This is a genomic window from Paraburkholderia sp. 35.1 (assembly GCF_050436525.1).
GTDB lineage: Bacteria > Pseudomonadota > Gammaproteobacteria > Burkholderiales > Burkholderiaceae > Paraburkholderia > Paraburkholderia tuberum.
Map to the genome: position 1 here is coordinate 2,862,321 of NZ_JBNDMJ010000003.1, position 56,207 is coordinate 2,918,527.

Genomic DNA, 56,207 nt, shown 5'->3' on the forward strand with positions numbered 1-56,207 from the left:
CGTTGCACGAACGTCGCCCAGACTGTCATCGAGCAGGCCGAACAGCGCGACCTGCGCGGTGGTCGACATGCCGGCGAACTGTTCGGCGACTTCTTCGAGGCTCAGAAGACTGGCGAGCGCCTGCAATTGATCAACGCGGATAACGGCGGCGTCCAGCTCGGTCATGCTGCTTTCTTGCTGTGTGCGTGCGAGGTTAGACATGGCTCACCTCCGCGCGCTTGAGTTGCTTTTGCAGGAGGTTGCGGGCGAGCGCGACAAAGCGCGGGGCATCCTCGGCGTCGATCCGCAGTTCGCCGTAGCTCGTCTGAATGGTGAAGCCTCGTTCCATGTCTGGAACCTGCTTTGCCAGTGCGTAGCCGATGCGGTCGATTTCCTCATTCGTGAGGGCTGCGGGCGTAGTCGTGTTCTTACGCATGGTCGTCTCCGCTTACCGTGTAGGAGTACTCAGCGCTTTCGATACGACGAATTACGCCGGGATTATTTGCGGACATTTCCGCCAGCAAGCGCAGCGCGTCGCCGGTAATGTCAAGCGCATCCTGATACGTGTCAGCCAGCGCGGCGGCGCGCAAGGCGTTGGTGATGATGGATTGAATGGGAGATTGCGCCCGGCGATCGCGGGCGCGGTGGGGCTCAGGTGGCGCGGTTATTCGGGTGTTTTCAGGTCGATCGTTGCGCCCACTTCGCGCATCAGCTTCAGCACGTGATCGACCTGCGCAGGAGAGAGCGCTACCAACGCGCAGGCCATAAACAGGTTCGCTGGTGGAATCCCCTGTTGTTTCGCTTCCTCCGCATACTCGCGCCAGCGACGTGCGCTCTTCAGGCCGAGAATGTTGGCCATCTGCGCGCCGGAAAAGCCGAGCTTCTCCTTCCATTGTTTCAGTTGCGCCACGGATGGCGGTTCGTAGAGCATGGCGTGTCAATCCAGTGCGCACGGCGGCGCAAACGTAGGGTTGCATAGTATGGTTCCTTTCGGATAGCGGCCGCGCGGATGCGCTGCCCATACGGACAAATGTAGGCGGATTCCGCCTAGGTGTCAAGCAATGAGCCATGCTATCGGCCCTCCAACACGTACAAGCCCACGCGGTGACGCTCGCCGGCCTCGGTGGTGCGCCACACCCACGAGGTCGTGATGCGGTGGCCGAGCTTGCGCAGCTCGAACACGCGGCGCGGCGGGTGGATGATGTCGAGGTGGCGGCTCGCGTGCTGCGTGTCGACCGGGCCGTGAGGCAATGCGCGCAACAGGCGATCGCGCTGGCTGGCGGCGGAGTTGCGGTCGCTCATCAGAGGCCTCCCGCCAGCAGGCCGCCGACGACTAACGGCAGTTGCGCACGCTCGCCGCCGAGCTGCGTGCGATGGGCTTCGATGCGCGCAAAGTCGGCGGGTGTTGCGGTGCCCGAGAGCAGGCGGTCGCCGAAAGCGGTAGTGTCCGCGACCTGTGCACACGTCATTTCGCGCGCGTGGGTCACGCCTGCGAACAGGTCTAGCGCTTCGTACACTGCGCCGAACGGGAGACGATGACGGGCGACGATGGCGGCGGCGACGGTCAACAACGGTTCGCGGTCCGGCGTCGTGCTGCGCGAGCGGGAATCCTTTTCCAGCAGGCTCAAGCCGCCCCGCAGGATGTGATCGATTTGCAGATCGCACCAGACGGCGAAGCGGGCGCTGCACCAGCGGGCCAGCAGGACGCCTAGCTTCGGATGCAGGCGCGTCCCGCCGCTACGGCCGCGCTGGGTGCGGATTGAATCCCCCGAATCGTGGGAATTTATGGCGGCTGCCAATGCGGCTATGTATTCCTGTGTCTCTGGGCTTCTCAGCCAGCTATCCAGACGCTTACCGAAACGGGCGGCGACCTGCGTAGCGTTGATCCAGCCATCTTTCGTGAACTTCACGAGCTCGCCGTCGTACTCGATGCGCAGCGCGGTATCATTGGCGCGGGTCGTCAGGGCTGCACTCTTCGCGGGAGTGCGGCCCTTTTCATTTTTGGTCGTCGCCATGCTCAGGCCTCCGCACGGTAGTTCGCCGGATCGGCAAACCAGCGGTGAAGCTCGCGATTCGACCATGCGGCGCATCGCTGCGTCAGGTGAATCCGGCGCGGGAACTTACCCTCAAGCTCGCGTTTGCGCAGGGTCTCGCGGCTGAACGGCACGAACCCGCGCAGGTTCTGCCAGCGTGAATAGCCGTCGAGCGGCAGAGATTCAGGAAGGGAGAGATGCGCGCCGCCGGACGGTTGCGCGTTTGCTGTTTTGGTAGCCACGTTGTGAACCTCATAAAAAGGTTGTTGAACGTGGCACATGCTATGGACGACCGCCCTACTTGATAACGGTAGTCGATTCTTCGTTTTGCGCTGTTTCTGTCCCGACAGTTGATGCTTCCACAGTGGCGTTTTTTGCCCCGGCAGTTGTTCGCCTCGGTTTGAGTTTTCGTGCCGCTAGGTACGCTTCGATTTGTCCAGGGTGCTGCTTTCGCCAAAGTGCTGCATCAACGGCAATGCGTTTGCCGGCGGCAGTAGTGTCGAATTGACGGTAGTACCTTGTAAGCTGATCGTCGAAGGCAGCGCATTGACGCTCGACGGTTCGTTCATCAGGTTGCGTCGCAAAGCCCTCGATCGCCATCAGGTCGGCAATCAGGGCGGTCTTAGGAACGCGCCATCTACGCCGATTCAATTGAGCGATGCGCCACACGAATAAGCGCTCTTTAACCGTGTCGTCGAGCCGGGCAATCGGGTAGAGGTTCTCTGGATCAATGAGAGTCATCTCCTTCAGACCAGACAGCGTTCCCGCCATTTCCGAGAGGCGAGCATGATGCCCCGTGCCACGGGTGACAGACTCGTATAGCGCGCTAGCAAAAGGATCGTCCGCAAGCTGCGCGAGCGCTTCGATACCCTTGATCGCCGCTGCAAGCCGTTCCGTGATGCATTTACGGTTTGTCGCAGCGATTTTCGCAGCGTCGAGATAGAGATATTCGTGCAGAGCTTCAGTTAGACCGATCAACCAGTCCCACGCCGCGAAATGGTCATAGAGCACCACGCGAACGTGACTGAAGAACTGCGCCCGATCGCCCGACAACGCAGCCTCTTTGAGTTGGGCGAATTTTCGGTTCAGGAAAGCCTCGTCCTCATGGGCGTACCACGTCGGCTCGACGGGCGGGCGGCGGCCGCGAATCCTTTTCCACGCGCTCTGGAACGCAGGGTCGTTCCAGAGCCATTTCACCGTGCCGTGATCACACGCGCGCACGCGACGTTCGTAAATGTCGGCGTAGGCGCGCCGCACGAGCGCACGGCCTTCGTCGTCATTCTCTTGTGCAAATCTTTCGATGCGGAATTCGCAGTACAACTCCGGAACAGGGACATCGCGAAGCTGTCGGATGCAATCCAGAAAGGCGTCGGCAGACGGGACGGTCATTGCTCCCTCACGCAAAGCCCTTATGAGGAACCGCACCAGCCGGGTAAGGGAGCCCGGTTTTCGCCCCGTCGAGCTAGGCGCGGTGTGACTTGCCGGTTGCCGGTACGTGGCAACGATTGTGGATGATTGTACTTTTGTTTGCCCCACCATTAACGCAATGCGGCGTCAGGGTTTGCGTGCAAATGCGATGTGGGGGCAGACCACAGAGGGCTTCACGCCGCCGAACCGAACTTTCCAGTAACCACTTTCCCGCCAGCCCGCGAAGCTTCGATAAAGTCGGACCAGTGCTGCATCATCTGGCGTCGCTCGGGCAGATATTCGGCGTGGACGTATGCCGCCGTGACCTGATTGCGTTCGGCGTGCGCTAGCTGGCGGTCTACGAGGTCACGCGAGTAGCCCATTTCCCGCAGCGTCGTTGCGGCCAGCCCCCGGAACCCGTGCCCGGTCATCCGGGATTTGTAGCCCATCCGGTACAGCGCGTAGAGCATGGTGTTATTCGAGATGGGGCCACGGCTTTGAGGGCTATGGAACACGTGATCCCGGTTGCCGTTCATCTCGCGTAGTTGCTCGATAACGGCGAGTGCTTGGCGACTCAACGGCACGATATGCGGGGTGCGCATCTTCATACGCTCAGCAGGGATGCGCCACTCCGCCGCGGTAGTGTCGAACTCTCCCCATTTCGCGCCGATCAGTTCGCCAGTCCGGACGAACGTGATAGCCATCAGTTCGAGCGCCAGCCGGGTTATAAGGTCGCCGCTATATCCGGCAATGTCCCGCATCAGTTCCGGCAGTTCCAGCGCCTTTACGCGGGCCATGTGTTGTACTCCCGGCCCTTTCTTCAGGATGACAGCGGCGTCAACGTCGCTTGCCGGGTTGCGGGAGCATCGCCCGGTCATGATTGCATACTGGAACACGGCGCGGCTGCGCTGCAATATCCGCTTCGCTGTCTCGCGGACGCCTCGGGACTCTATGGTTCGCAGCAGTTCGACCAGGTGGGGAGCCTCTATATCAGCGAGAGGCTTGCTGCCAAGGGTGGGGAACACGTCCCCCTCCAGCGAGGCAATAACCTTTTCGGCGTAGCCCGCCGTCCATCCGCCTCGTTGCCCCTCAAACCACTCCCGCGCCACCGCCTCAAATGAATTCGCGGCGCTCAGGGCGCGCAAGCGCTTGTCATCCTTTTTTGCCTCGCCCGGATCAATTCCATCCACCAGTAGCTCACGCGCCTCGTCGCGCTTCTTTCTTGCCGCCGCCAGACCAACATCGGGATAGACGCCGATCGCTAACAGCTTTTCTTTTCCGGCAACCCGATATTTGAGCCGCCAGTACTTCTGGCCCGCCGGTGTTATGAGAAGGAACAGGCCGCCGCCGTCGAACAGCTTGAGCGGCTTCTCGGCGGGCTTTGTGTTCTTGATCGCGGTGTCGGTCAGTGCCATTTGGGGGTATCTGAAAGAGGGGGTCGATTGATACCCCGATAAGTACCCCCGCAATACCCCCGCTGTCAATGGTGAAACCTTGACGACGTTGGCAACAAAAAACCCCGCTAGGCTGGGCTGGGCGGGGTTTTGTGGTGAAACGTGGCGAACGTTTGGAGCTTAGTTGGTCCCCCTGACAGGAATCGAACCTGTATCTAGCGCTTAGGAGGCACTTGTTCTATCCATTGAACTACAGGGAGAGGACCGAGCCGGACAGATCGGCGAGCGCAGAGTATATCAAACCGGCGCGGGCAAGAGGAGAGCCAAGCCAGCAGCCGCCCGCGCCTCGCACAAATCCCGCAAAAACAAACGCCCCGAAGACATCGCCTGCCGGGCCGCGAAAACCACCTGAGCATCTGACGAAGCGCACGCAACCGCGCCTATCGCCCCAAGCTCATCTCACTGTCAAAACTCCACCACCGCGAACTCCGCCTTGCCCACGTCGCACAGCGGGCAGCGCCAGTCTTCCGGAATGTCGGCGAAACGCGTGCCCGGTCCGATGCCTTCTTCGGGCAGACCGTCTTCCTCGTTGTAGATCCAACCGCAAATCAGGCAGACCCAGCTCTTGAATTCCGTCACTTCGATTACTTCGCTCACGACACGCTCTCTCGTTCAATGCAATGGCCGGCTTGCTCTGCCCCTTTATGGGGCGGCGCGGCGACCCGCAATATTACCGGAATTTGTCAAATCAGCCGCAGACGACCGAAGCGGCGCCGCCCCAACGCCTCTGCGGCGAGCCCGGGTTCGCGCGACGGGCCTCGTCACACAAGCCGTGTACGCTTTGACCTGCAAGCCATTCGATTGGACAGATGTGGCGCTCGCTTCGCACGTATTGAGACGATCGGTCTCGGAGAGGCCGCTGGCGGCGCCGCATCGCCGGGTTTCGTTTCCAAAGGAGAAAGCGATGTTTATAAACCGATGGTTGGTCGGCGTCGCGGCGGCTGGGCTACTCGCCGGGTCAGGTGTGGCGCAGGCGGAGGGCGTGACCTTCGTGCAACCGGCGGACGGCGCGACCGTCACCAATCCGGTGCACGTCGTGTTTGGCCTTGACGGCATGAAGATCGTGCCCGCCGGCACGCTGACGGACGGCACCGGGCATCATCACCTGCTGATCGACGGCAAGCCGCTGCCGAAGGGCGAGGTCGTCCCCGCGACCGACAAGTCGCTGCACTTCGGCAAAGGCCAGACTGAAACCGATCTGACGCTGCCGCCGGGCGACCATACGCTGACGCTGCAATTCGGCGACGGCGCGCATCGCTCGTATGGGCCGGAGATGAGCAAGACGATCACGGTGCACGTCAAGTAAGCAACTGCTTGAAAGGCCGGCCCGGCCCGCGCCGATAGCGTTGCACACTGTGTCGCGCGCTTCATCGCACGGATGTTCCCGCACGGCATACCTGCGGCCGGCCCTACGCCCGGTACAATGAGCAGTTCCGACTCATCGCTGTCTTCTCCCATTCCCATGTCGCTTTACACCATTACCGGAGCGCAGCTCGCGTTCGGTCACGTCGCGCTGCTCGACCACGCGGATTTCTCGCTCGAAGCGGGCGAGCACGTCGGGCTGATCGGGCGCAACGGCGCGGGCAAGTCGTCGCTGTTGAAAATCGTCGCCGATCTGGCCAAACCCGACGACGGCCTCGTCACGCGTCAGCAGCATCTGAGCACGGTCTACGTGCCGCAGGAGCCCGAGTTCAACGCCGACGACACCGTGTTCGACGCGGTCGCCGCCGGGCTCACCGAGGCGCGCGCGCTGCTCGACGAATACGACGCGGTCGCGCATCAGCTCGCCGACACGCCCGAGGGCGCCGAACACGACGCGCTGCTCGCGCGCATGAACACGCTGCAATCGTCGTTGGACGCCGCGGACGCATGGAATTGGAGCACGCGCGTCGCGACCACGCTGCAGCAGATCGGCCTGAACGGCGAAGCCCGTATCGGCTCGCTGTCGGGCGGCATGCAGAAGCGCGCCGCGCTCGCGCGCGCGCTCGTCGTGCAGCCCGACGTGCTGCTGCTCGACGAGCCGACCAACCATCTCGACTTCGACGGCATCCGCTGGCTCGAAGATCTGCTGGTGTCGCTGCGCGCTGGGCTGCTGTTCATCACACACGATCGCGCGTTTCTCGACCGCGTCGCGACGCGCATCGTCGAGCTCGATCGCGGGCGGCTGCTGTCGTATCCGGGCAATTTCTCCGCGTACCAGACGCGCAAGGCGCAGCAGCTGGAAGTCGAGCGCATCGAGAACGAGAAGTTCGACAAACTGCTCGCGCAGGAAGAAGTGTGGATTCGCAAGGGCGTCGAGGCACGCCGCACGCGCAGCGTCGGCCGCATCGCGCGCCTCGTGCAGATGCGCAACGAGCGCGCCGAGCGCCGCAACGTGCAGGGCAACGTGAAGCTCGACGTCGGTCAGGGCGAGAAGTCCGGCAAGATCGTGGCGGAACTGACGGACGTGACGAAGCGCTACGGCGAGCGCGCGGTGGTGGACCGCTTCACGGCCACGGTGATGCGCGGCGACAAGATCGGCTTCGTCGGTCCGAACGGCGCGGGCAAGACCACGCTGCTGAAGCTGATCCTCGGTGATCTGGCGCCGGACGAGGGCAACGTGCGCGTCGGCACGAATCCGCAGGTCGCGTATTTCGATCAGATGCGCGCGGCGCTCGATCTGGAAAAGAGTCTCGCGGACACGATCAGCCCCGGCAGCGAGTGGGTCGAAATCAACGCCCAGAAGAAGCACGTGATGAGCTATCTCGGCGACTTCCTGTTCGCACCGGAGCGCGCGCGTTCGCCGGTCAAGTCGCTGTCGGGCGGCGAGCGCAACCGGCTGTTGCTCGCGCGCCTGTTCGCGCGCCCGGCCAACGTGCTGGTGCTCGATGAACCGACCAACGACCTCGACATTCCGACGCTCGAACTGCTCGAAGAACTGCTGATCGACTACGACGGCACGGTGCTGCTCGTCAGCCACGACCGCGCGTTTCTCGATAACGTCGTGACGTCGGTGATCGCCTCGGAAGGCGGCGGCAAGTGGCGCGAATACGTCGGCGGCTTCACGGACTGGCAGACGCAGCGCGATCGCTCGGAGCAACTCGCGCTCGAAGCGCAGAAAGAATCGAGCAAGGAAGCGCCGAAAGAAGCGGCGCCGAAGGACAGCGCGTCGGGCCGCAATGCGCAGCGCAGCGCGAAGCTGTCGTTCAAGGAGCAGCGCGAACTGGAGGCGCTACCGAAAATGATTGCCGACCTCGAGGCCGAACAGAAGGCAATCGGCGCGCAGCTCGAAGACGGCTCGGTGTTCGCGAAAGATGCACGCGAAGGCGCGCGTCTGACCGAGCGCTATGCAGAGATCGACGAGGAGTTGATGCTCGCGCTCGAACGTTGGGACGAGCTGGAAAACCGCGTCAAGTAACGCGGCGTGCGCGGCCGGCACAAAAACAACAGAAAGCGCCGCCGCGCACGGCACCGAAATTCAGCCGGCGCGCGCCCGTGCATTTTCCGCCGATACCGATCGCGCCGCCGTCCTGCGAGCCGTCCATCCTCCATCGCATGTCCCCCAACGCCCGCCGCGCCTTATCCAGTCGGCCAATTCAGCGCGGGGTCAATTGCCGCGGTGATCGAAATCAGTACAATACCCCGCGAACAGGCTTCCCCGGCGGGCTGTGCGTCCATCTTCGGCATTCGAGCGCGCCAACGGAAGCCGCGCGACAAAACAGCTTGCCCGCATCGCGGGCGCTCCACCTAACCCCGTTGTTTCGTTTCGCTTTTTTTGAATACTCAACGCATTGTCCACGGCCCTGTCCACAGGACCTGTGGACAACGATGAACCGACGCACCGAGTCAATCATGTCTACGAAAAAGCCAAACGCCGCGTATAGCGAAGCGTCGATCAAGGTGTTGAAGGGTCTGGAGCCGGTCAAGCAACGACCCGGCATGTACACCCGCACCGAGAATCCGCTGCACATCATTCAGGAAGTCATCGACAACGCATCGGACGAAGCCCTCGGCGGTTACGGCCGGCAAATCACGGTCACGCTGCACGCGGACCATTCGGTCTCGGTCGACGACGACGGCCGCGGCATTCCGTTCGGCCTGCACCCCGACGAAGGCGTACCGGTCGTCGAAATCGTTTTCACGCGCTTGCACGCGGGCGGCAAGTTCGACAAGGCCGCCGGCGGCGCCTATACGTTCTCGGGCGGTCTGCACGGCGTCGGCGTGTCGGTCACCAACGCGCTGTCCACGCGGCTCGACGTCACCGTGTGGCGCGACGGCAAGGTCGCCGAACTGAGCTTCGCGCACGGCGACGTCGCGAAGCCGCTCGAAGTGCGTGCCGCCACCAAGGCCGACAAGAAATCCGGCACGCGCGTGACCGCGTGGGCCGATCCGAAGTACTTCGATTCGCCGAACCTGCCGCTCGGTGAATTGCAGCGTCTGTTGCGCTCAAAAGCGGTGCTGCTGCCGGGCGTCGAGGTCACGCTCGTCAACGAGAAAACCGGCGAGCGGCAAAGCTGGAAATACGAAGACGGCCTGCGCGGCTATCTGCTCGAAGGCATGAACGGCAGCGATCTGCTGATTCCGCTGTTCGAGGGCGAGCGCTACGCGGAAAGCTCGCGTTCGAGCGAAGAGACGTTCGCCGAAGGCGAGGGCGCGGCGTGGGTCGTTGCGTGGAGCGAGGAAGGGCCGCTCACGCGCGAGTCGTACGTGAACCTGATTCCTACGCCCGCGGGCGGCACGCACGAGTCGGGCTTGCGCGACGGTCTTTATCAGGCGGTCAAGAGCTTCGTCGAGTTGCACAACCTGCAGCCGAAGGGCGTGAAACTGCTCGCCGAAGACGTGTTCGCGCGGGTGTCGTTCGTGCTGTCGGCGAAGGTGCTCGATCCGCAGTTTCAAGGGCAGATCAAGGAGCGCCTGAATAGCCGCGATGCGGTCAAGCTCGTGTCGTCGTTCGCTCGGCCGGCGCTCGAACTGTGGTTGAACCAGCACGTCGAGCATGGCAAGAAACTCGCGGACCTCGTGATCAAGCAGGCGCAGGCGCGCACGCGCGCGGGGCAGAAGGTCGAGAAGCGCAAGAGCTCGGGCGTTGCCGTGCTGCCCGGCAAGCTGACCGATTGCGAATCGACGGAAATCGGCCGCAACGAGCTGTTCCTCGTCGAGGGCGACTCGGCGGGCGGCTCCGCGAAGATGGGCCGCGACAAGGAATACCAGGCGATCCTGCCGCTGCGCGGCAAGGTGCTGAACACATGGGAAACCGAACGTGATCGCCTGTTCGCGAACAACGAGGTGCACGACATTTCAGTGGCGATCGGCGTCGATCCGCATAATCCGGACGAGAAGGTCGATCTGTCGAATCTGCGCTACGGCAAGATCTGCATTTTGTCGGATGCGGACGTCGACGGCTCGCATATCCAGGTGCTGCTGCTCACGCTGTTCTTCAAGCATTTCCCGCAACTGATCGAGCGCGGTCATGTGTGCGTCGCGCGTCCGCCGTTGTTTCGCGTCGATGCGCCCGCGCGCGGCAAGAAGCCCGCGCAGAAGCTCTATGCGCTCGACGAAGGCGAGCTCGAGGCGATTCTCGACAAGCTGCGCAAGGACGGCGTGCGCGACAACCAGTGGTCGATCAGCCGCTTCAAGGGTCTCGGTGAAATGAGCGCCGAGCAGCTGTGGGATACGACGATGAATCCCGACACGCGCCGCCTGCAGCCGGTCGCGCTCGGCGAACTCGACTACGATGCGACCGTCGCGCGCATGACGATGCTGATGGGCAAGGGCGAAGCGGCGTCGCGCCGCAGCTGGCTCGAAGAGAAGGGCAACGAAGTGGAAGCGGACATCTGAGCGCATTGCGCCTCAATGCGGCATACGACACTTCAAGCCAAACACGGACACGGAATCTAGATGGACGACGATAACACTCTCGACCTTTTCAACGAGCCGCCGTCGGACAGCGACGTGCTGACGCTCGGCAACTACGCGGAGCGCGCGTACCTCGAGTATGCGGTCAGCGTGGTCAAGGGCCGCGCGCTGCCCGATGTTTGCGATGGGCAAAAGCCGGTGCAGCGCCGCATCCTGTTCGCGATGAACGAGATGGGCCTCGGCGACAACGCGAAGCCGGTCAAATCGGCGCGGGTGGTCGGCGACGTGCTCGGTAAGTATCACCCGCACGGCGACCAGTCCGCGTACGACGCACTCGTGCGTCTGGCGCAAGACTTTTCGATGCGCTATCCGCTGATCGACGGCCAGGGCAACTTCGGCTCGCGCGACGGCGATGGCGCGGCGGCGATGCGTTACACCGAAGCGCGCCTGACGCCGATCGCAAAGCTGCTGCTCGCCGAAATCGATCAGGGCACGGTCGACTTCATGCCGAACTACGACGGCTCGTTCGAAGAGCCGAAGGTGCTGCCAGCGCGTCTGCCGTTCGTGCTGCTCAATGGCGCATCGGGCATCGCCGTCGGCCTCGCGACGGAAATTCCGTCGCACAACCTGCGCGAAGTCGCAGGAGCGGCGGTCGCGCTGATCCGCAATCCGAAGCTCTCGCATGCGGAGCTGATGCAGCATGTGCCCGGTCCGGACTTCCCCGGCGGCGGCCAGATCATTTCGAGCGAGGCGGAAATCGCCACCGCGTACGAAACCGGCCGCGGCAGCCTGAAGGTGCGCGCGCGCTGGAAGATCGAGGATCTCGCGCGCGGCCAGTGGCAACTCGTGATCACCGAACTGCCGCCGAATACGGCCGCGCAGAAGGTGCTCGAGGAAATCGAAGAACAGACCAACCCGAAAATCAAGCTCGGCAAGAAGACGCTGACGCCCGAGCAGTTGCAGACGCGGCAGACGCTGCTCGGGCTCGTCGACGCGGTGCGCGACGAATCGGGCAAGGACGCGCCGGTGCGCCTCGTGTTCGAGCCGAAGTCGAGCCGCATCGATCAGACCGACTTCGTCAACACGCTGCTCGCGCATACGAGCCTCGAATCGAACGCACCGCTGAACATGGTGATGGTCGGCGGCGATGGCCGGCCGCGTCAGAAGGGCTTGAGCGAAATCCTGCACGAGTGGATCGCGTTCCGTTTCGCGACGGTGACGCGCCGCACGCGGCATCGTCTGTCGAAGGTCGACGACCGCATCCATATTCTCGAAGGCCGGATGATCGTCTTCCTGAATATCGACGAAGTTATCCGCATCATTCGCGAATCGGACGAGCCGAAGGTCGCGCTGATGGCCGCGTTCGGTCTCACGGATCGCCAGGCCGAGGACATCCTCGAAATCCGGCTGCGTCAGTTGGCGCGCCTCGAGAAGATCAAGATCGAGAAGGAACTGGCCGAGCTGCGCGACGAGAAGGCCAAGCTCGAAGAGCTGCTCGGCAGCGAACCGGCGATGAAGCGCCTGCTGATCAAGGAAATCGAAGCCGACGCGAAACAGTATGGCGACGAGCGCCGCACGCTGATCCAGCAGGAAAAGCGCGCGACGTTCGAAGCGCGCGTGGTCGACGAGCCGGTCACCGTCGTGGTGTCGCAAAAGGGCTGGGTGCGCGCGCTGAAGGGCCACGGGCTCGATACGGCCGGCTTCAGCTTCAAGGCCGGCGACGGCCTCTACGCGGCGTTCCAATGCCGCACGCCCGATACGCTGATCGCGTGGGGTAGCAACGGGCGCGTCTATTCGGTCGCGGTGGCTCAACTGCCGGGCGGACGCGGCGACGGCGTGCCGGTCACGTCGCTGATCGAGCTCGAATCGGGCAGTCATTTGATGCACTACTACGCGGCGTCGGCGGAACAGGCGCTGCTGCTCGCGTCGAGCAACGGCTTCGGCTTCATCGCGAAGCTCGGCGATATGGTGAGCCGCGTGAAGGCCGGCAAGTCGTTCATGACGATCGACGCCGGCGCCGCGCCGCTCGCGCCGATGCCGATGCTGCCGGACGCGGCGCAGGTCGCGTGTCTGTCGTCGGGCGGACGTCTGCTCGTGTTCGGCCTCGACGAGATGAAGACGCTGTCGGGCGGCGGCCGTGGCGTCACGCTGATGGCGCTCGACGACAACGAAACGCTCGTGCAGGCGCTCGCGATCAATCAAGCAGGCGTGATGCTGATCGGCACGCGTCGTGGCGGCCGCGTCGACGAGGAGAAGCTGGCCGGCGCCGAGCTTGCGGCGCATGTCGGCAAGCGTGCGCGCAAGGGACGCGCGCCCGCCAGCAAGCTGAAGCTCGACGGCATGCGTCCGGTGCTGCCGGCTTAATGGAGTCGATTTAACGAAGTTTGACGCTGTAAAACCGTGAGCGCCTGCTAGCATGCGGGGCGCTCGCGGTCTGTCGCAGCAAAGTCCGTCGCGCGAAGGGCGTGGAAGCAAACGGGGCGCGGCGGCGTCGCGGCCAGATGAACGGGCCGCGATCACAACGACAAAACACGACGCAATAGACGTCGATACCCGGAACTGCCTGCATCACGTATGGTCGAACGCGCTCAGTTGGTGCTGAGCGGGATTGCGTGTCCTAAACGGTGTGGCGTCGTCGGGAGAGGAAAACTACATGAACAAGGCTATCGAAGTCGCGCTTTTTCTGCATCTGCTCGGGGTGGCGGTGTGGGTCGGCGGTATGGTGTTCGCGCATTTCTGCCTGCGCCCTGCGCTCGGCGATCTGTCGCCGCAACTGCGCCTGCCGCTGTGGGAGTCGGTATTTGGGCGCTTCTTCAACTGGGTCGGGGTGTCGGTGCTCGTGATCCTGATCAGCGGCGGCTTCCTGCTGATGCAATTCGGCGGCGCTCATGCTAGCTGGCCGCTGCATGCGATGACCGGTCTCGGCATCGTGATGATGCTGATCTTCGGGCATATCCGCTTCGCCGTATATCCGCGCATTCGCCGCGCGGTGCAGGCGCAGAAGTGGCCCGATGGCGCGCAGGCGGTCGGCACGGTTCGCCGTCTCGTGCTGATCAATCTCGTGCTGGGCGTCGTGACGATCGGCTTCGCTGCGCTGTCGCGCGGGTTCTGATCGCCGGACCGCCGGATCGCCGGATCGCCAACGGCGCAGCAGGCTTCGTGCGGCCCGCGACGCATCACGTCGTGGCGCCGTACGCGAGCCACAAACCGCACGCCACCGCCACCGTTCCATACACGGCATAGACCGGCACCTTCAGCTTCGCGAAGCACATCGCGGAGAACGTCGCGGTCAGCAGATAGATCGGCTCCAGCGGTACGTGCACGGCAATGCGCAGTACCGCGACCGCGAGAAACGCGGTCGTGACCGCGCGCAGAATCCTCATGCCGTGCTCGAAGCGCGGGTTCACCTTCAACTGATGCAGATGCCGCTGCGCGAGCACGACGAGGCAGCCTGACGGCACGAATAGCGCGAGAGTCGCGATCAGCGCGCCGAGCCAGCCATCGACGAGATAACCGAAGAACGGGACCACGTTCAGCAGGGGTCCTGGGGACAACGGTGACAGCGCAAACGCGAGCGTGAAGTCGTTATCGGACACGCCGACCGCCGGCGTGACGAACAGCGTCTTCAGCACCGGCAACGCCGAGAAGCCACCGCCGAACAGCGTCATGCCGGCGCCCGCCAGACGCGGCCACAGCAGCGCGAGGTCATAGCGATGCGGCAGCGGCAGCGCAAACAGCACGAGCAGCACGCCGAGCGCGGCCAGCAGCCGACAGTCGCCGCGCTGGAGCGACACGGCGAGTCGCGAGTCGCGCTCCCGACTCGCGAACCAGCCGGCGCCGAAGGCCGCGCCGAGCATCACCACATACGCCGCGGCGCCGTGCGCATAGAGCAGCGCGATGCTGCCGAGCAGCGCCGCCGTCCATTCGAGCTTGCCCCGCACGAGCGCGCGGGTTTGCTTGTACCAGGTGAGCGCGATCAGCGTCGCGAGCACGACGCTGAAGTGATGCAGCAGGGTTTGCGACGTGATCGTGTGCATGATGGGCGTGCGATAGAAGATCGCGAACAGCGTCATCAGCGTGAAGAAGGGCAGTACGCTCGCCACCCCGGCGACCCATGCGCCCGCGCGTCCGCGCAGCGCGTGCCCGAGCTGCACGGCGACGTTGCAGCCGACGGGTCCCGGCACCATCCACGCGAGCGCGATCAGGTCCGAGAACGCCACGCGCGAGAGCCGCCCCTCGCGTTCCACGTAATGATGCTCGAGCTGCGCCATCAACGCGAGACCGCCCCAGGACAGCGCCGACAGGCCGCACACGACCCGGAACAGCGTCCATAGCGGTTCCCGTTGCCCGCGGCGGGCAGTCTCATCGCTCGTGATGGTCTGCATCGGCGCTGCGCGGGCCCCGCCGTGCGGGTGCCCGTCCTTTAATTGTTGCTGGATAGGCTGCTTGCGCTGTGGGCTTCGTGCGCGACGCGGCGGCCGCCGACGCTGTTCATGCCGCATACCCCGAAGCGCTCGAGCAGTGCCGGGATCGCCTCCACTGGCACCGGCCGCGAGAACAGGAAGCCCTGTGCCTCGATATGGCCGAGCGCGGCCAGCCACGCAATCTGCTCTTCGGTCTCCGTGCCTTCGACCACCACCGTGAGCCCGAGCGAGCGCGCGAGGTTGACGATCGCGGTGACCATTACGCAGACGCTGCGGTCGCCCGGAATCGCCTGGACGAACGAGCGGTCCACCTTCAGCGTATCGACGGCAAAGCGGTTGAGATAGGACAGCGAAGAGTAGCCGGTGCCGAAATCGTCGAGCGCGATGCGTACGCCGAGACGCTTCAGCGCGAAGATTTTTTCGGAGACCACTTCCGGAAATTCCATCATCGTCGTTTCGGTGATTTCGAGTTCGAGGCGACGGGCGGAGATGCCGGTTTCCTCGATCGCGCGCGAGACCGTTTCGAACAGGTCGCCGCGCCAGAACTGCACCGCCGAAATGTTCACCGCGAGCGATAGCGTGTCGTAGCCCTGCTGCTGCCATTGCGCGAGCTGACGGCATGCGGTCTCGATCACGAAGTCGCCGATCGGCACGATCAGGCCAGTCGACTCGGCCACGGGGATGAACTCGTTGGCCGGGATCAGTCCGTGCTGCGGATGGTTCCAGCGCACGAGCGCTTCGAAGCCGGTGATGCAGCGGCGCTTCAGATCGATCTTCGGCTGATAGGCGAGGAACAGTTGCCCCTCGGCCAGCGCGACGCGCAACTGCTGCTCCCACTTCATCAGATGGTCGGCGCGGTGCGACAGATGCGGCGAATAGAACTGGTAGCAGTTCTTGCCGGCGTCCTTCGCGCTGTACATCGCGAGGTCGGCTTTCTTCAGCAGGTCGATCTCGCTTTCGTTGGCGACCGAGTACAGCGCGATGCCGATGCTCGCATGCAGCACGAACGCGCTGCCGCGCACCTCGAACGGCTTCGAGAACGCTTCGCCGGCGGCTTCGGCGAGCGCGACCGCGCGCTTTTCGACATCGTCGCCCTTGATCACGACGACGAACTCGTCCCCGCCGATGCGGCTCAGCGCGCCGTCGTCGCCGACCGCGGTGGCGAGGCGCGAGGCTGTCATCTGCAGCACGATGTCGCCGGCGTTGTGGCCGAGCGTGTCGTTGACGGTCTTGAAGTTGTCGAGGTCGATAAAAAGAATCGCGAGGCGACCCAGGTTGAACGGCTGCGCGACGTCATGGCGCAGCGCCTGCAGCGTCGCGTAGCGATTGCGCAGGCCGGTCAACAGATCGTATTCGACGAGTTGCGTCATCTCGCGCTCGCGGCCTAGCAGTTTGCCTATCAGGCCGGTCGCGACCGCGAAGAAGCTGAGCATCGCGAGCGAGATGAAGCCCGCCATCAACAGATAGACGTTGCGCGTGTGGTTGTAATCGGCGAATTCTTCGCCCTGCGAAAGACCGACGAGCACGCCGAGCGGATAGCCGTCGATGTGCCGGTACGACACGATGCGCGTGACGTTGTCGATCGAATCGACGTAGGTGCCCGACACATGCTCCGAGGTCGGATACGTGCCGCTCGCGGTGAACGTGCTGCTCGTCCTGCTGGCGTTGCCGGTGCGGCGCGCGAGCACGGTGCCGCTGTCCGAGATCACCGCGATCACGCCTTCGCGGCCGATCGCCGCGTTGTTGTAGAAGTCCGACGTAAAGTAGCTCGGGTCTTCGGAGACCACGATGACGCCCGCGAACGAGCCGTCCGGATGATTGAGACGCCGCGTCATCTGCAGCGTCCAGTGACCCGACACGCGGCCGAGCACAGGCTTGCTGATGTACAGCTGGTCGTCGTTTTCGTGCTCGTGGACCTTGAAGTGCTCGCGGTCAGACAAGTCGATGTGAGCGGGGTTGAGTTCGGCCGTATTGGCGATCAGTCTGCCGTGCTCGTCGATTATCGACACCTGCACGAGTGTTTCGCTTTGCACGACGCCTTTTTCGACCGTGCTCGCGAGATCGAAATGATTGGGCGTCTTTTCGAACTCGTACTTGACGAAGCGCGTGATCTGATCGACCTGGTGAATCGCCTTGATGGTGTGCTGCTCGAGCGCCGCGGAAAGTATGGCGGAAGACGCCATCGCTTCGCGGTACGTCGCGTCCCTTTCTACCGACAGCCGCGCGAAGATCACGGTCCACAGCAGGATCAGTACGAGTACCCCGAGGGCGGGAATGACGAGCAATGCGCGCCGGCGCGTGACCGATGGATCGCGTCGCGGCCTGGCTTCGCGCGGCTCGGAGAAGCGGGACTGAGTCATCGCGCGGGCCTTGGCTGGGTGCGGGCCGCTTGCAAACGCATGGGCATCGACTGCGCGAAATAGATGGATGGCTGCATGGTGACCAAGATGCCAAAGCTGCTGCGCAGGATGAGAGGGCGTGGCGCCGCGCCGGACCGTCCACAGGTCATCGGATACGGTTCGATATTACTGAATGCCACCGGATTAAGGAAGCTTCCGGGCATGGGGTATACGCTCGCGCGGCGGGCGCCTGGATGCGGCTGTTCACGTGGCCTGCATCGCCGGTCTTATGACGCGGCCGGTCCGTGGTTTGTCGAAGACTTCATCGGCAACGGTGCCTGCCACTCGGCAGTTTCTGGCAGGGCTTTTGCAATCCGGCCACGATGAATTCGGAGAACCAGGTATGGCGACGCCATCGCGCTGCGGCTTTCTGTGGTGTGAAGCGGCGGCATGTGGCGTGTCGCCGTGGCGTGCGCGCGAAGCCGCAGCTCGCTTACGCGAGCCGGCACGTGCCGTCGACGATCGTCACCGAAGGCCCGCCGATCCAGATCTTGCCGCGCGCATCGTCGTAGTGCACCGACACGTGGCCCGCGCGCCCGAGCGCGGTGCCCTGACGCGCCGTGTAGCGCGCGGCGGGACGACGGTGCTGCAGGTTCAGCAGACCCGCGAGCGCGGCATTGGCGCTGCCCGTCACCGGGTCTTCGCCGACACCGAAGCCGCCGCCCGCCATCAGGCAACGGACCTCGAACGTCGCGGGGCCGTCGGCGTCGTGTGGTCCATACACGGCGACGCCGTGCGTGTCGACCGAATGCGCGAGCTCGGCGAGCGCCGCCGCGTCGGGTTCGAGCGCGAGGCAGGCGCGTGCCGAATCGACCCGCACCACGAGCCACGGCGCACCGTTGTCGACCGCGCATGGCGGCGCGCTGAAGTCGATCGCCTGACTACGTAAAGCCGTAGACAGCGCTTCGTAACGATGCTCGGCGAGCGGTGTCACGCGCGCGGGCGGCGCGGCGAACGCCCATGCGCCGTGCATGTTGTCGCCGCCGTCGAGCGCTTCGAGTTCGACGAGACCCACGCCGCATTGCTGGATCAGCTTGCCGGCCTGCTTCGGCTGGTAGCCGCTTTCGCGTAAAGCATGCGCGGTGCCCAAGGTCGGATGACCCGCGAACGGCAACTCGCCCCCCGGCGTGAAGATGCGCACGCGATAGTCGGCGGCCGCGTCGGTCGGCTTTAGCAGAAACGTGGTTTCGGACAGATTGGTCCAGCGCGCAATGGCCTGCATTTGCGCGGTATCGAGCGCGTCGGCATCGAACACGACGGCAAGCGGATTGCCCTTGAACGGTGTCGACGTAAACACGTCGACCTGTTTGAAACGAACGGTGTGAGCGGACATCGACAGGCCCCGGTGCAATGGACATTGAGGGAGTTCGCGGATTCTATCCGCCTGCGCGGCGGCGATCCACCGTCGCCATAAAACAGAAACGCGCCGCCGGTGCGTGACACCGGTCGGCGCGTTTCAATCGCGATGCGGCGTGAATCAGGTGCCGATCTCGCGCGACACCGCACGCATTGTCACATCGCGTCGATGCTATTGGACCTCGGCGATCAGCTCGATCTCCACGCACGCGCCGAGCGGAATCTGCGCGACGCCGAACGCCGAGCGCGCGTGCTTGCCGCGTTCGCCGAACACGTCGGCGATCAGCTCGGACGCACCGTTGGTGACCAGATGCTGCTCGGTGAACTCGAGCGTCGAGTTGACGAGGCTCATCAGCTTGACGACGCGCGTGACGCGGTTCAGGTCGCCGACGTGCGCATGCAAGGTGGCGAGCAGATCGATCGCGATCGAGCGCGCGGCGGCCTTGCCTTCCTCGGTGGAGAGCGTCGCGCCGAGCTTGCCGACCCACACCTTGCCGTCCTTCTTGGCGATGTGGCCCGACAGGTACACCGTGTTGCCGCTTTGCGCGCTCATCACATAGGCCGCTGCCGGCGCACCCGCCGCCGGCAATTCGATGCCGAGTTCCTTGAGCTTGTCGTACACATTCGATTGAGCCATATCGTTTCCTCGTTTCGGTGAGATTGCATGAATGCAGGCGGGGCGAAGTCCGCCCGCAACGCGCGTGCAAGCTTCGCCCCGATGGCAGTGCGGCTAACGCCGTTCAGATTTTCGCGCGCACGAGTGCGGCGAGACGCGCCACGCCTTCGTCGATTTTAGCCGGTGGCACCGTGACGAACGACAGACGCAGCGTGTTGTGCTGCGCCTCGCTCGCGAAGAACGGAGCGCCCGGCACGAACGCGACGTTCTGCGCGACCGCTTCCTCGAGCAGCTTCATCGTGTCGATGCCCGCCGGCAGATTGACCCAGATGAACATGCCGCCTTCCGGACGGTTCCAGCTGACGCCTTCGGGCATATAGCGTTCGAGCGCGGTGAGCATCGCGTCGCACTGGTTGCGATACAGCTCCCGGATCGTCGGCACGTGCGTGTCGAGAAAGCCGTCCTTGACCACCTCGTGCACGATGCGCTGCGTGAAGCTCGGCGTGTGCAGGTCGGTGGCCTGCTTGGCCTGCACGAGTTTGAAGATCAGCTCCTCGGGCGCGATGATGAAACCGACGCGCAGACCCGGCGCGAGCACCTTCGAGAACGAGCCGAGATAGACGATGTGATCGGGCGCCATCGACAACATCGTCGGCAGCGGTTCGCCCGCGTAGTCGAGCGCGCCGTAGGGATCGTCCTCGATCACCGGGAACGGCGCGGTCTTCGCGAACTCCGCGAGCGCGCGGCGGCGTTCGACCGGCAGACGGCGGCCCGTCGGATTCTGGAAATTCGGCTGCGCGTACAGCAGACGCGCGCCATTGGTCAGTTCCGGCTTCAGGCCCTCGGGGATCAGGCCCTGCTCGTCGGTTGGCACCTGCACGTAGTGCGGCTCGTACATCGAGAACGATTGCAGCGCGCCGAGGTAGGTCGGCGTTTCGACCAGCACGGGGCTATCGACGCAGATCAGCACCTTGCCGAGCAGGTCGAGCGCCTGTTGCGAGCCGGTCGTGATCAGCACCTGCGACGCACGGATCTGCGCGCCGTTGATCGAGTAGCGCTGCGCGACCCATTCGCGCAGCGGCAGATAACCTTCGGTCGCGCTGTACTGCAGCGCCGCGGCGGGCGTGTCGCGCAGGATGCGGTCGGACGCCTCGCGCATGCGCTCGGCCGGGAAGGTGGCAGGCGAGGGCAGGCCGCCGGCGAAGGAGATGACTTCGGGCCGTTCCGTGACCTTCAGGATCTCGCGGATCGCGGAGCTCGTGAGCTTGCGCGCGCGTTCGGACAATTGCCACGTCGGGGCTTTCAGGTCGCTTTGGTCCATGATCTCCTCTGGTATTTCTGGAACCGGTCAAAATTTCAATTATCGCGCGACTGGCCAACCATTGCCGCTGGGGTGCCACCGGGGTTGCCACGGGGGTTGCCCAATCACGCGCTGTTTATCCGAGGGTTCGAGAACCCTCGGGTGTTTCGAATTCGGCGACGAGCGCCGCCGCGCCGTCGGTCGGCTGTACGTCGAGCAGGTGCGCGGCGCCGAGCCAGCGCAGTTGCTCGCCAATCAGCTCTGGCCGCGGATGCACGGCTTTCAACGCTTTCAGCGCGAGGTTCGTCGGCGCCAGCGACTGCGACGGATGCCGCGTCGAGTCCCACTGGATCAGCGAGGGCAGCACGCCGTCGCCGGCGCCTTGCCACGCGGGGAACGACCCGTCGTCGGGCACCGTCAGGCCCCACGTGAAATCGCCGCGCGTCATCGGCACGACCGGCGCGATGCGCTGCGGATACTGCGCTTGCCACGTCGCCAGATGCTTCGGCCGCTCGACGCGCGCGACCCACTGCGACAGATACGGCCCGTTTTCCAGTCGGGCCTGCGTCGCCGGGTCGTCGAGCGCGAACAGGCGCGGGCGCGGCGCGGTGCCATCGGTTGCCTCGGCCGCGGCGTGCGGATCGATGGCGATCACTTCCAGGTAGACCCCGCCCCACAGGCCGAGTAGGCGATTGTGGGTCCGCATCAGCGGATGCGCGCCGCCGCCGGCCGGCGCGACGCCGAGCGTATCGGCGACGTACTGGACGCCTTCGTCCAAGGTGCGCGCGGAGACGACGAGGTGATCGAGACTGAGCGATTGGGCTGTCAGGGTGGTCATGGCGGATCGACGGAAAACGCTGTTCTGTGCAAGGGCCAGTTGCGCGCCACGCTTGTGGGCAGCGCTGCCGGGGCCGTAAGCATAACCGCTTGCCGGATCGGCGGGCCATACGTATGGATTTACATGGTGTCACCAGCCGCGCTGGATTCAAATGTAACGGCCGTGACCTGCACAGTAACGGTACAATCGGCGCGATACTGTTCGGTACAGTTGGAGTCCGTCATGTCCGTCCCGCTTACCCAGATTCCCGCCCCGCACGACACCGCGTCCTTGACGCTAGTCGAACAGCTCGTCCAATGGGCGCGGCGCCGCATCGAGGAGCGCGTGTTCCGCCCCGGCATGCGCATGCCGTCGATCCGCAAGCTCGCGCTCGATAAGGGCGTGTCGCGCTTCACGGTGGTCGAAGCGTACGAGCGGCTCGTCGCGCAGGGTTTTCTGGAGTCGCGGCGCGGCTCCGGCTTCTATGTGCGCGAGCGCCAGGGCGGCGCGGCGACGGTCTCCGAGCTGCACCCGCGCGCCGAGACGCTGCCCGCGCCGGCCAATATCGACGTCGTCTGGCTGCTGCGCAACATGCTGCACACCGGCGCGCGGCCCGAGCGCAGCCCGGGCCTCGGCTATCTGCCGGCCCGCTGGCTCGACGGCGACCTGATCACCAACGCGCTGCGCACGCTCGGCCGGCAAAGCGGCATGCAGATGCTCGGCATCGGCACCGCGCAAGGTTTCCTGCCGCTGCGTCAGCAGTTGCAGACGCGGCTCGAGGAGTTGGAGATCGGCGCGTTGCCCGAGCAGATCGTGATGGTGTCGGGCGTCACCCAGGCGATCGACCTCATTTCGCGCATCTACGTGAAGCCGGGTGATGCGGTGATCGTCGGCGATCCGGCGTGGTTCCAGATGTTCGGCTGCTTCGCGTCGCAGGGCGCGCGGCTCGTCGGCATGCCGTACACACCGGACGGCCCCGATCTCGACGCGCTCGAAGCGCTGGTCCAGGAATGGCGCCCCAAAATGCTGGTGATCAACTCGGTGCTGCAGAACCCGACCGGCACCTCGCTGAGCGCCGCGCAGGCGTTCCGCATCCTGCGGCTTGCCGAGGCGTACGACTTCATCGTCGTCGAGGACGACATCTACGGCGACCTGTGCCCGCCCAGCTACGCGGGTACGCGGCTCGCGAGCCTCGATCAGCTAAAGCGCGTGATCTACCTCGGCAGTTTCTCGAAGACGCTTGCGCCGAATCTGCGCGTCGGTTTCATCGCATGCGCGGCAGAGGTCGCGATGGTGGTCGCCAATCAGAAGATGCTGGTCGGCATGACGAGCCCGGAGTTGAACGAGCGCGTGATCTACAAGATCCTGACCGAGGGCCACTACCGGCGGCACGTCGAGCGCATTCGCGCACGGCTCGACGGCGTGCGCGAGAAGGCCGTGCGGATGATCGAGAAGACCGGCATGAAGCTGTTTCTGACGCCGACGGCCGGGATGTTCCTGTGGGCCGACACCGGCGTCGACGCAGGCGCGCTCGCCGCGGCCGGGCACGAAGCCGGCTATCTGCTGACGCCGGGCGGGCTGTTTTCGCCGCAGCAGTCGCCGAGCACGTGGATGCGCTTCAACATCGCCAATTGCGGCGATCCTGAATTGCCGGCGTTCCTAAGCCGTTATCTCGACGGCGTCGCGCGCCGGGCCTCTTGAAACCGCGCCGGAGCGTCCCCATTTGCGCGGACGACCCGGCGGTCCGGCGCTCCGGCACGGCGAGCCCGAACCGCGGTTGGAATCCGCTTCGGCCGCCGCTCATCCCCCAATTCGCAACAGAGAGGAAGTCCGACCATGGCACAAGAAACCATGAGCTTTCAGGCAGAAGTGAAGCAACTTCTGCAACTGATGATCCATTCGCTGTACAGCAACAAGGAAATCTTTCTGCGCGAGCTGATTTCGAACGCGTCCGACGCGGCCGACAAGCTGCGCTTCGAGGCGATCGAAAACAGCGCGCTGTACGAGAACGATCCGAACCTGCGGATTCGGGTGTCGTTCGACAAGGCCGCGCGCACCATCACGATCGACGACAACGGCATCGGCATGAGTCGCGACGAGACGATCGCGCACCTCGGCACGATCGCGCGTTCGGGCACCAAGGAATTCTTCGGCAAGCTGTCGGGCGACCAGCAGAAGGACGCGGCGCTGATCGGCCAGTTTGGCGTGGGCTTCTACTCGGGCTTCATCGTCGCGGACAAGATCACCGTCGAGACGCGCCGCGCCGGTTTGCCGGCCTCGGAAGGCGTGCGCTGGGAAAGCGCGGGCGAAGGCGATTTCGCGGTCGAGACGATCGAGCGCGCCGCGCGCGGCACGACCATCACGCTGCATCTGCGTGCCGATGAGGACGAACTGCTGTCGTCGTATCGGCTGAAGTCGATCATCCAGAAGTACTCGGACCACGTCGCGCTGCCGATCCTGATGAAGAAGGAAGAGTGGGACGCGGAAAAGAGCGAGATGGTCACGAAGGACGAGGACGAGACCGTCAACCAGGCGAGCGCGCTGTGGACCCGTTCGAAGAACGACATCACCGACGAGCAATACAAGCAGTTCTACCAGCACATCTCGCACGATCATCAAGATCCGCTGACGTGGACGCATAACCGCGTCGAAGGCCGCAGCGAGTACACGCAACTGCTGTACGTGCCGGCGCACGCGCCGTTCGATCTGTGGAACCGCGAGCAGCGCGGCGGACTGAAGCTGTACGTGAAGCGCGTGTTCATCATGGACGACGCCGAGCAACTGCTGCCCACGTACCTGCGCTTCGTGAAGGGTGTGGTCGATTCGGCCGATCTGCCGCTCAACGTGTCGCGCGAAATCCTGCAGGAAAGCCGCGACGTGAAGGCGATCCGCGAAGGCGTGACCAAGCGCGCGCTGTCGATGCTGGAAGAACTGGCCAACGCGGACAACGACGCCGATAAGGAAAAGTACGCCGGCTTCTGGAAGGAGTTCGGCCAGGTGCTGAAGGAAGGCATCGGCGAGGACTTCGCCAATCGCGAGCGCGTCGCGAAGCTCGTGCGCTTTGCGACGACGCATACGGGCACGGCCGAGCAGACCGTGTCGCTGGCCGACTACGTCGCTCGCATGAAGCCCGAGCAGACGAAGATCTACTACGTGACCGCCGACACGTGGCAGGCCGCGTCGAACAGCCCGCATCTCGAAGTGTTCCGCAAGAAGGGCGTCGAAGTGCTGTTGCTGACCGATCGCGTCGATGAATGGATGCTGTCGTTCCTCAACGAATTCGACGGCAAGCCGCTGCAAAGCGTCGCGCGCGGCGACCTCGATCTCGGCGCGCTGAATGACGAGGAAAAAGTGGCGCAGGAGAAGATCGGCGAAGCGTTCAAGCCGCTCGTCGAGAAGATGAAGGAAGCGTTGAAGGACAAGGCGAAGGACGTGCGTCTGACGTTCCGCCTGACCGACTCACCGTCGTGCCTCGTTGCCGACGACGGCGAAATGAGCGGCTACCTGCAGCGCATGCTGAAGGCCGCGGGCCAGCAGGCGCCAGAGTTCCATCCAATTCTCGAAGTGAATCCGGAGCACGCCCTCGTGAAGGGTCTGCATGCCGATAGCGCGAATTTCGATGACTGGTGCCATCTGCTGTTCGATCAGGCACTGCTCGCCGAAGGCGGCGCGCTGGAAGATCCGGCGAGCTTCGTGAAGCGGACCAATGCGTTGCTGCTGTCGCGCGCGGGTTGAGCGTGAGCCGAAAGCGTTGATGTCGTTGCTGGATTGACGCCCGGTAGTTGAGAAATGCGCTGCTTCGGCAGCGCATTTTTTTTGGTGCGCCAGGCATGGCGCGTAGCGCCGTGACTGGCGCTGTCCGACCCGCTGTGGTGGCGAGCCGGATGACTTGGGGGTGAAAGTCCTCTGCACACCCGGCAAGGGGAAGTGCTAGCTGAACGGCAAGGGTGTCCGTCGTAAGGCGGAATCTGAAGGAAGCCGCAGGCAAAATGCTGGCCTGACGAACAGGAAGCGGATATCAGGCGGTGTGGCGGGGTGAGCAGTCCAAGATCTGTAAAGCCCAATACTTGCACGGAACGCCACGACGTAGATCCGACAGGCATAAGCAGGAAGGTCGCGCGCATTACCCTGGGAGCCCCGTCAGTCTGCCTTGTGCTACTGGCATCGCAAGGTGCCGGGATGGGCTGGCGGGAGTCAGCAGAGGCCATAGTAGCGGCTCGGAACCGGAGCAGTGAAGGGCCGAACCTGACGAGAGTGGATAGTCACGCGTGCTCTCTGAGCGTTTGGGCACAAGTCTCGGCACAGCCGGGAGCCTGCGATCAAACTTGACGGCCGGAAGCCTGAGAGAGGTTGGGGTGTCCATTGAACGACAGGCGACACGACGAACGAAACGAAGCTCGCTGGAGCAATCCAGTCGTCAGGAAACGCCGGATACGTGATCCGTACGTCCGGTGTTGTGGGAGGACGGCGGGGGCAACCCCGCCTCCTACCCGATCCTTCTGGTTTGCGTCGGCTCCCCTGCCTGAAGGAGCGCGCACGATCGCCGCGGTCGTCGCCGCGAAAAATTACCGTCGGAGCACGCCGCTATAATCCGACACCATGCCTATCCGTTTCGATCCCGCCGATGCCCACTGGCGCGTCGCGCCTTTGGCCACTTTCAGCGCCGCCCAGAAAGACTGGCTGACCCGCGGCGGTTCACTGACCGCGCACCTGCGCGCGCTCGGCGCGGTCGCGGTGCGCGTGACTCGCGAAGCCGTCGCGCTGCCGTGGCCCGACGAAGCCGCCGCGCTCGGACTCGCGCCGCGCGCGCCGGTGTGGGTGCGCGAAGTGGTGCTGTCGGTCGATGGCGTGCCGTTCGTCGCCGCGCATAGCGTGACGCCGCGTGCCGCGAGCGTCGGCGTCTGGCAGGCGACGCGCCGGCTGCGCACCCGGCCGCTCGCGGAGTTGCTGTATAGCGATAGCAGCGTCGCGCGTTCGTCGCTGGTGAGCCGCAGGGTGGGGCAGCGGCATCCGTTGTATCGGTTGGCCGCGCATGAAATCGACGGCGGCGATCGGCATGCGCTGGTGGCGCGTCGCTCGGTGTTCGAGCGGCATGGCGCGCCTTTGATGGTGACCGAATGCATGTTGCCGGCACTGTGGGAGCATTTGCGTGCGTTGGACGCGGCCGCTCGCGCGCACGCTGCCGCGTCGGGCACCGGCGCGGCGCATATCGCGCACGCGCGGGTGCGCGAGCACGGTCGTCCGCTCGATCACACCGCGTCGCGTGCGCACAGCGTGCCGCGTAGCGCCGACGAGCGGAGCCGCTGATGTCGTTCAAGCGTTGCTTTGCGCCTGTCGTCGACGCTGATACGCGGGTCTTGATCCTCGGTAGCTTGCCGGGCGAGGTGTCGTTGGCTCACGGCCAATACTACGCACACCCGCAGAACAAATTCTGGTTACTGGTCGGTGAAGCGATAGAACGGGATCTGGTTGATATGGACTATTCGACGCGTCTCGAGACGTTGCTCGAACACCATATCGGACTATGGGATGTCGTTGCCGAGGCTCGTCGAGCAGGAAGCCTGGATAGCCGGATTCGCGACCATGCCAGCAACGATCTGATTGCTCTGATCGATACGCTGCCGAAACTGGCTACCATCGCCTTCAACGGGGGGACGGCGGCCAAAATCGGGCTGAAAGCGTTGGGCGAGCGGGGAGTGCAATATCGGCTTGTCCGTTTGCCATCGAGCAGTCCCGCCCATGCCTCGGTTTCATACGCTCAAAAGCTGGACATATGGCGACGGCTAACCTGGGTCTGATCGACCGACAGGATGCCATTCGCGCTCATAGATCGAGCGCAAGAAACCGTGTGCCTTCGACTGGATTCTCGTAGTAGGGCGCGGTTTCGACGAACCCTAACCGCTCGTAGATGCGCTGTGCAAAACGGGTTTGCGGAACCGAGTCGAGAACCAGCGTCGAGAATCCCAATGTCTTCGCTTTCCCGATCACCGATGTGACCAGCGTTTCGCCAAGCGACAACCCTCTGAATGCTTCACGAACATAGAGCCGTTTGATTTCCGCAGTCTCTGCCGTATGGCGCAGCAGCCCCGCGCAACCGGCGAGCTCGCCGCCGGCATCGGCGACGAAGAACATGCCGGATGGCAGCGTATAAACGTGTTCGAACGCGTCCATTTCTGCATCGAATCCACGGTACGACAGATCCATATCCAGCCAGCGGACATACTCGCGGATCACGGCGACGAGGTTGTGCGTGTCGGCGGGGAAAACGGCTTCGCGAACGATCGGCCGCGGCGTTTGCATGGCGGCTCTCAGATCCATACGTCGTTTTCGGCCGTTCTTTCGTTGGTCGTATCGCCGGTATTGACGACGCCGCGCGGTTCGATGAGCAGCAGCTTCACCTCGGACTCGGCATACGGCTTGTGCTCGACTCCCTTTGGTACCACCGCCATTTCTCCGGGAAACAGTTCGATCGAGCGGTCGCGGAAGTCGATGCGCAACCGGCCTGCGAGGACGATGAACGTCTCGTCGGTATCGGCATGCCGATGCCAGACGAAATCGCCGACTATCTTTACGACCTTGAACTGATAGTCATTCATTTCAGCAACGACGCGCGGCTGCCAGTGGTCGTCGATCTGACTGATCTTGTCGAGCAGGTTGATGGTCTTGTATTGGCCGCGTTGCTCGGGTGTCGGCTGGGAATCGCTGTGCATGGTGGCTCCATTCGGGTGATACCTGGAACAGAGCATAGTCCCGCCGCCGGCGAGTGTCTTGAACGATCGTGCAAGCTTGCGTTAGCCGGCGTGCCGATCGCTCGTCATCGCGAGCCAACGTGCGGGAGAGATTCCGTATGCGTGGCGAAAATGTCGGGTCATGTGGCTCTGGTCGGCGAAGCCGGCTGCGGCCGCCGCGTCCACGAGGGAAACGCCGCGCAGCATCATCGCGCGCGCGGCTTCGAGCCGGCGCATGACCAGGTAGTGATAGGGGCTGGTGCCGTAAAAAGTTCGGAAATCGCGCGAGAGGCTCCAGCGGTCCTGCCCGCTGACGACGGCAAGTTCATCGAGCGTGACGGTGTGCGTGCACGATGCGTGCAGATATTCGCGTGCTCGCTGCGCTGCCGCGAAATCCGCGGACTTGCGCGTCTGCCGCGCGCCCGAGGCGTTATCCAGCGCGAGCGCGAGACCGGCGAGCGCGTCGTCACGTTCGAGCGGCTCCGCGTCGCCACGCATCTGGCGCAGCGCTGTCTGCGTGGCTTCGAACAGGCGCGGATCGGCCGTGACGCCGCCTTCGACGAACGGCAGGGGGCGGCCGCCGAGGACTTCCTGGATTGCAGCGGGTTGCACGTAAATCATCTGATAACGAAATCCCTCGTTCGTGCCGGCCTGACCGTCGTGCACTTCGTCGGGATGCAGGACCATGGTCTGTCCGGGTAGGCTGGTGCGCAAACCGCGCCTGTAATGGAAGCATTGGACGCCGGCGAGGGTCAGGCCGATCGCGTAGGTGTCGTGCCGATGCATGGAGTACGCGTTGCCGTGGAAAAACGCTTCGATGCGTTCGACTCCGTGGGTGGATTCCGAACGGGAAATCCAGTCGGATTGGGCTTTGCTGGTATCGCCGTCCATCACACGCTCCGGCTTGGTTTGGCAGATCTGCGGGAACAACGATATCGGAGGATTGTACCGGTGCGAATGTTCGCACGCTTGGCATGCACGATGGCGCGACTGACGTCAGTCTCTCGTCGCGGGTCCGGTCCTGAGCAGTTGCCTACTCACTCAGTAACCGTTTTACTTCATCAAGGAGGGAAGCCGTTGTGTAGCCCACAAAACAGGATCGAACTGGCGGCCAAACCGCTCCTTGAACGCAGAGTCCAACGTCTCTGGATAGTCGGCTTTGAATGAATCTATGTCAGACATGAGCGCGTCAATGTCAGTCGTTGACATTTTGTCGGTATAGGAAGAAACGAGTTCTTCTACTGAGTTTCCGAAAAGGTCAAAATCTTCGTGGAAACGAGAGCGAATCAACCCCGTCAGATTGCCATATTCCTCACCGTCAACCATACGATAAGCCTTCACTCCCTGTCTGCGTGTTGAGGGGCGCGTGCGTGAAAATGCCCGCGACAATGGCGGGCCTTCTTTATAGTCTGTCCCGAGCAATTGCCTACTCACTCAGTAGCCGCTTCAATTCGTCAAGGAAGGAAGCAGTGGTGTAACCCCACAACTCCGGGCCGAACTGGGAGCCATACGCCTCTTCGAATGCATCGTCCAGATTGCTAAAGTTCTCTCTCTCGAAGTTTTCAATTTCAGCAAGTATGTTCTTTAAACTCTCTTGTGAACTATCTCTTCTGTAGCAACCTACGATCACTTTGATGGTGTTACCCCAGTACGAAAAATCCTCGTTAAGGTACACACCAAAGAGCTGGTTTAGTTCGGGGTACAGCGGATTTTCATTCATAACTGCGTCTCATAAGTCGATGAATGCCGTCAGGACGTAATAGGGCATTCCATTGTATATCTCCCGCTTAAGTACCACCAAAACCTTGTTTCCTTTCGCAAATTGTCCTGTCTTCCTGACAACCCCGTAACCCACGTCCCCAGATATGTGCCTTGTTAAACGCAACGGAGCACTCGTCGTAGACTGGGACCAAGATCTGATGCGGGAAGTTTCGCCCATCATCACTTCCGAAATGGCTTTCTCGGCAGTCTTCTGGTCTTTAAATGATGTCGCCGCTTTTATCCGTGGCTCATCTTTCAGTCTTTGTCGCAACCAGGCCTCATCCTTTCCCACATGCTTCAAAAGTGTATGCCCGCCAACCCCGCGAAGCGTCTTCGCTTCATGCATGTTCAGGTTGATCTCGCCCATCGTGATACGCGCAGCCCGCACCGCCTTGATTGACCCGGCAAAGCTGAACGGCACGACCATGTCAAGTGACAGGCCGATATTGTTGGCCATGTCAGGACTTGCCTTCATTGCCTCGGCCAGCTTCGTCGTGCCCTGCTGGGTCAATGTGGCCGTGTCCTGGCCCGACCAGACCTGACGCAAACCAGCCGTCGCCGTATCAGAACCATGTACGCCGAACACGACACACCCTGCCTTGGTGAGCATGGTCGGTTCCGGGATCACACACAACGCACTTGCGCCGACCATTTCCAGCACGCCACCGACGATTTGCAACCCGCCCCATAGCCGGTTGGAAAGCGTTTCGGTCTGGGTGATTGACTGCCTTGCCAGTACCGCCGCCAGTTGCGGCGCGCTGAGCGCCACGCGCACGCCGTCCGCATCCTGTTGATACGACATTCCGAACCTCTCCGTAGCTGTCGGGACTGCCACGCTAGTGTAGTGCGTCGTAAATAATGCAACTTAATCGCGATTTGCGAGTCTCCTTCCAGGTGATGAGGGAGAACCCATGAGAATCGCGGCAAAAGTTGAGCTGAGCGAAGGCCAGCGCAAACAATTGGAAACGTGGGCGGCTGGGCGGAGGGTTCCGGTACGACTGGCCGAGCGTGCCAAGATGATATTGCTCGCGGCACTGGGCCACACAGACAAAGAGATCGGTGTGCAGTTGGGTATCTGGCGAGGCACGGTGGCGCGCTGGCGAGCGCGCTTCATCGCGGACGGTGTGGCGGGGATCGAGCGGGACGAGACGCGACCCGGGCGCAAGCCGAAGATCTCTGCGCGCAAGGTCAAGGCCATCGTGGCGATGACCATGCAGCAGCGTCCCGATAACGCGACGCATTGGAGTACGCGCAGCATGGCGGCAGTGGCCGGCGTCAGCGAGGCGAGCGTGAGGCGCATCTGGCAGGCGCATGGACTCAAGCCGCATCGGATAGAAACCTTCAAAGTCTCGAACGACAAGCACTTTGCCGAGAAGCTGGAGGACATCGTCGGCCTTTATCTCGATCCACCTGAGCACGCACTGGTGTTCAGTTGTGACGAGAAGTCCCAGATTCAGGCTCTGGACCGGACCCAGCCTGGCTTGCCGATGAAGCGAGGTCGAGGTCAGACGATGACGCACGATTACAAGCGCAATGGTGTGACGACGTTGTTCGCCGCGATGAACACGCTCGATGGCAGCATCATTGGCCAGTGCCAGACGAAGCATCGTCATCAAGAATGGCTGGGCTTCCTGCGCAAGATCGATCGCAGCACCCCCAAGGGTAAGGAACTACATTTGATTGCCGACAACTACGCCACTCATAAGCATCCCGAGGTGAAGGCGTGGCTGGCCAAGCACCCACGATTTCACATGCATTTCACGCCCACCAGCGCTTCCTGGCTCAATATGGTCGAACGCTTCTTTCGTGATCTGTCCGAGAACCAGCTACGGCGGTCAGCCTTTCGCTCGGTACCCGAGTTGGTCAGCACGATCGAGCAGTACATTGAAAAGCACAATGGTGATCCAAAACCCTTCATCTGGACCGCTAAAGCTTCCGACATTCTGGCGAAAGTCACGCGTGCCCGCACCAAGCTGAATAAGATGCAATCCGTTTGACGCAGACCACTAGCAGGCGACAACAGGGAGAGGAATGGGCGACGGATGAAAATTCGGGTTCTGATTTATTCAGGCGTACTGCAGGACTGTCCGCATTGCAGGAAATGGATCGATCCGTGGCATTCGAACAGGCGATCGTCGGCGAAGCCGGCCTTCTGGAACTGGCCATCGACATTGCTGGTGAATACGAACCCGCCGCTTCTTTTCGCCGATGCCCAGCGGCGCAAGCTCTCGAAACCCGCGTGCGGGACGGCGCGCCGGTCCAGGTTGAGCCGATGGCCGTAGAAACCCCATGCGCGGACCGGATCACGCAGGAAGGCTGTTCCATTGGCAATATCATGGAAATTGATTCCGCCGGTCTTCAACGCCGGATAAGCCGCCCAGAATCCGTGATCGCCTCGAAAGTCGGGTAGTCCGGAATCGACGCCCATGCCTGCGCCTGCCGTGATCAGAATGCCGTCGGCTTCGCGTATCCAGTCAGCCGCGATCATCATTTGCTCTGCCGTGTCCATGCGTGCTCCCGTTGTTCACATTCCGAATTCTCCTGGCAGCCCAAAAATGAGGCAGAATCCAACCGTGCGACCCGCTGCGCGACGCAGTCCGCCGTGTTCGCTTAATCGTTCCGCTTTGGCGTTCCAGGGCCCCGCGTCGCCATCCGCCACGCACAGCGTTTGTGTCCTAGCGTTGTCGTTTTCCTGATCGACGTTTGCGCATCCTGCCCGTATCACGTGCGAGATGCCTCTCAACCGCCCGCCCAGAGCCTAGCAATGACGACCCAGCAACCGACCATCATCTACACCCTCACCGACGAGGCGCCGCTGCTTGCGACGGCCGCGTTCCTGCCGATCATCCGGACCTTCACCAGGCCGGCCGGCATCGAGGTCGAGACCAGCGACATCTCGGTCGCGGGCCGCATCCTCGGTGAGTTTCCCGAGTTTCTGACCGAAGCGCAGCGGGTGCCCGACAACCTCGCGGAACTCGGTCGCCTGACCTCGTTACCCGACACCAACATCATCAAGCTGCCCAACATCAGCGCATCGGTGCCGCAACTGACGAGCGCGATCAGGGAACTGCAGGCGAAGGGCTACAAGGTGCCCGACTATCCGGAAAATCCGAAGACCGACGAACAGAAGGCGATCCGTCAGCGCTACTCGAAGTGTCTCGGCAGCGCGGTGAACCCGGTGCTGCGCGAGGGCAACTCGGACCGTCGCGCGCCGGCCGCGGTGAAGAACTACGCCCGCAAGCATCCGCACAGCATGGCCGAATGGAGCATGGCGTCGCGCACGCACGTCGCGCACATGCGGCACGGCGACTTCTATCACGGCGAAAAATCGATGACGCTCGATCGCGCGCGCGACGTGAAGATGGAACTCGTCACGAAGAACGGCAAGACGATCGTGCTGAAGCCGAAGGTCGCGCTGCAGGACGGCGAGATCATCGACAGCATGTTCATGAGCAGGAAGGCGCTGCTAGCGTTCTATGAAGACCAGATGGAAGATGCGCGCAAGACCGGCATGATGCTGTCGCTGCACGTGAAGGCGACGATGATGAAGATCTCGCACCCGATCGTCTTCGGCCACGCGGTGAAGGTGTTCTACAAGGACGCGTTCGCGAAGCACGGCAAGCTGTTCGAGGAACTTGGCGTGAACGTCAACAACGGCCTCGTCAATCTGTACGAGAAGCTCGAGACGCTGCCGGAATCGCAGCGCGAGGAGGTGATCCGCGACCTGCACGCATGCCACGAGCATCGTCCGGAACTGGCGATGGTCGATTCGGCGAAGGGCATCTCGAACCTGCACGCGCCGAACGACGTGATCGTCGATGCGTCGATGCCGGCGATGATTCGCCTCGGCGGCAAGATGTGGGGCGCCGACGGCCGTCCGAAAGACACCAAGGCGGTGATCCCGGAGAGCACGTTCGCGCGCATCTACCAGGAGATCATCAACTTCTGCAAGACCAACGGCGCGTTCGATCCGGTCACGATGGGCACCGTGCCGAACGTCGGCCTGATGGCGCAGAAGGCGGAAGAATACGGCTCGCACGACAAGACCTTCGAAGTGCCGGAAGACGGCGAGGCGCGCATCGTCGATCTAGCTAGCGGCGAGGTGCTGCTCACGCAGAACGTCGAGCAGGGCGACATCTGGCGCATGTGCGAGGTGAAGGACGCGGCGATCCGCGATTGGGTCAAGCTCGCGGTCACGCGCGTGCGCAATTCCGGCATGCCCGCGGTGTTCTGGCTCGACCCTTATCGCCCGCACGAAGCGGAGCTGATCATGAAGGTCGAGGCCTACCTGAAGGATTACGACACCACGGACCTCGACATCCAGATCATGTCGCAGGTGCGCGCGATGCGTTACACGCTCGAGCGCGTCGTGCGCGGGCTCGATACTATCTCGGTCACCGGCAACATCCTGCGCGATTATCTGACCGACCTGTTCCCGATCATGGAGCTGGGCACGAGCGCGAAGATGCTGTCGATCGTGCCGTTGATGGCGGGCGGCGGCATGTACGAGACCGGCGCGGGTGGTTCGGCGCCGAAGCATGTGAAGCAGCTCGTCGAAGAGAACCATCTGCGTTGGGACTCGCTCGGCGAGTTCCTCGCGCTCGCGGCGTCGCTCGAAGAACTGGGCATCAAGACCGGCAACAACCGGGCGAAGATCCTCGCGAAGACGCTCGACACCGCAACCGGCAAGCTGCTCGACAACAATCGCAGCCCGAGCCCGAAGACGGGCGAGCTCGACAATCGCGGCAGCCAGTTCTATCTGGCGATGTACTGGGCGCAGGAGCTGGCCGCGCAAACGGACGACGCCGCGCTCGCCGCGCAGTTCGCGCCGCTCGCGACGCAGCTGACCGCCAACGAGCAGGTGATCGTGGCGGAGCTCGCGTCGGTGCAGGGCGCGCCGGCGGACATCGGCGGCTATTACAAGCCGGACTTCAACAAGCTCGAAGAGGTGATGCGGCCGAGCCGCACGCTGAACGAGGCGCTCGGGGCGGTACGCGTCGAATGACGTGATGCGTGAAGTGAGGTGATGTGAAGACGAGCCGCCGGCGGGCGGCTCGTAGCAGGGAAGGGCGGCCAATGCTACCGGCGAACGCGTTCAATACTGCACGACGATCGCGACCCGCCGGTTGGCCGCTCTTGCCGCCGCGTCATTGCCGGCGACCAGCGGAAAATTGTCCGCCCGTCCGATCGCGGCCAGCCGATGCGGCTCGATCCCGCGCTCGACCAGATACCTGACCACGGCGCCCGCGCGAGCCGACGACAGCTCCCAGTTGGACGCATACTTCGCGGTCGAAATCGGCACACTGTCGGTATGCCCCTCGACGAGCACATTCCCCGTCGCATCCTTTTGCAGTCCCTGCGCGATCGGGTTGAGTACATCGAACGAATCGACGACCTTCATGTCGTCGCAGCGAGTGGAAAGTTCGACCTTGCCTTCCGTGATCAGAAAGACCACGGGCTCACCCGAGTAGCCCTCGGAATAGATGATCTCGCCGGGCGCTGCACCAGGAGGAAATGCGCTGCAAGCTGCGGCTGGTGACGGAAAACGGCGATAAAGCGCCACGTGAATCGTTTGCGCGTGGCGTAATGGCGCAGGTTGGTCGCGACCCAGCGGCCGCAAAAGTGAGTTCGTTGAAAGCCGTTTGTGAGCGGTTGATTTGAATGAGCGAACCGCAGCGAATGCTATGCTCTCGTTCGACCAAAAATATTGCGCCTGTCGCGCGACATCCCTACATGACGAATCTGATCAAGCGCGCTTCGGCCGAGGCGCGCGCTTTCCGTAACCGCGACGCCCAAGCCATCGGCGGTAAACAGCAAATGGCCCACAAAAAGGCGCCCAAATCCACGCGCAACGCGGGCGGCACCGTCGAGCACGACGCACACGACGCGCCGCAAATCGAAGCGCCGCAAATCGAAGCGCCGCAAATCGAAGCGCCGCGCAAGCCGCGCTTCGCACCGGTGACGTTCTCCGAAGAGGGCGGCGTGCGCTACCTGCATTTCGGCACGGAATGGGTGCAAGGCGCGATGCGTCTACGCAAGCCCGATCACATCGAACTCGAATACGCGCAGCAGATGATGGCCTGGCTGCTATTCCTCGAAACGCCGAAGCGCATCGTGCAGCTCGGGCTCGGCGCCGCGTCGCTGACCAAGTTCGCGCACCGCTTCCTGAAGAGCGCGAAGGTCGAGGCCGTCGAACTGAATCCGGCGGTCGTCGTGGCCGCGCGCACGATGTTCGAACTGCCGCCCGACGACGCGCGTCTGAGCGTGCATGAAAGCGACGCGTGGGACTTCGTCAACGAGAGCGCGAACCACGGCACCATCGGCGCGCTGCAGATCGACGTCTACGACGCGACCGCGCGCGGCCCAGTACTCGACAGCGTCGGCTTTTACCGTGCGGCACGTGCGTGTCTGACCGACGCGGGCATCGTCACGGTGAATCTGTTCGGCGATCATCCGAGCTTCGTGCGCAACATGAAGCGTCTGAACGAAGCCTTCGACGGTCGCGTCGTCGCGCTGCCCGAAGTGCACGACGGCAACCGTATCGCGATCGCCTTCTCGGGCCCCGCGCTCGACGTGCCGTTCACCGCGCTAGAGGCGCGCGCGAAGCTGATCGAAGCCGAGCTCGGCTTGCCGGCGCGCAAATGGATCAAGGGCCTGCGCGAATCGACGGGGCAGACGGGCGCATCGTTTGCGATCTGATCAGCGCACGGAGAATGAAGCGGCCGTACCGGCGTAGCGGTCGGCACGGCCGCTTTGCTTCCGGTATTTTTTTCACGTCTACGCCGCAACGTCATCCAGACTGCATCGTTGGCGCTTCGTCGCGTTGTTGGACGCCGACGCGCCTCGGGTCGTCCCTGCTTGACCGGGAGTTCGCCACTCCTATACTCTTTCGAAGCTTTCGGGGAGCCCGTGGCTGAGCGCGGGACGACCACCCGCAGAGTCCCACCTCCCGTCGACCGCGGGCAGATAAATTCTAAATAGGAAACAGGAGACGTCATGGCTCACGACCCCGACGTGAAGAAAGCCAGCAAGCACTGGCTCTGGCTATTGCTGCTACCGTGGATCGCGATGATCTGGGTGCCGTCCTACAACCGGATCGAGCCGCAGCTGTTCGATTTCCCGTTCTTCTACTGGTATCAGCTGCTGTGGGTGCTGATCAGCGCGGTCATCACCGCGTTCGTCTATTCGAAGACCAGGTCCCGCTATACGGGTCGCACGAACGGGGGCGCGCAATAATGAACCCCATTGCAACTTTCGTCTTCGTTCTGTTTTTCATCGGCGTCACGATTCTCGGCTTCGTCGCGGCCCACTGGCGGCGCGGCGATCTCGCGCATATCGAAGAGTGGGGTCTGGGCGGCCGGCGCTTCGGCACGATCGTCACGTGGTTCCTGCTTGGCGGCGACCTGTACACCGCCTACACGTTCATCGCGGTGCCGGCGCTCGTGTTCGGTGCGGGCGCAACGGGCTTCTTCGCGCTGCCGTACACGATCCTGATCTATCCGTTCGCGTTCGTCGTGTTCCCGAAGCTGTGGAGCGTCGCGAAGCGGCACGGCTACGTGACCTCGGCGGACTTCGTGTCGGCCCGCTACGGCAGCCGCATGCTCGCGCTCGCCGTCGCGGTGACCGGCATCGTCGCGACGATGCCGTACATCGCGCTGCAACTGGTCGGTATCGAAGTGGTGATCGGCGCGCTCGGTTTCGACACGACCGGCTTCGTCGGCGATCTGCCGCTGATCATCGCATTCGCGATCCTCGCGGCCTACACGTACACGTCGGGCCTGCGCGCGCCGGCCATGATCGCGGTCGTCAAGGACATCCTGATCTACGTGACGATCTTCGCCGCGATCATCGTGATTCCGCCGCAGCTGGGCGGCTTCGGCCATATCTTCGGCGCGGTCCCGCCGGCCAAGCTGCTGCTGAAGTCGCCGGACGTGTCGAGCCTGAACGGCTATAGCGCGTACGCGACGCTCGCGGTGGGTTCGGCGCTCGCGCTGTTCCTGTATCCGCACTCGATCACCGCGGTGCTGTCGTCGAAGTCGGGCAACACGATCCGCCGCAACATGGCGTTGCTGCCGGCGTATTCGCTGGTGCTCGGCCTGCTCGCGCTGCTCGGCTTCATGGCGCTCGCGGCCGGCGTGAAGGACATGCCGGAGTTCGCGCCGTACTTCAAGGCCTTCGGCCCGAACTTCGCGGTGCCGGCGCTGTTCCTGCACTTCTTCCCGTCGTGGTTCGTCGGCGTCGCGTTCGCGGCGATCGGTATCGGCGCGCTGGTGCCGGCGGCGATCATGTCGATCGCGGCGGCGAATCTGTACACGCGCAACGTGCACAAGGAGTTCGTCAACCGCAACATGACGCACGAGCAGGAGACCAACGTCGCGAAGCTGGTGTCGCTGATCGTCAAGGTCGGCGCGGTGGCGTTCATTCTCGGTCTGCCGCTCACGTACGCGATCCAGTTGCAACTGCTCGGCGGGATCTGGATCATCCAGACGCTGCCGGCGATCGTGCTGGGTCTCTACACGCGCGTGCTCGACTACCGGGGTCTGTTGCTCGGCTGGGCGGCAGGTATCGCGACCGGCACGTGGATGGCGATTTCGTTGAACCTCGCGAGCTCGATCTTCACGATCCATCTGTTCGGCATGGCGATTCCGGGCTATGCGGCCGTGTGGTCGCTGGTCGTGAACCTCGTGGTGTCGGTCGTCGTGAGCCTGGTCGTGCGCGCGGTGGGCATGCAGCGCGCCGAGGACCGTACGCGTCCGGAGGACTACCTGGACATCGTCGAAGGCTGATTCCAGCTGCAAATCACGTTCTGAAACACGCAACGCCCGCCGACGGAAGTTGGCGGGCGTTTGTGTTTGCGGGGCACTCCAGGGCAGGATAGCGGAACCGTCCTTTCACGCGTTCGCCGCGCGCCGCCATGGCTGCTGCCGATACTCCCACTTTGATTTCCCGCCGCGCGGCGCTCAGCCGGATGGTGCGCGCGGTCACGTCGCCGTACTACCGCTACCGGCACGCCAAGGTGCTGCATAGCCTGCGCGTCGGCCTCGCGATGCTGGTGTCGATTCTCGCGACGACCGGCATCGATATTCCGCACGGCATCTGGTCGTCGGTAACGCTGCTGGTCGTGATCGGCGGCTTGCAGCATCACGGCAATATCCGCAAGAAAGCGGCCGAACGCGCGGCCGGCACGCTGCTCGGGGCATCGATCGGGCTCCTGTTGATCGTGCAACAGCACTTCATCGGTTCGCTGCCGCTCACCTATGTGCTGGAGGCGATCATCGCGTCGATCTGCGCGTGGTTCGCGATTGGCTCGTCCGGCTATATCGGGCTCCTGACCGCCATCACGATGTGCATCGTCGCGGGCCACGGCGACAATCTGATCGACGTCGGCCTGTGGCGCACGCTGAACGTGCTGATCGGTATCGTCATCGCGCTGGCGTTTTCGTTCGCGTTTCCGCTGCACGCGACGTATTCGTGGCGCTACGGCCTCGCCGCCAATCTGCGCGAATGCGCGGGCATCTACGCGCGGCTGCTCGACGGCGAAACGATCACCGAGGAGGAGCAGATCAAGCGCTTCCTGCGGATCAACAAGCGGCTCGTGCAACTGCGCTCGCTGATGCCGTCGGTCGCGAAGGAAATCGACGTGCCGCAGTCGAGGCTCGAGGAGATCCAGCGGCTGCATCGCTCGGTGCTCAGCTCGCTGGAACTGCTTGCCACGGGTCCGCTGATGAACGCCGATGCCGCCGCGCGCACCGCCTATGCAGCGCATTGCGGCGCCGAGGTGCGCGCCGTGCGGGCGATCCTGTTGTCCACCGCGCGCGGGCTGCGTTTTGGCCGTCCGTCGCGCTTTGGCATTCCGGCCGCGGCGCCGCTCGCGAAGGGGCACGGCGACGTGGCCACCGCGTTGCCGCCCGACTGGCAAGGGCCGTACTGGCTCGGTCAGCGGCTCGCGGAGCAGGTAGACCGGTTGCGCGCGCTATTGCTGGAGACCGAGCCGAACTGGAACATCGAGCGGCACGAGCGGGCGACGCGTGGTAGGTAGGTGCTAGCGCTGGCCTGCCCCTAAGCCTCAAACCTGCGGCGGCAGTGTGACCATCCACATCATGCCGAAGCGGTCCACCACCATTCCGAAGCCCTTGCTCCAGAACGTTTGCTGGAACGGCATCACGACCTGGCCGCCATCGGCGAGCGCGTTGAAGCATTTTTCCGCCGACGCGCCGTCATCGACGGTCAGCGACAGACTGAAGCCATTGAACGGGCCGGCCGCCGGATCGCAGTTGCCGTCGGAAGCCATCCACGTGCTCGAGCCCAACTGCACGCTCGCGTGCATGATCTTGTCGGCGAGTTCGGGGCGTGGCGGATTGTGCGCGTCCGGCGGCGCTTCCTTGAACAGCATCTTGAAGGTCACCTGGGCGCCGAGCTTGTCGGTGTAGTAATCGAGCGCTTCCTGGCAACGGCCGTTGAAGAACACATAGGGCTGAACGTACATGATCGTCTCCATGGTCAGGCGTTGGGCGGGCGCCGTCGTTCCTCGCCAGCGGCGGCGGGGAGGGGCGTGGAGTCGATTGTAGTCGGTGGCGGCGCGTCGATCGTGACGCTATGTCGCCGGTGGCGACGCAGCGTAAACGAGAAGCGGCGCTGAACCGTGAGGTCCAGCGCCGCCTGTCATGGATGGGACTCGCGCGGAGCCGCGCGGCGAGCGTGAGCGCCACTCAGCCAGCCACGCCCGCCGCCTCCGGCGCCTCAGCGCATCGTGTCGATCAGCTTTTCCAGCTTCACCGCGTCCGCGGCGAACGTGCGGATGCCTTCGGAGAGCTTCTCGGTCGCCATCGCTTCGTCGTTGAGGAGGAAGCGGAACGACTTCTCGTCGACCGGCACGCGCTCGATGTCCGCGTCGTGCGATGTCTCCGGCGACAGCTTGCGTTCGACCTTGTCGGTGCTCTCGTGCAGTTTCTGCAGCAGGTCGGGGCTGATCGTCAACAGATCGCAGCCGGCCAGTTCCAGAATCTGCGAGGTCGTGCGAAAGCTCGCGCCCATCACCTCGGTCTTGTAGCCGAACTTCTTGTAGTACGCGTAGATGTGGCGCACCGACTTGACGCCCGGATCGTTGGCGCCGCCGTCTTTCGCTTCGTCCCACGCGCTGCCGGCGTTCTTCTTGTACCAGTCGTAGATGCGGCCGACGAACGGCGAGATCAGCTGCGCGCCAGCTTCCGCGGCGGCGGCGGCCTGCACGAGCGAGAACAGCAGCGTCATGTTGCAGTGGATGCCTTCCTTCTGCAGCACCTCGGCCGCGCGCACGCCTTCCCACGTCGACGCGAGCTTGATCAGCACGCGGTCGCGCTCGATGCCGTGTTCCTTGTACAGCGCGATCAGCTCGCGGCCTTTCGCGATCGAGCCTTCGACGTCGAACGACAGGCGCGCGTCGACTTCGGTCGACACCCGCCCCGGGATGATCTTCAGGATTTCGGTGCCGAAGGCGATCAGCAACTGGTCGATGATCGCGCCGGGCGGCTTCGACGCATGCGCCTTCACGGTCTTTTCGAGCAGCGGCCGGTAGTCGTCTTTCTGCACGGCCTTCAGAATCAGCGACGGATTGGTGGTCGCATCGCGCGGCTTGTACTGCGCGAGCTGCTGGAAGTCGCCGGTGTCGGCCACCACGGTGGTGTATTGCTTGAGTTGGTCGAGTGCGGTTGTCATGTTCGGGCCTTCAGGGCGCGTGTGCGCCATGGTTCAGGAGAAATGAGGACGCCGCCGCGCCGGCAGGAGGAATCAGCCGGCGCCGGCGGCCGCGGGTCAAGCCGCAGCGCGTCCCACGATGGCTTGGGAAACGCTGCCGGATACATCTATTCTATGGCGGATCGCCGAGGACGGTATGAACACCGCGTATGGACAGCCGGGCGTGGCGATCCGTTCACACGCGGCGCGCGTTCAGCACGACTTGCGTCACCACGCCCGCGACGAGCCCCCAGAACGCCGAGCCGATCGACAGCAGCGTGAGTCCCGAGGCGGTCACCATGAACGTGACGAGCGCCGCCTCGCGCTGCCTCGTATCCTGCATCGCGTTGGCGAGCCCGCTCATGATCGAGCCGAACAGCGCGAGGGCCGCGACCGACACGACCAACTCCTTCGGGAACGCCGCGAACAGCGCGGCGATCGTCGCGCCGAACACGCCCGCGAGCAGATAGAAAATGCCGCCCCATACGGCCGCTGTGTAGCGCCTGGCGGAGTTTTCGTGCGCTTCGGGGCCGGTGCAGATCGCCGCCGTGATCGCGGCAAGATTGATGCCGTGAGAACCGAACGGCGCGAGTAGCAGCGACGCGACGCCGGTCGTCGCGATCAGCGGCGCGGACGGGGTGGTATAGCCGTCGGCGCGCAGCACCGCGATGCCCGGCACGTTCTGCGAGGCCATCGCGACCACGAACAGCGGAATGCCGATGCTCACGCAAGCCGCCACCGAAAACGACGGCATCGTCAGCACCGGGTGCGCGAGCGCGACGTGAAAGTGGCTGAAGTCGAGCAGCCCGAGGCCGCCGGCGGCTGCGGTGCCTGCCACGAGCGTGGTCGGAATCGCATAACGCGGCACGAACCGTTTGACGATCAGGTAGGTAAAGAACATCGTCAGCACGAGCGCGGTCTGGTACTGCGCGGCACGGAAAATCTCGATGCCGATCTCGAACAGGATGCCCGCGAGCAGCGCTGCCGCAAGGCCGGACGGAATCCGCTTCATCAGCGCGTCGAACCAGCCGGTGACGCCGACCAGCGTCAGCAGCGCCGCGCAGAAGATGAATGCGCCGATCGCCTGCGCATACTCGACATGCGGCAGCGACGACACCAGCAGCGCCGCGCCCGGCGTCGACCACGCGATCACGATCGGCGCACGAAAGCGCAGCGACAGGCCGATCGTGCACAGGCCCATGCCGATCGACAGCGCCCAGATCCACGACGAAATCTGCGCGTCGCTCAGATGCGCGGCCTGGCCCGCCTGAAACATCAGCACGAGCGAGCTCGTGTAACCGGTCATCGCCGCGACGAAGCCCGCGACGATCGTCGACAGCGACGTATCGGCGAGCGGATTGAAGCGCCTGGGCGACGTGGCGGCGGGGGACAGTTGGGGCGAGGGGGACGAACTCATGCGAAGGCTTTCTTGTTGTGGAAGTTGAAGCGTCGGGACGTGGATTCTGGAATGGCGGGCGTTACTTGGGCGGGCGTTACTTGCTCAGCACCCGCATGGCCGTCTCGAGGCCCGCGAGCGTCAGCGGATACATGCGGTGGCCCAGCACTTCGCGGATCGCGCTGACCGACTGCCGGTACGGCCACAGCGCTTCCGGCTCCGGGTTCAGCCACGCGAAGTGCGGGAAGTGATCGGCGAGCCGGCGCAACCACACCGCGCCGGCCTCGGCGTTGTTGTACTCGACCGAGCCGCCGGGCTGCAACACTTCGTATGGGCTCATCGTCGCGTCGCCGACGAAGATCAGCTTGTAGTCGGGCGTGAACTTGTGCAGCACGTCCAACGTCGGTGTGCGCTCGGCGTGGCGGCGGCGGTTGTGCTTCCACAGGAAGTCGTACACGCAGTTGTGGAAGTAGTAGAACTCGAGGTGCTTGAACTCGGCCTTCGCGGCGGAGAACAGCTCCTCGGTGCGCTTCACGTGATCGTCCATCGAGCCGCCGACGTCGAGCAGCATCAGCACCTTCACGTTGTTGTGCCGCTCGGGCACCATCTTCAGATCGAGCCAGCCGGCGTTCGCGGCGGTGCTGCGGATCGTGTCGGGCAGGTCGAGTTCTTCCGCGGCGCCTTCGCGGGCGAACCGGCGCAACCGTCGCAGCGCGACCTTGATGTTGCGCGTGCCGATTTCGACCTGGTCGTCGTAGTCGCGATACGCGCGCGCTTCCCATACCTTGACGGCCGTGCGATTGCCGGCCGCGTCGCCGCCGATGCGCACGCCTTCGGGGTTATAGCCGCCGTGACCGAACGGCGACGTGCCGCCCGTCCCGATCCACTTGTTGCCGCCCTCGTGGCGCTCTTTCTGCTCGTCGAACAGTTCCTTCAGGCGCTCCATCAGCTTGTCGATGCCGCCCATCGCCTCGATCTGCGCCTTTTCCTCGGGCGATAGATCGCGTTGCAGCTTCTTCTTCAGCCAGTCGGGCGGAATCTCGAACGCGAGCTCCGAGGTCGCCGCGACACCGTTGAAAAAGGCGCCGAACGCCTGGTCGAACTTGTCGAAGTACTGCTCGTCCTTCACGAGCGTGATGCGCGAGAGGTAGTAGAACTCGTCGAGCGACGGCGCGATCACGTTGGCCTTCAGCGCTTCGAGCAGCGTCAGGTATTCCTTCACCGAGACCGGCAGGCGGGCGGCGCGCAGCGAGTAGAAAAAGTCGATCAGCATGCTGGATGTCCTGCGGCGCGGCGCCCGCTCAACGGTTGTTGCGGTTCATGAACAGCAGCCGCTCGAACAGGCTCACGTCCTGTTCGTTCTTCAGCAGCGCGCCGTGCAGGGGCGGCACGATCTGCTTCTGATCGGCCGAGCGCAGTGCTTCGGGCGGAATGTCTTCGGCGAGCAGCAGCTTGAGCCAGTCGAGCAGTTCGGAGGTGGACGGCTTCTTCTTCAGCCCCGCGACGTTGCGCAGCTCGAAGAAGCTCTGCAGCGCCGCGGCGAGCAGATCCTTCTTGATGCCGGGGTAATGCACGTCGACGATCTGCTGCATCGTCGTCGCATCCGGAAACCTGATGTAGTGGAAGAAGCAGCGGCGCAGGAACGCGTCGGGCAACTCCTTCTCGTTGTTCGACGTAATGATCACGAGCGGGCGATGTCTGGCGCGCACCAGCTCGCGCGTCTCGTACACGTAGAACTCCATGCGGTCGAGTTCGCGCAGCAGGTCGTTCGGGAATTCGATGTCGGCCTTGTCGATCTCGTCGATCAGCAGCACGCTCTGCTCGTCCGATTCGAACGCCTGCCACAGCACGCCCTTGACGATGTAGTTGCGGATGTCCTTCACGCGCTCGTCGCCGAGCTGCGAATCGCGCAGACGCGACACCGCGTCGTATTCGTACAGCCCCTGCTGTGCCTTGGTGGTCGACTTGATGTGCCATTGCAAGAGCGGCATGCCGAGCGCGGCGGCGACTTCCTCGGCGAGCATGGTCTTGCCGGTGCCGGGTTCGCCCTTGATCAGCAGCGGACGCTTGAGCGTCATCGCGGCGTTGACCGCGAGCTTGAGGTCGTCGGTGGCGACGTACTGCGATGAGCCTTCGAAACGCATGACGAGATGCTCTTGTGCGGGAAAAAACCCAGTATAAGTCAGAAGGCCTGTTGGCCTGAAACCGGCTCACGTATGGTGTCAGCCGCGCAGTGACGCGGCGGCGGTGCCGCTGTGGCGTCGTTGCGAAGCCGCCGCGGTCATGGCGTGGCGCGCGTCCCGGCGGGCGTTGCGCGGCCCCCGTGTCTGGTGGACGTTCGGCGCGGCGGCGCGGTACAATGAGCCCGATTTTTTTGGCCTGCGTGGCTACCCTACAAGAAGAACGGCGCGGACCGCTGCCTTTGTGGGCACCCGTTTCCCCTCAAGCCAGGTTACATCTATGAATAAATTCGTCGGCAAACACGTCGTGATCGCAGCGCTGTCGGTGCTCGCGGGGTATGCGGCCAATGCGCAGGCAGCGGATGTCGTAGGCAATGCCAAGGCGGGCCAGGACAAGGTCGCGATGTGTAGCGGCTGCCACGGCATCCCCGAATACCGCACGGCTTATCCAGAGGTTTTCCGCGTGCCGAAGCTTGGTGGCCAGAATCAGGCGTACCTCGAAAACGCGCTGCGCGCCTACAAGAAGGGCGACCGCCATTTCGCCACGATGCATGCGATCGCGGTGACGCTGTCGGATCAGGACATTGCCGATGTCGCCGCGTACTACGCAGCGCAAACTGCCGCTTCGAAAAACAATCCCGACAAGTGATCGGCGTCGGTCACCAGCACATCCAATTCGCGGGATAGGAGATTTCATGATCAAGCCCCAACAGGCACTCCACACGGTATTCAAGGCGGTCGGCGCGGCGGCGGTCATCGGTCTGGCCGCAGCGAACGCAGCACACGCTGCCGACGCCGGCAACGGTAAGGTGCTCGCCGCCAGCCACAACTGCGCGGCCTGCCACGGTCCCAACCTGAACAAGCCGGTGAGCCCGGAGTATCCGAAGCTGGCCGGTCAGTACGCCGACTATGTCTTCTGGGCGCTGCGTCAGTACCAGATGGGTACTGCCAATCCACACCTCGGCCGCAACAACGCGATCATGCAGGCACAGGTGCAGAGCCTGTCGCTAAGTGACATGAAGGACATCGCCGCTTACATCGAATCGCTAAAAGGCGACCTCGTGCAGAAAAAGTAAGCGTCAGGCGCCGGTTTCGCGCCGAAGCTTCAAAAGCAAAACACCCCGCCTTGGCGGGGTGTTTTGCTTTGAGGGCGTCGTACCTCGGCGTGCTGGCGTCGTGCCGCGCCGGCGTTTCCAGTCGCCTCAGTCGCGCGTCGCGCGCCGTTCGATGCGCTGCAGATACGCGTCCGTGTCCGGCGGCGTGCCGGTGCGCTGCGCTTCCCAGATGGTTTCGCCGAGGCAGTCCATGATCGCGTGCTGCGCCTCGTGCGTCGAGCCGAGGCGCGCGGCGAGCCGCTCATGCGCGGCTCGAATGCCGGGCGGCTGATCGATCGACAACTGCTCGGAGATCGCCAGGTGCATCGACAGGTGCAGGAACGGATTGGTCTGGCCGCGCTCCGGCGAATAGTCCTGCGCCTGGGCGGCGGGACCATCGGCGAGATCGGCGTGATATTCGGGATGCTCGACGATCCAGTCGGCGGCGATCGCCTCGAGCGGCGTCAAAATCTCGCCCTGGCGTTGTTTGCGCCAGGTGTCGGTGAAAAAGAGGCGAACTTCGTCGCGGCTGGGATTGAACATCGTGGAACCGGTGCGTGGGAGTGGAGACGCGGAGCGCGACGGTGCGGGTCCGCAGTGCGCGCTGCGCGTAAGGCACTATTTTACGCGGCGGCCGCGTGGGCTGCAGGCGCGCTGCACGGCCTCGGGTTTCGAGCTGGGCCGGCCTTATAGATCGGGTGGCGGGGTCTTCGGCCGGAACTCGCACAGCGGCTCGATCGCGCAATGCCAGCATTCGGGGCGGCGCGCCTTGCACACGTAGCGTCCATGCAGGATCAGCCAGTGGTGCGCATCCTGCCTGAATTCGGCGGGCGTGAATTTTTCGAGTGCCGCTTCGACCGCGCGCACGTCCTTGCCGGGCGCGAGGCCGGTGCGGTTGGCGACGCGGAAAATGTGCGTGTCGACCGCGATGGTCGGATGGCCGAATGCGGTGTTCAGGATCACGTTGGCCGTTTTGCGGCCGACACCGGGCAGCCCTTCGAGTGCCTCGCGATCCTCCGGCACCTCGCCGCCATACCGGTCGAGCAGAATGCGGCAGGTCGCGATCACGTTCTTCGCCTTCGTGCGATACAGACCGATCGTCTTGATATAGCTCGCGACACCTTCCTCGCCGAGGTCGAACACCTTCTGCGGCGTGTTCGCGACCGGAAACATCCTGCGCATCGCCTTGTTGACCGACACGTCGGTCGCCTGCGCCGACAACAGCACCGCGATCAGCAGTTCGAACGGCGTCGTGTACTCGAGCTCGGTGGTCGGATGCGGATTGAGGCTCTGAAGCGTTTCGTAGATCGCGCGGCGTTTGTTCGCGTTCATGCGGAGCGGGTCCGTGTGAGTGGGCCTGGTTGCGTCGGCGTGGTCAGCGCGCGGTTGGCGGTGAGTTGGACGGTGGATTGGACTCGTTTGACTCCTTTGACTCGTCGGACTGCTGTTCCGAGCCGGGCGTGTCGCCACCGCTGGCAAGACCGAGACGGCGGCGGCGCGCTTCGGCGGCGTCGATCTGTGCCTGCACGTCGGCGCTGACGTTCTCGGTGTTCAGCGGTCCCTCGCCTTTCGCGGCCAAGTCTTCCTTCTTCTTGCGCGCGCGTTCGAGCGCGGCCTGGATGATCGCGCGTTTCTTCGCTTCCGCGTCGTCCGCAATCGGGGCGGCGGGAGCCTCGGACGGCACTGTCGCGCCGCTTGCAGCAACCGCGTCCGGCGCAGCCGGCGGCGCGCTTGCGGCTCGCCGCGCCGCAGCGCGCGCTTCGGCGGCGTCGCGCTCGCGCGCGAGACGGGTCTCGTGGCGGTTATGACGCGCCCGCGCCGCGTCCGCGTGGCTTTGGCTCCATGCATCCCAGCCGGTGGCCTCGCCGGTCACGGGGAGCATCGTGATGCAGTCGACCGGGCAGGGCGGCACGCACAGGTCGCAGCCGGTGCATAGCTCGGCGACCACGGTGTGCATCTGTTTCGGTGCGCCAACTATCGCGTCGACCGGACACGCCTGCATGCACAGCGTGCAGCCGATGCACACCTGTTCGTCGATAACCGCCAACGGACGCGGACGTTCGACGCCATTGGCCGAATTGAGCGGAATCACCGGTTTGCCGAGCAGCGCGGCGAGGCGCGCGATGCCCTCGGCGCCGCCGGGCGGGCACTGGTTATAGTTCGCCTCGCCATTGGCGACGGCTTCGGCATACGGACGGCATGCGGGATAACCGCACTTCGTGCATTGCGTTTGAGGCAGCAGATCTTCGATGCGATCCGCGAGTGTTTTGACGTCTGTCACGGTTGCGGCGCGGGGGTTTGCCGTGCGATCGCACGACCTGAACTAAATAGCACATTATCGCCGATTTCCCGGATTGCCATTCGCAATCCATGTGCCATAATCGAAGCGCTTCATTCGAAAGACCGCAGAAAAGGGTGTGTTTCCCAACCATGACGCGCCCGCTAAACGCCGCCACAAAAAGGCTCGAGGAGAGGCCGGCGGCGCGATCCGGAGAACGCGGCTCACGAAGACGATGCCACCATGAATCAGCCGAAAATCAAAAGAGATCCTGAAGGCACGAGGCGCCGCATCTTGCTCGCGGCGGCGGAAGAGTTTGCAAATGGAGGGCTGTTCGGCGCGCGGGTCGATCAGATCGCTCGCCGCGCGGAAACCAATGAACGAATGCTCTATTACTACTTCGGTAGCAAGGAGCAGCTATTCACCGCGGTACTCGAGCACGCGTTCAGCGCGCTCAACGAAGCGGAACGCACGCTCGAACTCAACGGAATCGCGCCGGTCGAGGCGGTTACGCGCCTCGCGCATTTCGTGTGGGACTACTACCGCGATCATCCCGAGTTGTTGAGGCTCATCAACAACGAGAATCTGCATGAAGCACGCTATATGCAGAAGTCCACGCGCATACGCGAAATGATCTCGCCGATCGTCGCCACGCTCGGCGGCATTCTCGAACGTGGGCAGCGCGCGGGGCTGTTTCGCACGAACATCGACCCGCTGCGCTTTTACGTGACGCTCTCGGGCATGGGCTACTACATCGTGTCGAACCGTTTCACGCTCGAGGCGACGCTCGGCCGCGATTTCAGCAGCGCCGCCGAACGCAGCGAGGTGATTCAGATGAATACCGAACTGCTGCTCGCGTATTTGTTGAGAAAGTAACGGGCAGTGCCGCGGTGATCATGGCCGTGGCAAAAAATCAGTATCACGAACAAAGCGCGATAAAAAAGCCAACGGCCTCGAACGGGACCGTTGGCTTTTTATATGCTAGTGCAAGTTTGATGCTCAGGCTTCGACTTTTTCTTTCGCCGTTTTTGCTGCCTTGTTGTGCTCGAGAATGAAGTCGCGCAATTGCGGGTAAATGATCGTGCGCCAGCGGCGGCCCGAGAAAATGCCGTAGTGGCCGCATTTCTCCGCAGTGAAGTGACGCTTGTTCTTCGCCGGAATGCCGCTGCACAAGTCGTGCGCCGCGTAAGTCTGGCCGTCGCCCGAAATGTCGTCGAGTTCACCTTCGATCGTAAACAGCGCGGTCGTCGTGATGTCCTGCGGCCGCACCGGTTCGCCGTTGACGACCCACGTGCCCTCGGCAAGACGGAACTCCTGGAACACGACGCGGATCGTGTCGAGGTAATAATCGGCATCCATGTCGAGCACCGCGTTGTACTCGTCGTAGAAGCGGCGGTGCGCTTCGGCGTCGTCCTCGTCGCCGCGCAGCAGGCTCTGGTAGAAATCCCAGTGCGACGCCGCGTGACGCTCCGGATTCATCGCGACGAAACCGGTGTGCTGCAGGAAGCCGGGATAGACCTTGCGGCCCGCGCCGGGATAGTTCGGCGGCACCGTGAAGATCACGTTGTTCTCGAACCACTCGTACGAGTGCTGCGTGGCTAGCGAATTGACCGAGGTCGGGCTCTTTCGTGCGTCGATCGGGCCACCCATCATCGTCATCGTGCGCGGCGTGTCCTCGCCGCGGCTCGCCATCAGCGAAATGGCGGCGAGCACCGGCACGGTCGGCTGACACACCGAGATCACGTGCAGATTCTTCGCGCCGATATGGCGAATGAATTCCTGGATATACGCGATGTAGTCGTTCAGACCGAACCAGCCGGCTTCTAGCGGCACCATGCGCGCGTCGAGCCAGTCGGTGATGTAGACCTTGTGGTCTTGCAGCAACGTGCGCACGGTATCGCGTAGCAGTGTGGCGTGGTGTCCTGACAACGGTGCGCAGACGAGCACGACCGGTTCGTCTTTCAATTGGCTGACAGCTTCGCTGTCGTCCGCGAAGCGCTTGAAGCGCATCAGACGGCAGAACGGCTTTTCGATGAACGTCTGCTCGACGATCGGAATGTTATGGCCGTCTTTGACAATCTGGTGAATATTGAACTCGGGCTTTTCGTAGTCCTTGCCGAGCCGGTAAAGCAGTTCGTAGCCGGCGGAAAGGCGCGTGGCGCCCGGAACATACGCTAGCGGACTGGCCGGATTCGCAAATGATTTCGATGCGGCCTGAGCCCAGGCGGTGAGGGGGCTCAACATCGCCCGCTGGAATTCATGAAATTGATAGAGCATGTTTGCTCCGTTTTAAGCGGTTCGCATGGGGCTTCGCAAACACGCGTGAGGCGTTGCGGCGGGCCATTGTGGTTGTAGGCACATTATTGTCGGCCGACAGTCAGATCGATAATATCGAATAAGGTAAATTTGTGCAATGCAACAATATTCGCATTCAGTGTACGCAAATTGTCACTGCGTCATGCTAATGGCGATGCTGCTCCGCCGCTATCAGGGCTTGCCTGAACCTCAAGCTCCATCGCGCGCGCCGGATGGCCGGTCGCCTGCGCCATCTCCTGCTCGTGCTTCATCAGGTTCAGTCCGGTGTTCACGAGCGCAACGTGGGAGAACGCCTGCGGAAAATTGCCGACGAGACGTTTATCGACCGGGTCGTACTCCTCGGACAGCAGGCCGACGTCGTTGCACAGCGCGAGCAGCCGCTCGTACATCTCGGTTGCTTCCTGCACGCGTCCCTGTAGAGCAAGGTTATCCACCATCCAGAACGAACACGCAAGAAAGGTGCCTTCTCCCGGTGGCAAGCCGTCGTCGTATTCCGTGGTGCGGTAGCGCAGCACGAAGCCGCCGTGCATCAGGTTCCGCTCGATCGCCTCGACCGTGCCCTTGATGCGCGGATCCTGCGGCGGCAGGAAGGCGACCAGCGGCATCAGCAGCACGCTCGCGTCGAGCTGATCGCTGCCGTAGTACTGCGAGAACGCGTTGAGCTGCGGATTCCACGCCTTCTCGCAGACCTCGGCGTGGATCGTGTCACGCGTCGCGCGCCATTCGTCGAGGGGGCCGTCGAGCTTGAACATTTCGGCCGAGCGGATCGCGCGGTCGAACGCGACCCACGCCATCACCTTCGAGAACGTGAAATGCTCGGGGCCGCCGCGCGTCTCCCAGATGCCTTCGTCGGGTTCGCGCCAGATCGTGCTCAGGTGCTCGAGCAGCGCGCGCTGCACGCTCCACGCGGTGACGTCCGCCTGCAGGCCGCCGACGCGCGCCAGATGCAGCGCGTTCATCACCTCGCCGTAGACGTCGAGCTGACGCTGCCCGACCGCATTGTTGCCGATGCGCACCGGTTTCGCGCCCTCGTAGCCGGGCAGCCAGTCGATTTCGGATTCGGGCAGGCGCCGCTCGCCGCCGATGCCGTACATGATCTGCAACTGGTCCGGCGCGCCCGCCATCACGCGGCCGAGCCAGCTGCGCCAGGCGCGCGCTTCGTCGTAGTAGCCGCCGCGCATCATCGCGAGCAGCGTGATGGTCGCGTCGCGCAGCCAGCAGTAGCGGTAGTCCCAGTTGCGCGTGCCGCCGAGCCGCTCGGGCAGCGACGTGGTGGGCGCCGCGACGATGCCGCCGGTCGGCTCGTAGGCGAGCGCGCGCAGCGTGATCAGCGAGCGGCGGATCGGCCCGGCCCAGCGTCCTTCGACGGTGCCGCGCGCCGCCCATTCGAGCCAGTGGTTCTCGGTGCGCGCGAGCGACGTGTGCGGATCGCGCGCGGGCGGAATGCGCAGATGCGACGCCGCGTACGCGAGCGAGAACGGCACGCGCTCGCCCTCGGTTACCGTGAATTCCGCGATGGTCTTCATGTCTTCGCCGTGCAGTTCGACCGGCGTGCGCAGCACCGCGTTGTCGGGGCCGACGATCGCCTTGATGCCGCTGTCGTGCTTGAGCTTGTCGACCCACGGAATCGAGAAGCCGTAGTCGAAGCGCAGCACGAGTTCCATCTTCATGCGCACGGTGCCGCGTTTGCCGACGACGATGCGGATCAGCTCCGACCAGCCGTTGCCGGGCGGCATGAAATCGATCAGCGTGACGGCGCCCTCGGGCGTTTCGAAGTCGGTTTCGAGAATCAGCGTTTCGCCGCGATAGCGCCGCGTGATGGTCGGCGCGCCGTGCTCGCCCTCGCTGGCGGGGGCGATCAGCCAACGGCCGTTGTCGGGCGAGCCGAGCAGCGCGGCGAAGCAGGCGCCCGAGTCGAAGCGCGGCCAGCAGAGCCAGTCGACGGAACCCTCGCGGGAGATGAGCGCGGCGGTATGGCCATCGCCGATGAGTGCGTAGTCTTCGATGTGTGCAGGCATGGGAAGCGTGTCGGAAAACGAGTCGTTATTACGGACGGCCACAGCAGCCGCGCTTCGAGTGGGCGTTATTACCGGACCACGATCGGCAGTGTTTGGTTCACCGCACAGTGCGGCAAAACGCGGGTTGGAAAATTGTCAAATCCATGCATACAATTAAATTTCATGCCGATGTTCGGCGACCTGCCGGACTGCGAATCGGCCTTGCTCATGGCGGTTGCAGACGCCGTTTCCGAGGACGAAAGCCATGCTGAACCCTTCGAAATCCGATTGCATCACAATTCTCTCGGCCGCCAGCCAGCTTGCCGGCGACTCCATGTTGCCACTCGATCATGGCCGGCTCGGCCTGAGCCGCAACGGCATGCTGGCTGCCGCCTCCTTCCTGGTCGAGCGGGCCTGCTTCCGGCGCTATCAGCAGGATGCCGATCATTATGCGGTCGGCGCGCTGTCGTTGCAGGGGCGCCTGCGGCTCGAACAGCTGGCGAACGGTTGAGCGGTAGGGCCGAGCGTTCGTAGCGCAGGTTCCTGGCGTATCCGCGCCGGCCATTCGCCGCATCCCTTCGTACCGCGCCTTCCCATTTCCTATCCGTATCTTCACGCCGCGTCGCGTCAGGTCGATCGTTCGCGTGGCGCGGGTGTCGCGCGCGTCAATCTTGCACGCGATACCCGCTTCCCGCATATGTCACGGCGTGACATTTGCCGCGCTCTCACACCGGCGAGTGGCGCTGGCACCCAGCGAACCTTCCCTTCGTGCGAAACCACCTCGATACCGGACGCAAATCTCGCGCCCGGCGTCGTGGCACCTGTCGCTCACAGATGCGACGAGCCCACGCCGAAGATCCCGATGATGCCGATGATGATCAGGTAAAGCGCGACGATGTAGTTCAACAGGCGCGGCATGATCAGGATCAGGATGCCGGCGATCAGCGAAACGAGCGGGCCCAGGCTGAGAGTGACGTTCATGGAGACTCCGTGGTTGAGACGCGTGATGCGCGATTGAGGAAACGATTGAAAAACGTCCCGCCGCGCGGGACCCAAGCCGCTGGCGCAGACCGTGCCGCAGCGATGGATTCACTGCATGATCCGACCTGACGCTCTTATACTGACTTCGACAACAACAACGTGGAACGACGCTCGATTCGCGGCGCGGCAGACCAGACACCGTTACAACCGCTCGTACCCCGGCTCATACGCGAGCCCGTACCAGACAACCGATGTCGAGGAGGTCTCATGCTTCACAGTCGCCGTGCCGTCGGGCGTATTGCCGTGCGCCCAGTTCCGACTTCCGTTTTTACTTCTGTTCTTGCCAGTGTTGCCTTTCAGGGTTCCCGTCCGCGTGGCGCTGACCGCGCCGCTCCATCTGCCGTGGATTGCACGGCGGAAAGCACCGCCCGGCGCGCAACGCGGCCAACGCCGTTGCGGGCCGCCCGTTCGATAATAAGAGGTTTCGCGCTCATGGTTTCGATTGTTGCTTCGCACGCGTATGCGCAAGATTCTGGCCCGGTCCCCGCGGACGGCGTCTATACGCTGCTGGTCGGTACTTACACCAGCGGCAAGAGCGAGGGCATCTACGTCTTTCGCTTCGATACGAAGACCGGCGCGGCGACCCAGGTGTCGGTCGCGCAGACGGTCAATCCGTCGTTTCTGGTCGTGAGCCGCGACCGCCGCTTCGTCTATTCGGTCAACGAACTGCCCGGTGACAACGGCCCGGCCACGCAGCGCGGCGGGATCAGCGCGTTCGGCTTCGATGCCGCGCGCGGGCAACTGACGTTTCTGAACAAGGTGTCGTCGGACGGCAATGATCCGTGCTATCTGAGCATCTCGGCGGACGGCAAGTATCTGCTGGGCGCGAACTATTCGGTCGCGCCCGATCCGGGCGGCAGTTTCGCGGTGTTTCCGCTGCAGGCGAACGGCCAGGTCGGCACCTCGGTGCAGACCGTGCATCACGAGGGCGGCGGTCCGGTGAAAGGGCGGCAGGACAACTCGCACGTGCATTCGACCGTGTTCTCGCCTGACGGCCGCTATCTGTTCGCGCAGGACCTCGGCGCCGACAAGCTGTACTCGTACCGCTACGCGCCGCAGAGCAGCGCCGGCGCGGGTCCATTCATCGCGACGGACTGGGGCTACACGCAGCAGAAGGCCGGCACGGGTCCGCGCCATCTGATCTTTGGCGCGGACGGCAAGCACGCGTATCTGACGAGCGAACTCGCGGCGACCGTCAGCACGTTCGACTACCACGACGGCAGGCTGAAGCTCGTGCAGACGCTGCCATTGAGCGAGCCTGACTTCAAAGGGAAGGTGGGCGCCGCGGCGATCCATATGTCGCCGGACGGACGCTTCGTGTATGCGTCCAATCGCGGCGACGCGAACGAGATCGTGATCTTCTCGGTCGATCCCGCCACCGGACACCTGAAGCAGATCGGCCGGCAGTCGAGCCTCGGCAAATCGCCGCGCGAGTTCACCATCGATCCGACCGGCAACTGGCTGATCGTCGGCAATCAGCTGAGCGACACGGTCTATGTGTTCAAGCGCGATCCGCAGACGGGGCTGCTCGATCCGAATCCGAAGCAGCATTTCGATCTCGGCTCGCCGGTCGACTTCAAGCTGGTATCACCGTCGTGATGCGCGGCACGCGCGGGTAAATGAAAAACGGACAGCTCACATCCTGAGGCTGTCCGTTTTTTCTTCCGGATCATCGCCGACCCGGTTAGCGATTCACCGGGCGCTCATTCCGCCGGCCCCGGCGCCAGCACTTCGCGGCTGCCGTTGATGCTCATCGCCGACACGAGGCCGGCCGTCTCCATCTGCTCGACGAGCCGCGCCGCGCGGTTATAGCCGATGCGCAACTGCCGCTGCACCGACGAGATCGAGGCGCGCCGCGTGCGTACGACGAACGCGACTGCTTCGTCATACAGCGGATCGGCTTCCGCATCCGGCGCTTCGCCGAACAGGTCCTGGGCCGCGCCGCCATCGGCGGCCGGGCCGTCGAGAATGCCTTCCTCGTATTGTGGCTCGCCGAACTGCTTCAGATATTCGACGATCGCATGCACTTCCTCGTCGGCGACGAACGCGCCGTGCACGCGCTGCGGGTAGCCGGTGCCCGGCGG

The 56,207-nt window shown here is 63.6% G+C and carries 54 protein-coding genes, 1 tRNA gene and 2 pseudogenes (2 of these 57 cut by a window edge); 21 read left to right on the plus strand and 36 right to left on the minus strand.

All coding sequences use genetic code 11. The features are described from left to right. The 10 genes from OKW27_RS33340 to OKW27_RS33385 form a co-directional block, all read right to left on the minus strand. On the minus strand, positions 1–165 hold the 5' portion of the coding sequence (locus OKW27_RS33340) for a hypothetical protein (protein WP_429335962.1). The gene continues 33 nt to the left of window position 1, outside the view; the window shows 165 of its 198 coding nt (coding positions 1–165); the start codon lies at positions 163–165; the stop codon falls past the left edge of the window. A 28-nt stretch (positions 166–193) separates the two neighbouring features. Then, positions 194–415 (minus strand): hypothetical protein, encoded by a 222-nt coding sequence (locus OKW27_RS33345; protein ID WP_184068895.1) that lies wholly within the window; start codon positions 413–415, stop codon positions 194–196. Between the two features lie 228 nt (positions 416–643). Continuing rightward, entirely contained in the window at positions 644–910 is a 267-nt protein-coding gene (locus tag OKW27_RS33350) for an XRE family transcriptional regulator (RefSeq protein WP_429335963.1), read from the minus strand. Between the two features lie 140 nt (positions 911–1,050). Further along, positions 1,051–1,281: a helix-turn-helix domain-containing protein gene (locus OKW27_RS33355; protein ID WP_429335964.1), complete on the minus strand. Its 231-nt coding sequence runs from the start codon at positions 1,279–1,281 to the stop codon at positions 1,051–1,053. Then, a complete protein-coding gene (locus OKW27_RS33360) occupies positions 1,281–1,994 on the minus strand; it encodes a KilA-N domain-containing protein (protein ID WP_429335965.1) in 714 nt (237 codons plus the stop codon). The genes OKW27_RS33355 and OKW27_RS33360 overlap by 1 nt, the downstream gene beginning before the upstream one ends. Positions 1,995–1,996: 2 nt before the next feature. Beyond that, the gene (locus tag OKW27_RS33365; protein WP_429335966.1) at positions 1,997–2,293 is read right to left on the minus strand and encodes a helix-turn-helix transcriptional regulator; all 297 of its coding nucleotides are present in this window, start codon (positions 2,291–2,293) and stop codon (positions 1,997–1,999) included. 16 nt (positions 2,294–2,309) lie between these two features. After that, complete coding sequence (locus OKW27_RS33370) at positions 2,310–3,401, minus strand: hypothetical protein (RefSeq protein ID WP_429335967.1); 1,092 nt, start codon at positions 3,399–3,401, stop codon at positions 2,310–2,312. 212 nt (positions 3,402–3,613) lie between these two features. Then, a complete protein-coding gene (locus OKW27_RS33375; protein WP_429335968.1) occupies positions 3,614–4,834 on the minus strand; it encodes a tyrosine-type recombinase/integrase in 1,221 nt (406 codons plus the stop codon). Between the two features lie 164 nt (positions 4,835–4,998). Continuing rightward, positions 4,999–5,073: transfer RNA gene (locus tag OKW27_RS33380), tRNA-Arg, on the minus strand. Between the two features lie 205 nt (positions 5,074–5,278). Beyond that, positions 5,279–5,470: a rubredoxin gene (locus OKW27_RS33385; RefSeq protein WP_090803595.1), complete on the minus strand. Its 192-nt coding sequence runs from the start codon at positions 5,468–5,470 to the stop codon at positions 5,279–5,281. A gap of 307 nt (positions 5,471–5,777) precedes the next feature. Between OKW27_RS33385 and OKW27_RS33390 the strand changes: the two genes are divergently transcribed. The 5 genes from OKW27_RS33390 to OKW27_RS33410 all read left to right on the plus strand — a co-directional run bounded on the left by OKW27_RS33390 (position 5,778) and on the right by OKW27_RS33410 (position 13,820). Beyond that, on the plus strand, positions 5,778–6,179 hold the full coding sequence (locus tag OKW27_RS33390) for a DUF4399 domain-containing protein (RefSeq protein ID WP_429335969.1): 402 nt from the start codon (positions 5,778–5,780) through the stop codon (positions 6,177–6,179). Positions 6,180–6,335: 156 nt separating this feature from the next. Next, on the plus strand, positions 6,336–8,270 hold the full coding sequence (locus OKW27_RS33395) for an ATP-binding cassette domain-containing protein (protein WP_429336617.1): 1,935 nt from the start codon (positions 6,336–6,338) through the stop codon (positions 8,268–8,270). A 434-nt stretch (positions 8,271–8,704) separates the two neighbouring features. Beyond that, a complete protein-coding gene (locus OKW27_RS33400; RefSeq protein WP_429335970.1) occupies positions 8,705–10,690 on the plus strand; it encodes a DNA topoisomerase IV subunit B in 1,986 nt (661 codons plus the stop codon). 60 nt (positions 10,691–10,750) lie between these two features. Beyond that, positions 10,751–13,072: a DNA topoisomerase IV subunit A gene (gene parC, locus OKW27_RS33405; protein WP_429335971.1), complete on the plus strand. Its 2,322-nt coding sequence runs from the start codon at positions 10,751–10,753 to the stop codon at positions 13,070–13,072. Positions 13,073–13,361: 289 nt separating this feature from the next. Further along, positions 13,362–13,820, plus strand: a complete 459-nt coding sequence (locus tag OKW27_RS33410) for a CopD family protein (protein ID WP_429335972.1) — start codon at positions 13,362–13,364, stop codon at positions 13,818–13,820. A gap of 64 nt (positions 13,821–13,884) precedes the next feature. Here the strand turns inward: OKW27_RS33410 and OKW27_RS33415 are convergent, their stop codons facing one another. The 6 genes from OKW27_RS33415 to OKW27_RS33440 form a co-directional block, all read right to left on the minus strand. Beyond that, the gene (locus OKW27_RS33415) at positions 13,885–15,093 is read right to left on the minus strand and encodes a chromate transporter (RefSeq protein WP_429335973.1); all 1,209 of its coding nucleotides are present in this window, start codon (positions 15,091–15,093) and stop codon (positions 13,885–13,887) included. Positions 15,094–15,131: 38 nt separating this feature from the next. Further along, positions 15,132–17,492, minus strand: a complete 2,361-nt coding sequence (locus OKW27_RS33420; RefSeq protein ID WP_429335974.1) for a bifunctional diguanylate cyclase/phosphodiesterase — start codon at positions 17,490–17,492, stop codon at positions 15,132–15,134. Positions 17,493–17,964: 472 nt separating this feature from the next. Next, complete coding sequence (locus OKW27_RS33425; RefSeq protein WP_429335975.1) at positions 17,965–18,864, minus strand: PhzF family phenazine biosynthesis protein; 900 nt, start codon at positions 18,862–18,864, stop codon at positions 17,965–17,967. Positions 18,865–19,059: 195 nt separating this feature from the next. After that, entirely contained in the window at positions 19,060–19,524 is a 465-nt protein-coding gene (locus tag OKW27_RS33430; protein WP_090803605.1) for a RidA family protein, read from the minus strand. Positions 19,525–19,627: 103 nt separating this feature from the next. Further along, positions 19,628–20,824, minus strand: a complete 1,197-nt coding sequence (locus tag OKW27_RS33435) for a PLP-dependent aminotransferase family protein (RefSeq protein ID WP_090803607.1) — start codon at positions 20,822–20,824, stop codon at positions 19,628–19,630. A gap of 115 nt (positions 20,825–20,939) precedes the next feature. Then, positions 20,940–21,632, minus strand: coding sequence for a VOC family protein (locus tag OKW27_RS33440; RefSeq protein WP_429336618.1), 693 nt, complete (start codon positions 21,630–21,632; stop codon positions 20,940–20,942). 231 nt (positions 21,633–21,863) lie between these two features. Here OKW27_RS33440 and OKW27_RS33445 point away from each other — a divergent pair, with 231 nt between their 5' ends. The 4 genes from OKW27_RS33445 (at position 21,864) to OKW27_RS33460 (ending at position 27,418) form a co-directional block, all read left to right on the plus strand. Further along, positions 21,864–23,321 carry a PLP-dependent aminotransferase family protein gene (locus OKW27_RS33445; RefSeq protein ID WP_429335976.1) on the plus strand — a complete coding sequence of 486 codons (1,458 nt, stop codon included), beginning with the start codon at positions 21,864–21,866 and terminating at the stop codon, positions 23,319–23,321. A gap of 135 nt (positions 23,322–23,456) precedes the next feature. Further along, positions 23,457–25,355 carry a molecular chaperone HtpG gene (htpG, locus tag OKW27_RS33450; RefSeq protein ID WP_429335977.1) on the plus strand — a complete coding sequence of 633 codons (1,899 nt, stop codon included), beginning with the start codon at positions 23,457–23,459 and terminating at the stop codon, positions 25,353–25,355. An 864-nt stretch (positions 25,356–26,219) separates the two neighbouring features. Then, positions 26,220–26,927: a chorismate--pyruvate lyase family protein gene (locus tag OKW27_RS33455; RefSeq protein ID WP_429335978.1), complete on the plus strand. Its 708-nt coding sequence runs from the start codon at positions 26,220–26,222 to the stop codon at positions 26,925–26,927. Continuing rightward, complete coding sequence (locus OKW27_RS33460; RefSeq protein ID WP_187611035.1) at positions 26,927–27,418, plus strand: DNA-deoxyinosine glycosylase; 492 nt, start codon at positions 26,927–26,929, stop codon at positions 27,416–27,418. The genes OKW27_RS33455 and OKW27_RS33460 overlap by 1 nt, the downstream gene beginning before the upstream one ends. Positions 27,419–27,443: 25 nt before the next feature. Here the strand turns inward: OKW27_RS33460 and OKW27_RS33465 are convergent, their stop codons facing one another. From OKW27_RS33465 to OKW27_RS33490, 6 genes are all read right to left on the minus strand, one after another. Beyond that, a complete protein-coding gene (locus OKW27_RS33465) occupies positions 27,444–27,938 on the minus strand; it encodes a GNAT family N-acetyltransferase (protein WP_244145215.1) in 495 nt (164 codons plus the stop codon). Further along, entirely contained in the window at positions 27,929–28,330 is a 402-nt protein-coding gene (locus OKW27_RS33470) for a cupin domain-containing protein (RefSeq protein ID WP_429335979.1), read from the minus strand. The genes OKW27_RS33465 and OKW27_RS33470 overlap by 10 nt, the downstream gene beginning before the upstream one ends. 81 nt (positions 28,331–28,411) lie before the next feature. Continuing rightward, entirely contained in the window at positions 28,412–29,239 is an 828-nt protein-coding gene (locus OKW27_RS33475; RefSeq protein ID WP_429335980.1) for an AraC family transcriptional regulator, read from the minus strand. A 162-nt stretch (positions 29,240–29,401) separates the two neighbouring features. After that, positions 29,402–29,674: a contact-dependent growth inhibition system immunity protein gene (locus OKW27_RS33480; RefSeq protein WP_429335981.1), complete on the minus strand. Its 273-nt coding sequence runs from the start codon at positions 29,672–29,674 to the stop codon at positions 29,402–29,404. A gap of 100 nt (positions 29,675–29,774) precedes the next feature. Next, positions 29,775–30,068 (minus strand): contact-dependent growth inhibition system immunity protein, encoded by a 294-nt coding sequence (locus OKW27_RS33485; RefSeq protein ID WP_187611033.1) that lies wholly within the window; start codon positions 30,066–30,068, stop codon positions 29,775–29,777. A 9-nt stretch (positions 30,069–30,077) separates the two neighbouring features. Then, positions 30,078–30,911 carry an RNase A-like domain-containing protein gene (locus OKW27_RS33490; RefSeq protein WP_429335982.1) on the minus strand — a complete coding sequence of 278 codons (834 nt, stop codon included), beginning with the start codon at positions 30,909–30,911 and terminating at the stop codon, positions 30,078–30,080. Between the two features lie 109 nt (positions 30,912–31,020). On the opposite strand from OKW27_RS33490, the gene OKW27_RS33495 reads away from it, so the two are divergent. Next, a complete protein-coding gene (locus OKW27_RS33495; protein WP_429333246.1) occupies positions 31,021–32,106 on the plus strand; it encodes an IS630 family transposase in 1,086 nt (361 codons plus the stop codon). Positions 32,107–32,186: 80 nt separating this feature from the next. On the opposite strand, the pseudogene OKW27_RS33500 reads toward OKW27_RS33495, so the two are convergent. Next, positions 32,187–32,618 (minus strand): annotated as a pseudogene (locus OKW27_RS33500) (SIR2 family NAD-dependent protein deacylase); the annotation flags it as partial. Positions 32,619–32,873: 255 nt separating this feature from the next. Between OKW27_RS33500 and OKW27_RS33505 the strand changes: the two are divergent. After that, positions 32,874–35,114, plus strand: coding sequence for an NADP-dependent isocitrate dehydrogenase (locus tag OKW27_RS33505; protein ID WP_429335983.1), 2,241 nt, complete (start codon positions 32,874–32,876; stop codon positions 35,112–35,114). 90 nt (positions 35,115–35,204) lie between these two features. Here OKW27_RS33505 and OKW27_RS33510 read toward each other — a convergent pair. After that, a pseudogene (locus tag OKW27_RS33510) lies at positions 35,205–35,498 on the minus strand (OmpA/MotB family protein); the annotation flags it as partial. Positions 35,499–35,623: 125 nt separating this feature from the next. Between OKW27_RS33510 and OKW27_RS33515 the strand changes: the two are divergent. The 5 genes from OKW27_RS33515 to OKW27_RS33535 all read left to right on the plus strand — a co-directional run bounded on the left by OKW27_RS33515 (position 35,624) and on the right by OKW27_RS33535 (position 40,148). Next, positions 35,624–35,770, plus strand: a complete 147-nt coding sequence (locus OKW27_RS33515; protein WP_429335984.1) for a hypothetical protein — start codon at positions 35,624–35,626, stop codon at positions 35,768–35,770. 72 nt (positions 35,771–35,842) lie between these two features. Then, entirely contained in the window at positions 35,843–36,808 is a 966-nt protein-coding gene (locus tag OKW27_RS33520) for a spermidine synthase (RefSeq protein ID WP_429335985.1), read from the plus strand. 297 nt (positions 36,809–37,105) lie between these two features. Then, complete coding sequence (locus OKW27_RS33525) at positions 37,106–37,345, plus strand: DUF3311 domain-containing protein (RefSeq protein WP_429335986.1); 240 nt, start codon at positions 37,106–37,108, stop codon at positions 37,343–37,345. Continuing rightward, the gene (mctP, locus tag OKW27_RS33530) at positions 37,345–38,895 is read left to right on the plus strand and encodes a monocarboxylate uptake permease MctP (RefSeq protein ID WP_429335987.1); all 1,551 of its coding nucleotides are present in this window, start codon (positions 37,345–37,347) and stop codon (positions 38,893–38,895) included. The genes OKW27_RS33525 and mctP overlap by 1 nt, the downstream gene beginning before the upstream one ends. 128 nt (positions 38,896–39,023) lie before the next feature. Further along, positions 39,024–40,148, plus strand: a complete 1,125-nt coding sequence (locus OKW27_RS33535) for an FUSC family protein (RefSeq protein WP_184059459.1) — start codon at positions 39,024–39,026, stop codon at positions 40,146–40,148. A 27-nt stretch (positions 40,149–40,175) separates the two neighbouring features. Here OKW27_RS33535 and OKW27_RS33540 read toward each other — a convergent pair whose 3' ends face one another. The 5 genes from OKW27_RS33540 to OKW27_RS33560 all read right to left on the minus strand — a co-directional run bounded on the left by OKW27_RS33540 (position 40,176) and on the right by OKW27_RS33560 (position 45,361). Beyond that, on the minus strand, positions 40,176–40,595 hold the full coding sequence (locus OKW27_RS33540; protein ID WP_090805641.1) for a VOC family protein: 420 nt from the start codon (positions 40,593–40,595) through the stop codon (positions 40,176–40,178). A 254-nt stretch (positions 40,596–40,849) separates the two neighbouring features. Continuing rightward, entirely contained in the window at positions 40,850–41,803 is a 954-nt protein-coding gene (gene tal, locus OKW27_RS33545) for a transaldolase (RefSeq protein ID WP_090805643.1), read from the minus strand. A 214-nt stretch (positions 41,804–42,017) separates the two neighbouring features. Beyond that, the gene (locus tag OKW27_RS33550; RefSeq protein ID WP_429335988.1) at positions 42,018–43,238 is read right to left on the minus strand and encodes a benzoate/H(+) symporter BenE family transporter; all 1,221 of its coding nucleotides are present in this window, start codon (positions 43,236–43,238) and stop codon (positions 42,018–42,020) included. 76 nt (positions 43,239–43,314) lie between these two features. Further along, complete coding sequence (locus OKW27_RS33555) at positions 43,315–44,490, minus strand: vWA domain-containing protein (protein ID WP_184059454.1); 1,176 nt, start codon at positions 44,488–44,490, stop codon at positions 43,315–43,317. A gap of 28 nt (positions 44,491–44,518) precedes the next feature. Next, positions 44,519–45,361 (minus strand): AAA family ATPase, encoded by an 843-nt coding sequence (locus tag OKW27_RS33560; protein ID WP_090803635.1) that lies wholly within the window; start codon positions 45,359–45,361, stop codon positions 44,519–44,521. A 316-nt stretch (positions 45,362–45,677) separates the two neighbouring features. Between OKW27_RS33560 and OKW27_RS33565 the strand changes: the two genes are divergently transcribed. Continuing rightward, on the plus strand, positions 45,678–46,046 hold the full coding sequence (locus OKW27_RS33565; RefSeq protein ID WP_090803639.1) for a c-type cytochrome: 369 nt from the start codon (positions 45,678–45,680) through the stop codon (positions 46,044–46,046). Positions 46,047–46,092: 46 nt separating this feature from the next. After that, positions 46,093–46,473 carry a c-type cytochrome gene (locus OKW27_RS33570; RefSeq protein ID WP_429335989.1) on the plus strand — a complete coding sequence of 127 codons (381 nt, stop codon included), beginning with the start codon at positions 46,093–46,095 and terminating at the stop codon, positions 46,471–46,473. A 126-nt stretch (positions 46,474–46,599) separates the two neighbouring features. Here OKW27_RS33570 and OKW27_RS33575 read toward each other — a convergent pair whose 3' ends face one another. The 3 genes from OKW27_RS33575 to rsxB all read right to left on the minus strand — a co-directional run bounded on the left by OKW27_RS33575 (position 46,600) and on the right by rsxB (position 48,772). Next, on the minus strand, positions 46,600–47,034 hold the full coding sequence (locus OKW27_RS33575; protein WP_018419890.1) for a DUF1841 family protein: 435 nt from the start codon (positions 47,032–47,034) through the stop codon (positions 46,600–46,602). A gap of 144 nt (positions 47,035–47,178) precedes the next feature. After that, positions 47,179–47,823, minus strand: a complete 645-nt coding sequence (gene nth, locus OKW27_RS33580) for an endonuclease III (RefSeq protein WP_187611024.1) — start codon at positions 47,821–47,823, stop codon at positions 47,179–47,181. A 43-nt stretch (positions 47,824–47,866) separates the two neighbouring features. Next, positions 47,867–48,772 carry an electron transport complex subunit RsxB gene (gene rsxB / locus OKW27_RS33585; protein ID WP_429335990.1) on the minus strand — a complete coding sequence of 302 codons (906 nt, stop codon included), beginning with the start codon at positions 48,770–48,772 and terminating at the stop codon, positions 47,867–47,869. A 240-nt stretch (positions 48,773–49,012) separates the two neighbouring features. Between rsxB and OKW27_RS33590 the strand changes: the two genes are divergently transcribed. Further along, a complete protein-coding gene (locus OKW27_RS33590) occupies positions 49,013–49,645 on the plus strand; it encodes a TetR family transcriptional regulator (RefSeq protein ID WP_013088849.1) in 633 nt (210 codons plus the stop codon). A gap of 123 nt (positions 49,646–49,768) precedes the next feature. On the opposite strand, the gene OKW27_RS33595 is transcribed toward OKW27_RS33590, so the two are convergent. Further along, positions 49,769–51,046 carry a polyhydroxyalkanoate depolymerase gene (locus OKW27_RS33595; protein ID WP_090803645.1) on the minus strand — a complete coding sequence of 426 codons (1,278 nt, stop codon included), beginning with the start codon at positions 51,044–51,046 and terminating at the stop codon, positions 49,769–49,771. A 179-nt stretch (positions 51,047–51,225) separates the two neighbouring features. Next, on the minus strand, positions 51,226–53,103 hold the full coding sequence (locus OKW27_RS33600; RefSeq protein ID WP_429335991.1) for a glycoside hydrolase family 15 protein: 1,878 nt from the start codon (positions 53,101–53,103) through the stop codon (positions 51,226–51,228). Positions 53,104–53,347: 244 nt separating this feature from the next. Here OKW27_RS33600 and OKW27_RS33605 point away from each other — a divergent pair, with 244 nt between their 5' ends. After that, positions 53,348–53,593, plus strand: a complete 246-nt coding sequence (locus OKW27_RS33605; protein ID WP_090803648.1) for a hypothetical protein — start codon at positions 53,348–53,350, stop codon at positions 53,591–53,593. A 317-nt stretch (positions 53,594–53,910) separates the two neighbouring features. Here the strand turns inward: OKW27_RS33605 and OKW27_RS33610 are convergent, their stop codons facing one another. Further along, entirely contained in the window at positions 53,911–54,063 is a 153-nt protein-coding gene (locus OKW27_RS33610) for a DUF3096 domain-containing protein (RefSeq protein WP_013088853.1), read from the minus strand. Positions 54,064–54,330: 267 nt separating this feature from the next. On the opposite strand from OKW27_RS33610, the gene OKW27_RS33615 reads away from it, so the two are divergent. Beyond that, complete coding sequence (locus tag OKW27_RS33615) at positions 54,331–55,722, plus strand: lactonase family protein (protein WP_429335992.1); 1,392 nt, start codon at positions 54,331–54,333, stop codon at positions 55,720–55,722. A gap of 104 nt (positions 55,723–55,826) precedes the next feature. Here the strand turns inward: OKW27_RS33615 and OKW27_RS33620 are convergent, their stop codons facing one another. Next, on the minus strand, positions 55,827–56,207 hold the final stretch of the coding sequence (locus OKW27_RS33620) for a DNA translocase FtsK (protein WP_429335993.1). Its footprint extends 3,699 nt past the window's final position; only the last 381 of its 4,080 coding nucleotides appear in the window; the start codon falls outside the window, past its right edge; the stop codon is at positions 55,827–55,829.

Bases quoted from the DNA above. Each gene is read 5' to 3' on its own strand.
- OKW27_RS33455 (WP_429335978.1), top strand. From the start codon at position 26,220: ATGCCTATCCGTTTCGATCCCGCCGATGCCCACTGGCGCGTCGCGCCT.
- OKW27_RS33435 (WP_090803607.1), bottom strand. From the start codon at position 20,824: ATGGACCAAAGCGACCTGAAAGCCCCGACGTGGCAATTGTCCGAACGC.
- OKW27_RS33570 (WP_429335989.1), top strand. From the start codon at position 46,093: ATGATCAAGCCCCAACAGGCACTCCACACGGTATTCAAGGCGGTCGGC.
- OKW27_RS33480 (WP_429335981.1), bottom strand. From the start codon at position 29,674: ATGGTTGACGGTGAGGAATATGGCAATCTGACGGGGTTGATTCGCTCT.
- OKW27_RS33595 (WP_090803645.1), bottom strand. From the start codon at position 51,046: ATGCTCTATCAATTTCATGAATTCCAGCGGGCGATGTTGAGCCCCCTC.
- OKW27_RS33350 (WP_429335963.1), bottom strand. From the start codon at position 910: ATGCTCTACGAACCGCCATCCGTGGCGCAACTGAAACAATGGAAGGAG.
- tal (WP_090805643.1), bottom strand. From the start codon at position 41,803: ATGACAACCGCACTCGACCAACTCAAGCAATACACCACCGTGGTGGCC.
- OKW27_RS33555 (WP_184059454.1), bottom strand. From the start codon at position 44,490: ATGCTGATCGACTTTTTCTACTCGCTGCGCGCCGCCCGCCTGCCGGTC.
- OKW27_RS33540 (WP_090805641.1), bottom strand. From the start codon at position 40,595: ATGTACGTTCAGCCCTATGTGTTCTTCAACGGCCGTTGCCAGGAAGCG.
- OKW27_RS33470 (WP_429335979.1), bottom strand. From the start codon at position 28,330: ATGCACAGCGATTCCCAGCCGACACCCGAGCAACGCGGCCAATACAAG.
- OKW27_RS33415 (WP_429335973.1), bottom strand. From the start codon at position 15,093: ATGCAGACCATCACGAGCGATGAGACTGCCCGCCGCGGGCAACGGGAA.
- OKW27_RS33590 (WP_013088849.1), top strand. From the start codon at position 49,013: ATGAATCAGCCGAAAATCAAAAGAGATCCTGAAGGCACGAGGCGCCGC.
- OKW27_RS33400 (WP_429335970.1), top strand. From the start codon at position 8,705: ATGTCTACGAAAAAGCCAAACGCCGCGTATAGCGAAGCGTCGATCAAG.
- OKW27_RS33610 (WP_013088853.1), bottom strand. From the start codon at position 54,063: ATGAACGTCACTCTCAGCCTGGGCCCGCTCGTTTCGCTGATCGCCGGC.
- OKW27_RS33370 (WP_429335967.1), bottom strand. From the start codon at position 3,401: ATGACCGTCCCGTCTGCCGACGCCTTTCTGGATTGCATCCGACAGCTT.
- OKW27_RS33365 (WP_429335966.1), bottom strand. From the start codon at position 2,293: ATGTGCCACGTTCAACAACCTTTTTATGAGGTTCACAACGTGGCTACC.
- OKW27_RS33565 (WP_090803639.1), top strand. From the start codon at position 45,678: ATGAATAAATTCGTCGGCAAACACGTCGTGATCGCAGCGCTGTCGGTG.
- mctP (WP_429335987.1), top strand. From the start codon at position 37,345: ATGAACCCCATTGCAACTTTCGTCTTCGTTCTGTTTTTCATCGGCGTC.
- OKW27_RS33520 (WP_429335985.1), top strand. From the start codon at position 35,843: ATGACGAATCTGATCAAGCGCGCTTCGGCCGAGGCGCGCGCTTTCCGT.
- OKW27_RS33575 (WP_018419890.1), bottom strand. From the start codon at position 47,034: ATGTTCAATCCCAGCCGCGACGAAGTTCGCCTCTTTTTCACCGACACC.
- OKW27_RS33460 (WP_187611035.1), top strand. From the start codon at position 26,927: ATGTCGTTCAAGCGTTGCTTTGCGCCTGTCGTCGACGCTGATACGCGG.
- OKW27_RS33560 (WP_090803635.1), bottom strand. From the start codon at position 45,361: ATGCGTTTCGAAGGCTCATCGCAGTACGTCGCCACCGACGACCTCAAG.
- OKW27_RS33425 (WP_429335975.1), bottom strand. From the start codon at position 18,864: ATGTCCGCTCACACCGTTCGTTTCAAACAGGTCGACGTGTTTACGTCG.
- OKW27_RS33445 (WP_429335976.1), top strand. From the start codon at position 21,864: ATGTCCGTCCCGCTTACCCAGATTCCCGCCCCGCACGACACCGCGTCC.
- OKW27_RS33505 (WP_429335983.1), top strand. From the start codon at position 32,874: ATGACGACCCAGCAACCGACCATCATCTACACCCTCACCGACGAGGCG.
- parC (WP_429335971.1), top strand. From the start codon at position 10,751: ATGGACGACGATAACACTCTCGACCTTTTCAACGAGCCGCCGTCGGAC.
- OKW27_RS33395 (WP_429336617.1), top strand. From the start codon at position 6,336: ATGTCGCTTTACACCATTACCGGAGCGCAGCTCGCGTTCGGTCACGTC.
- OKW27_RS33525 (WP_429335986.1), top strand. From the start codon at position 37,106: ATGGCTCACGACCCCGACGTGAAGAAAGCCAGCAAGCACTGGCTCTGG.
- OKW27_RS33360 (WP_429335965.1), bottom strand. From the start codon at position 1,994: ATGGCGACGACCAAAAATGAAAAGGGCCGCACTCCCGCGAAGAGTGCA.
- OKW27_RS33420 (WP_429335974.1), bottom strand. From the start codon at position 17,492: ATGACTCAGTCCCGCTTCTCCGAGCCGCGCGAAGCCAGGCCGCGACGC.
- OKW27_RS33515 (WP_429335984.1), top strand. From the start codon at position 35,624: ATGCGCTGCAAGCTGCGGCTGGTGACGGAAAACGGCGATAAAGCGCCA.
- OKW27_RS33475 (WP_429335980.1), bottom strand. From the start codon at position 29,239: ATGGACGGCGATACCAGCAAAGCCCAATCCGACTGGATTTCCCGTTCG.
- OKW27_RS33605 (WP_090803648.1), top strand. From the start codon at position 53,348: ATGCTGAACCCTTCGAAATCCGATTGCATCACAATTCTCTCGGCCGCC.
- OKW27_RS33465 (WP_244145215.1), bottom strand. From the start codon at position 27,938: ATGGATCTGAGAGCCGCCATGCAAACGCCGCGGCCGATCGTTCGCGAA.
- OKW27_RS33390 (WP_429335969.1), top strand. From the start codon at position 5,778: ATGTTTATAAACCGATGGTTGGTCGGCGTCGCGGCGGCTGGGCTACTC.
- OKW27_RS33485 (WP_187611033.1), bottom strand. From the start codon at position 30,068: ATGAATGAAAATCCGCTGTACCCCGAACTAAACCAGCTCTTTGGTGTG.
- OKW27_RS33535 (WP_184059459.1), top strand. From the start codon at position 39,024: ATGGCTGCTGCCGATACTCCCACTTTGATTTCCCGCCGCGCGGCGCTC.
- OKW27_RS33490 (WP_429335982.1), bottom strand. From the start codon at position 30,911: ATGTCGTATCAACAGGATGCGGACGGCGTGCGCGTGGCGCTCAGCGCG.
- OKW27_RS33410 (WP_429335972.1), top strand. From the start codon at position 13,362: ATGAACAAGGCTATCGAAGTCGCGCTTTTTCTGCATCTGCTCGGGGTG.
- htpG (WP_429335977.1), top strand. From the start codon at position 23,457: ATGGCACAAGAAACCATGAGCTTTCAGGCAGAAGTGAAGCAACTTCTG.
- OKW27_RS33550 (WP_429335988.1), bottom strand. From the start codon at position 43,238: ATGAGTTCGTCCCCCTCGCCCCAACTGTCCCCCGCCGCCACGTCGCCC.
- OKW27_RS33375 (WP_429335968.1), bottom strand. From the start codon at position 4,834: ATGGCACTGACCGACACCGCGATCAAGAACACAAAGCCCGCCGAGAAG.
- OKW27_RS33355 (WP_429335964.1), bottom strand. From the start codon at position 1,281: ATGAGCGACCGCAACTCCGCCGCCAGCCAGCGCGATCGCCTGTTGCGC.
- OKW27_RS33615 (WP_429335992.1), top strand. From the start codon at position 54,331: ATGCTTCACAGTCGCCGTGCCGTCGGGCGTATTGCCGTGCGCCCAGTT.
- OKW27_RS33600 (WP_429335991.1), bottom strand. From the start codon at position 53,103: ATGCCTGCACACATCGAAGACTACGCACTCATCGGCGATGGCCATACC.
- nth (WP_187611024.1), bottom strand. From the start codon at position 47,823: ATGAACGCGAACAAACGCCGCGCGATCTACGAAACGCTTCAGAGCCTC.
- OKW27_RS33430 (WP_090803605.1), bottom strand. From the start codon at position 19,524: ATGGCTCAATCGAATGTGTACGACAAGCTCAAGGAACTCGGCATCGAA.
- OKW27_RS33495 (WP_429333246.1), top strand. From the start codon at position 31,021: ATGAGAATCGCGGCAAAAGTTGAGCTGAGCGAAGGCCAGCGCAAACAA.
- OKW27_RS33345 (WP_184068895.1), bottom strand. From the start codon at position 415: ATGCGTAAGAACACGACTACGCCCGCAGCCCTCACGAATGAGGAAATC.